The 57,372-nt window shown below is 70.7% G+C and carries 52 protein-coding genes (1 of these 52 only partly in view); 46 read left to right on the top strand and 6 right to left on the bottom strand.

The genetic code is table 11. The features are described 5' to 3' along the window. The 16 genes from ACTOQ2_RS31360 to ACTOQ2_RS31285 form a co-directional block, all read left to right on the top strand. Window positions 1–66, top strand: the 3' end of a protein-coding gene (locus tag ACTOQ2_RS31360; protein WP_440104440.1) for a glycosyltransferase family 4 protein. Its footprint begins 1,203 nt before the window's first position; only the last 66 of its 1,269 coding nucleotides appear in the window; its start codon lies beyond the left edge, outside the window; the stop codon is at window positions 64–66. After that, window positions 63–602 (top strand): hypothetical protein, encoded by a 540-nt coding sequence (locus ACTOQ2_RS31355; RefSeq protein WP_440086421.1) that lies wholly within the window; start codon window positions 63–65, stop codon window positions 600–602. The genes ACTOQ2_RS31360 and ACTOQ2_RS31355 overlap by 4 nt, the downstream gene beginning before the upstream one ends. 115 nt (window positions 603–717) lie before the next feature. After that, window positions 718–1,731 (top strand): DUF3048 domain-containing protein, encoded by a 1,014-nt coding sequence (locus ACTOQ2_RS31350; protein WP_440104439.1) that lies wholly within the window; start codon window positions 718–720, stop codon window positions 1,729–1,731. A 151-nt stretch (window positions 1,732–1,882) separates the two neighbouring features. Next, window positions 1,883–2,797 carry a pyridoxal 5'-phosphate synthase lyase subunit PdxS gene (gene pdxS, locus ACTOQ2_RS31345; protein ID WP_344749964.1) on the top strand — a complete coding sequence of 305 codons (915 nt, stop codon included), beginning with the start codon at window positions 1,883–1,885 and terminating at the stop codon, window positions 2,795–2,797. Between the two features lie 164 nt (window positions 2,798–2,961). Beyond that, window positions 2,962–4,653, top strand: coding sequence for an alkaline phosphatase D family protein (locus ACTOQ2_RS31340; RefSeq protein WP_440104438.1), 1,692 nt, complete (start codon window positions 2,962–2,964; stop codon window positions 4,651–4,653). 235 nt (window positions 4,654–4,888) lie between these two features. Then, window positions 4,889–5,479, top strand: coding sequence for a pyridoxal 5'-phosphate synthase glutaminase subunit PdxT (gene pdxT / locus ACTOQ2_RS31335; protein ID WP_440069853.1), 591 nt, complete (start codon window positions 4,889–4,891; stop codon window positions 5,477–5,479). A 3-nt stretch (window positions 5,480–5,482) separates the two neighbouring features. After that, complete coding sequence (locus ACTOQ2_RS31330; protein ID WP_362675604.1) at window positions 5,483–6,235, top strand: YebC/PmpR family DNA-binding transcriptional regulator; 753 nt, start codon at window positions 5,483–5,485, stop codon at window positions 6,233–6,235. Between the two features lie 73 nt (window positions 6,236–6,308). Then, entirely contained in the window at window positions 6,309–7,601 is a 1,293-nt protein-coding gene (locus tag ACTOQ2_RS31325; RefSeq protein ID WP_440104437.1) for a cation:proton antiporter, read from the top strand. A gap of 128 nt (window positions 7,602–7,729) precedes the next feature. Further along, window positions 7,730–8,314: a crossover junction endodeoxyribonuclease RuvC gene (ruvC, locus tag ACTOQ2_RS31320; protein WP_440104495.1), complete on the top strand. Its 585-nt coding sequence runs from the start codon at window positions 7,730–7,732 to the stop codon at window positions 8,312–8,314. Then, entirely contained in the window at window positions 8,311–8,931 is a 621-nt protein-coding gene (gene ruvA / locus ACTOQ2_RS31315) for a Holliday junction branch migration protein RuvA (protein WP_440069849.1), read from the top strand. Before ruvC ends, ruvA begins: the two co-directional genes overlap by 4 nt. A gap of 112 nt (window positions 8,932–9,043) precedes the next feature. Beyond that, window positions 9,044–10,102, top strand: coding sequence for a Holliday junction branch migration DNA helicase RuvB (gene ruvB, locus ACTOQ2_RS31310; RefSeq protein ID WP_440104436.1), 1,059 nt, complete (start codon window positions 9,044–9,046; stop codon window positions 10,100–10,102). A gap of 225 nt (window positions 10,103–10,327) precedes the next feature. After that, on the top strand, window positions 10,328–10,693 hold the full coding sequence (gene yajC / locus ACTOQ2_RS31305) for a preprotein translocase subunit YajC (RefSeq protein WP_362846673.1): 366 nt from the start codon (window positions 10,328–10,330) through the stop codon (window positions 10,691–10,693). An 84-nt stretch (window positions 10,694–10,777) separates the two neighbouring features. Further along, window positions 10,778–12,544, top strand: a complete 1,767-nt coding sequence (secD, locus tag ACTOQ2_RS31300; RefSeq protein ID WP_440104435.1) for a protein translocase subunit SecD — start codon at window positions 10,778–10,780, stop codon at window positions 12,542–12,544. Next, the gene (gene secF, locus ACTOQ2_RS31295) at window positions 12,544–13,620 is read left to right on the top strand and encodes a protein translocase subunit SecF (protein ID WP_440104434.1); all 1,077 of its coding nucleotides are present in this window, start codon (window positions 12,544–12,546) and stop codon (window positions 13,618–13,620) included. The genes secD and secF overlap by 1 nt, the downstream gene beginning before the upstream one ends. 255 nt (window positions 13,621–13,875) lie before the next feature. Then, on the top strand, window positions 13,876–14,394 hold the full coding sequence (locus ACTOQ2_RS31290; RefSeq protein ID WP_440104433.1) for an adenine phosphoribosyltransferase: 519 nt from the start codon (window positions 13,876–13,878) through the stop codon (window positions 14,392–14,394). 237 nt (window positions 14,395–14,631) lie between these two features. Next, window positions 14,632–16,827 carry a RelA/SpoT family protein gene (locus ACTOQ2_RS31285; RefSeq protein ID WP_362675580.1) on the top strand — a complete coding sequence of 732 codons (2,196 nt, stop codon included), beginning with the start codon at window positions 14,632–14,634 and terminating at the stop codon, window positions 16,825–16,827. Window positions 16,828–17,033: 206 nt separating this feature from the next. Here ACTOQ2_RS31285 and ACTOQ2_RS31280 read toward each other — a convergent pair whose 3' ends face one another. Both ACTOQ2_RS31280 and ACTOQ2_RS31275 read right to left on the bottom strand, forming a co-directional pair. Next, the gene (locus tag ACTOQ2_RS31280; protein ID WP_440104432.1) at window positions 17,034–18,263 is read right to left on the bottom strand and encodes a DUF349 domain-containing protein; all 1,230 of its coding nucleotides are present in this window, start codon (window positions 18,261–18,263) and stop codon (window positions 17,034–17,036) included. A gap of 65 nt (window positions 18,264–18,328) precedes the next feature. Then, complete coding sequence (locus ACTOQ2_RS31275; RefSeq protein ID WP_440069839.1) at window positions 18,329–19,189, bottom strand: peptidylprolyl isomerase; 861 nt, start codon at window positions 19,187–19,189, stop codon at window positions 18,329–18,331. A gap of 147 nt (window positions 19,190–19,336) precedes the next feature. On the opposite strand from ACTOQ2_RS31275, the gene ACTOQ2_RS31270 reads away from it, so the two are divergent. From ACTOQ2_RS31270 to aspS, 3 genes are read left to right on the top strand one after another with little or no spacing between them, the layout of a single operon-like run. After that, complete coding sequence (locus ACTOQ2_RS31270) at window positions 19,337–20,074, top strand: MBL fold metallo-hydrolase (RefSeq protein ID WP_440104431.1); 738 nt, start codon at window positions 19,337–19,339, stop codon at window positions 20,072–20,074. Between the two features lie 3 nt (window positions 20,075–20,077). Continuing rightward, window positions 20,078–21,343: a histidine--tRNA ligase gene (gene hisS / locus ACTOQ2_RS31265; RefSeq protein ID WP_440104429.1), complete on the top strand. Its 1,266-nt coding sequence runs from the start codon at window positions 20,078–20,080 to the stop codon at window positions 21,341–21,343. Further along, window positions 21,340–23,076, top strand: a complete 1,737-nt coding sequence (aspS, locus tag ACTOQ2_RS31260; protein ID WP_440104428.1) for an aspartate--tRNA ligase — start codon at window positions 21,340–21,342, stop codon at window positions 23,074–23,076. Before hisS ends, aspS begins: the two co-directional genes overlap by 4 nt. 496 nt (window positions 23,077–23,572) lie before the next feature. On the opposite strand, the gene ACTOQ2_RS31255 is transcribed toward aspS, so the two are convergent. Further along, on the bottom strand, window positions 23,573–24,460 hold the full coding sequence (locus tag ACTOQ2_RS31255) for a peptidylprolyl isomerase (RefSeq protein ID WP_440104427.1): 888 nt from the start codon (window positions 24,458–24,460) through the stop codon (window positions 23,573–23,575). 200 nt (window positions 24,461–24,660) lie between these two features. On the opposite strand from ACTOQ2_RS31255, the gene ACTOQ2_RS31250 reads away from it, so the two are divergent. From ACTOQ2_RS31250 to ACTOQ2_RS31170, 17 genes are all read left to right on the top strand, one after another. Further along, window positions 24,661–25,122, top strand: coding sequence for a hypothetical protein (locus ACTOQ2_RS31250; protein ID WP_440104426.1), 462 nt, complete (start codon window positions 24,661–24,663; stop codon window positions 25,120–25,122). A gap of 90 nt (window positions 25,123–25,212) precedes the next feature. Continuing rightward, window positions 25,213–26,523 carry a replication-associated recombination protein A gene (locus ACTOQ2_RS31245; RefSeq protein ID WP_440104425.1) on the top strand — a complete coding sequence of 437 codons (1,311 nt, stop codon included), beginning with the start codon at window positions 25,213–25,215 and terminating at the stop codon, window positions 26,521–26,523. A 122-nt stretch (window positions 26,524–26,645) separates the two neighbouring features. Beyond that, the gene (locus ACTOQ2_RS31240) at window positions 26,646–27,038 is read left to right on the top strand and encodes a DUF948 domain-containing protein (RefSeq protein WP_440104424.1); all 393 of its coding nucleotides are present in this window, start codon (window positions 26,646–26,648) and stop codon (window positions 27,036–27,038) included. Next, complete coding sequence (locus tag ACTOQ2_RS31235; RefSeq protein WP_362846695.1) at window positions 27,035–27,289, top strand: hypothetical protein; 255 nt, start codon at window positions 27,035–27,037, stop codon at window positions 27,287–27,289. Before ACTOQ2_RS31240 ends, ACTOQ2_RS31235 begins: the two co-directional genes overlap by 4 nt. A gap of 1 nt (window position 27,290) precedes the next feature. Further along, a complete protein-coding gene (gene alaS, locus ACTOQ2_RS31230; protein WP_440104423.1) occupies window positions 27,291–29,960 on the top strand; it encodes an alanine--tRNA ligase in 2,670 nt (889 codons plus the stop codon). A gap of 73 nt (window positions 29,961–30,033) precedes the next feature. Beyond that, a complete protein-coding gene (ruvX, locus tag ACTOQ2_RS31225; RefSeq protein WP_440104422.1) occupies window positions 30,034–30,534 on the top strand; it encodes a Holliday junction resolvase RuvX in 501 nt (166 codons plus the stop codon). Further along, window positions 30,531–31,568, top strand: a complete 1,038-nt coding sequence (mltG, locus tag ACTOQ2_RS31220) for an endolytic transglycosylase MltG (protein ID WP_440104421.1) — start codon at window positions 30,531–30,533, stop codon at window positions 31,566–31,568. Before ruvX ends, mltG (ACTOQ2_RS31220) begins: the two co-directional genes overlap by 4 nt. 163 nt (window positions 31,569–31,731) lie before the next feature. After that, window positions 31,732–32,904: an endolytic transglycosylase MltG gene (gene mltG, locus ACTOQ2_RS31215; protein WP_440104420.1), complete on the top strand. Its 1,173-nt coding sequence runs from the start codon at window positions 31,732–31,734 to the stop codon at window positions 32,902–32,904. Beyond that, on the top strand, window positions 32,901–33,725 hold the full coding sequence (locus ACTOQ2_RS31210) for a shikimate dehydrogenase (protein ID WP_440104493.1): 825 nt from the start codon (window positions 32,901–32,903) through the stop codon (window positions 33,723–33,725). The genes mltG (ACTOQ2_RS31215) and ACTOQ2_RS31210 overlap by 4 nt, the downstream gene beginning before the upstream one ends. 346 nt (window positions 33,726–34,071) lie before the next feature. Next, the gene (infC, locus tag ACTOQ2_RS31205; RefSeq protein WP_440069818.1) at window positions 34,072–34,689 is read left to right on the top strand and encodes a translation initiation factor IF-3; all 618 of its coding nucleotides are present in this window, start codon (window positions 34,072–34,074) and stop codon (window positions 34,687–34,689) included. A 130-nt stretch (window positions 34,690–34,819) separates the two neighbouring features. Continuing rightward, window positions 34,820–35,014 carry a 50S ribosomal protein L35 gene (gene rpmI / locus ACTOQ2_RS31200; RefSeq protein WP_030920046.1) on the top strand — a complete coding sequence of 65 codons (195 nt, stop codon included), beginning with the start codon at window positions 34,820–34,822 and terminating at the stop codon, window positions 35,012–35,014. A 24-nt stretch (window positions 35,015–35,038) separates the two neighbouring features. Continuing rightward, a complete protein-coding gene (gene rplT, locus ACTOQ2_RS31195; protein ID WP_012892552.1) occupies window positions 35,039–35,422 on the top strand; it encodes a 50S ribosomal protein L20 in 384 nt (127 codons plus the stop codon). Between the two features lie 72 nt (window positions 35,423–35,494). Next, on the top strand, window positions 35,495–36,310 hold the full coding sequence (locus tag ACTOQ2_RS31190) for a TrmH family RNA methyltransferase (protein WP_440069816.1): 816 nt from the start codon (window positions 35,495–35,497) through the stop codon (window positions 36,308–36,310). Between the two features lie 79 nt (window positions 36,311–36,389). Continuing rightward, window positions 36,390–37,472 carry an ATP-binding protein gene (locus ACTOQ2_RS31185; protein ID WP_440069814.1) on the top strand — a complete coding sequence of 361 codons (1,083 nt, stop codon included), beginning with the start codon at window positions 36,390–36,392 and terminating at the stop codon, window positions 37,470–37,472. A 121-nt stretch (window positions 37,473–37,593) separates the two neighbouring features. Continuing rightward, window positions 37,594–38,643, top strand: a complete 1,050-nt coding sequence (gene pheS, locus ACTOQ2_RS31180; RefSeq protein WP_440070050.1) for a phenylalanine--tRNA ligase subunit alpha — start codon at window positions 37,594–37,596, stop codon at window positions 38,641–38,643. Beyond that, window positions 38,643–41,225 carry a phenylalanine--tRNA ligase subunit beta gene (locus tag ACTOQ2_RS31175; protein WP_440104419.1) on the top strand — a complete coding sequence of 861 codons (2,583 nt, stop codon included), beginning with the start codon at window positions 38,643–38,645 and terminating at the stop codon, window positions 41,223–41,225. The genes pheS and ACTOQ2_RS31175 overlap by 1 nt, the downstream gene beginning before the upstream one ends. Window positions 41,226–41,397: 172 nt before the next feature. Continuing rightward, the gene (locus ACTOQ2_RS31170; protein WP_440104418.1) at window positions 41,398–41,643 is read left to right on the top strand and encodes a hypothetical protein; all 246 of its coding nucleotides are present in this window, start codon (window positions 41,398–41,400) and stop codon (window positions 41,641–41,643) included. Between the two features lie 120 nt (window positions 41,644–41,763). Here the strand turns inward: ACTOQ2_RS31170 and ACTOQ2_RS31165 are convergent, their stop codons facing one another. From ACTOQ2_RS31165 to ACTOQ2_RS31155, 3 genes are all read right to left on the bottom strand, one after another. Next, complete coding sequence (locus ACTOQ2_RS31165; RefSeq protein WP_440104492.1) at window positions 41,764–42,342, bottom strand: Uma2 family endonuclease; 579 nt, start codon at window positions 42,340–42,342, stop codon at window positions 41,764–41,766. Window positions 42,343–42,425: 83 nt separating this feature from the next. Then, a complete protein-coding gene (locus ACTOQ2_RS31160) occupies window positions 42,426–43,733 on the bottom strand; it encodes an MFS transporter (protein ID WP_440104417.1) in 1,308 nt (435 codons plus the stop codon). A 236-nt stretch (window positions 43,734–43,969) separates the two neighbouring features. Then, window positions 43,970–45,631 (bottom strand): class I adenylate-forming enzyme family protein, encoded by a 1,662-nt coding sequence (locus ACTOQ2_RS31155; RefSeq protein ID WP_440104416.1) that lies wholly within the window; start codon window positions 45,629–45,631, stop codon window positions 43,970–43,972. A gap of 268 nt (window positions 45,632–45,899) precedes the next feature. Here ACTOQ2_RS31155 and argC point away from each other — a divergent pair, with 268 nt between their 5' ends. The 10 genes from argC to tyrS all read left to right on the top strand — a co-directional run bounded on the left by argC (window position 45,900) and on the right by tyrS (window position 56,714). Continuing rightward, on the top strand, window positions 45,900–46,922 hold the full coding sequence (gene argC, locus ACTOQ2_RS31150; RefSeq protein WP_440104415.1) for an N-acetyl-gamma-glutamyl-phosphate reductase: 1,023 nt from the start codon (window positions 45,900–45,902) through the stop codon (window positions 46,920–46,922). Next, on the top strand, window positions 46,919–48,073 hold the full coding sequence (gene argJ / locus ACTOQ2_RS31145; protein ID WP_440104414.1) for a bifunctional glutamate N-acetyltransferase/amino-acid acetyltransferase ArgJ: 1,155 nt from the start codon (window positions 46,919–46,921) through the stop codon (window positions 48,071–48,073). The genes argC and argJ overlap by 4 nt, the downstream gene beginning before the upstream one ends. Then, window positions 48,070–49,032: an acetylglutamate kinase gene (gene argB, locus ACTOQ2_RS31140; protein ID WP_440069799.1), complete on the top strand. Its 963-nt coding sequence runs from the start codon at window positions 48,070–48,072 to the stop codon at window positions 49,030–49,032. Before argJ ends, argB begins: the two co-directional genes overlap by 4 nt. Before the next feature lie 56 nt (window positions 49,033–49,088). Further along, window positions 49,089–50,240 carry an acetylornithine transaminase gene (locus ACTOQ2_RS31135; RefSeq protein ID WP_440070049.1) on the top strand — a complete coding sequence of 384 codons (1,152 nt, stop codon included), beginning with the start codon at window positions 49,089–49,091 and terminating at the stop codon, window positions 50,238–50,240. Then, complete coding sequence (gene argF / locus ACTOQ2_RS31130; RefSeq protein WP_440104413.1) at window positions 50,230–51,255, top strand: ornithine carbamoyltransferase; 1,026 nt, start codon at window positions 50,230–50,232, stop codon at window positions 51,253–51,255. Before ACTOQ2_RS31135 ends, argF begins: the two co-directional genes overlap by 11 nt. Continuing rightward, window positions 51,252–51,758, top strand: coding sequence for an arginine repressor (locus tag ACTOQ2_RS31125; protein WP_350967519.1), 507 nt, complete (start codon window positions 51,252–51,254; stop codon window positions 51,756–51,758). Before argF ends, ACTOQ2_RS31125 begins: the two co-directional genes overlap by 4 nt. 70 nt (window positions 51,759–51,828) lie before the next feature. Then, window positions 51,829–53,037, top strand: coding sequence for an argininosuccinate synthase (locus ACTOQ2_RS31120; protein WP_440104412.1), 1,209 nt, complete (start codon window positions 51,829–51,831; stop codon window positions 53,035–53,037). Window positions 53,038–53,090: 53 nt separating this feature from the next. Further along, window positions 53,091–54,488, top strand: coding sequence for an argininosuccinate lyase (gene argH, locus ACTOQ2_RS31115; protein WP_440104491.1), 1,398 nt, complete (start codon window positions 53,091–53,093; stop codon window positions 54,486–54,488). A gap of 150 nt (window positions 54,489–54,638) precedes the next feature. Beyond that, a complete protein-coding gene (locus ACTOQ2_RS31110; RefSeq protein ID WP_440104411.1) occupies window positions 54,639–55,289 on the top strand; it encodes a DNA-3-methyladenine glycosylase in 651 nt (216 codons plus the stop codon). Window positions 55,290–55,445: 156 nt separating this feature from the next. Continuing rightward, complete coding sequence (tyrS, locus tag ACTOQ2_RS31105; RefSeq protein WP_440069791.1) at window positions 55,446–56,714, top strand: tyrosine--tRNA ligase; 1,269 nt, start codon at window positions 55,446–55,448, stop codon at window positions 56,712–56,714. The last annotated feature ends 658 nt before the right edge of the window (window positions 56,715–57,372 follow it).

The following is a 57,372-nucleotide window of genomic DNA, read 5'->3' as shown; positions in this document are numbered from 1 at the left end:
GCGGGGGCCGTCGTCGGGTCCGTGAGAGACGGTGAGGGCGCGGCCGTGAGGGGCGACAGGCCGTGACGACCACGCTGATCCTGGTGGTGGGCGCGATCGTGGTGCTCCTCGCCGTCTACATCTCCTGGCGGGCGGGGCGGCTCGACCGGATGCACATCCGGCTGGAGCTGGCCCGCGAGTCCCTGGACGCCGCCCTGGTGCGGCGGACCGCCGTCAGCCTGGAGCTGGCGGCCTCCCGGCTGCTGGACCCGGCGACGAGCCTGGTGCTGGCCGCGGCCGCCCACGAGGCCCGTACCGCGGGTCCCGAGGAGCGCGAGCACGCCGAGAGCGACCTGTCGCGCGCCCTGCGCGCAGTCGTCGACCAGGAGCGCTTCCGCGACCGGCTGGCCGACACCCCCGCGGGGGCCGACCTGCTGGAGGAGCTGGACGCGGCCGTGGCCAAGGTCCTCTACTCCCGCAGGTTCTACAACAACGCGGTGGGGGTCACCCGGACGGCGCAGCGCCGCTGGCTGGCCCGCACGCTGCGGCTGGCCGGGCACACCGAGTATCCGGGCTTCTTCGAGATCGACGACGCGCCTCCGAAGGCCCTGGCAGCTGAATAACGATGATTAAGGCGTGTATGAACCGGAGTATCTGACAAGTCGGACACCGGTAAGCTCTTGGCGATTCATGACTGGGTGGCCACGTGACCGAGTGGCCGACTTGAGGAGATGAGCCGTGCGGGTGTCCCGGATGATCGCCGTCACGCTGGCGGGAGTCGCGGTCCTGGCGCCCGCCGCCGCCTGCTCCTCCGACGATCCGGCCCCGGGCAGCCCCGCGGGCGCGGCCGGCGAGCCCAGCACGGCCCCGACGCCCACGCCCGAGCCGACGCACCCCTTCACCGGCCTGCCCGGCGCGGCCCGCAGGGCGGTGCTCGCGGTGAAGATCGAGAACACCTCGGCGGGCAAGCCGCAGCTCGGCCTGAAGAGCGCCGACGTCGTCTACGTCGAGCAGGTCGAGGCGGGCCTGACCCGCCTGATGGCGATCTTCTCCTCGAAGATCCCGGCCAAGGTCGGCCCGGTCCGCAGTGCCCGCATCTCCGACCTGCACATCGTCCCGCAGTTCGGCAGGCCCGCCTTCGCCTACTCGGGCGCGCAGACCAAGATGCTCCCCTTCATCGCCGAGGCGCCGCTCTTCGACGTCTCCGACAGCAGGCAGCCGGGCGCGTACTTCCGCCAGCCGGGACGCTTCGCCCCCTACAACCTGTTCGCCAACACCAAGCGGCTGCTGGCCGGGGCGCCCAAGGCGAGCAGGGCCAAGGACATCGGGTTCACCTTCGGCGACGCGCCCGAGGGCGGCGTGCCGCGCAAGACGTACAGCGTCAAGTACCCGGCGGCGAGCTTCACCTTCCGCTGGTCGGAGGCCGCGGGCAAGTGGCTGATCTGGCAGGACGGCAAGAAGGACATGGCGGCCGAGGGCGGCCAGCTCGGCGCGCCCACGATCGTCGTGCAGTACACCAAGACGGAGCGCTCGCAGTTCCACGACAAGAACCAGAGCTACACCCCGCTGGTGCACAGCACCGGCAAGGGCAGGGCGATCGTGCTCCGCGACGGCCAGGCGTTCAAGGCCCGCTGGTCGCGGCCCAAGGAGAAGGACGGCACCGTCTTCACCACGGAGGCGGGCGAGGCGATGAACTTCGCCCCGGGACAGGTCTGGGTGGTGCTCGCCTCCGCCAAACCCGTCATTCCCTGACGCGCGAGCCCTACATCCTGTCCAAGAAGATCGCCCGACAGCGACAAGACGTCATGTAAGGGGGCGGGCCGCCAGCGCCTACGATGGAAGCGTAGTGGCCGTCCCCGCGGACGGCCCGTGATCCGCAGCCAGCCGTCGTGAGGTAGAGACCGTGTCCAGCAGCACGCCCGAAGTCAGCGAGACCACCGTCACCGGAACCGCCCGGGTCAAGCGCGGCATGGCAGAGATGCTCAAGGGCGGCGTCATCATGGACGTCGTCAACGCCGAGCAGGCCAAGATCGCCGAAGACGCCGGCGCAGTCGCCGTCATGGCGCTCGAGCGGGTGCCCGCCGACATCCGCGCCCAGGGCGGCGTCTCCCGGATGAGCGACCCCGACATGATCGACGGCATCATCGCCGCCGTCTCGATCCCGGTCATGGCCAAGGCCCGCATCGGCCACTTCGTCGAGGCCCAGGTGCTCCAGTCGCTCGGTGTCGACTACATCGACGAGTCCGAGGTGCTCACCCCGGCCGACTACGCCAACCACATCGACAAGTGGCAGTTCACGGTGCCCTTCGTCTGCGGCGCGACCAACCTGGGCGAGGCGCTGCGCCGCCTCACCGAGGGCGCGGCGATGATCCGCTCCAAGGGCGAGGCCGGCACCGGCGACGTCTCCAACGCCACCACCCACATGCGCAAGATCAGGGGCGAGATCAAGCGCCTGGGCTCGCTCCCCGAGGACGAGCTCTACGTCGCGGCCAAGGAGCTCCAGGCGCCGTACGAGCTGGTCGCCGAGGTCGCCAGGACCGGCAAGCTGCCGGTCGTGCTGTTCACCGCCGGCGGCATCGCCACCCCGGCCGACGCGGCGATGATGATGCAGCTCGGCGCCGAGGGCGTGTTCGTCGGCTCGGGCATCTTCAAGTCCGGCAACCCCGCCGAGCGCGCCTCCGCGATCGTCAAGGCCACCACCTTCTACGATGACCCCGACGTCATCGCGAAGGTCTCCCGCGGTCTGGGCGAGGCCATGGTCGGCATCAACGTCGACGACATCCCGGCCCCGCACCGGCTCGCCGAGCGCGGCTGGTAGAGCGGACGGGGACGCCAGGGGACCCCTGGGAACTCCGGAGAACCGGGAAAAGGCGATCTCCGTCATGGAGATCGTCTTTTCCCTGACAGAGGGAGTTAACTCCTCAGTCATGGTGCTCCGCGAGGCTGACGGGCGTTCGAGCCCGATCACCCGGGAGGTTTCCCTTGTCGAAGTTCACCCGCCGGTCCTTTCTCGTCACCGGTATCGCGGCCGGCGCGGCGGCGGGCATCCCCGCCGCCGCGCACGCCGATCCCGGACCCGCCCAGGAGAGCGCTGACTCTCTGGTGTCCCTGGCCTCCCGCGGCCTGCGCTCGGACCCGTTCACGCTCGGCGTCGCCTGCGGGGACCCCGACTCCGGCGGCTTCGTGATCTGGACCCGCCTGGCACCCCAGCCGCTCGCCGAGGACGGCCTGGGCGGCATGCCCGCCCGGCCCTTCGCCGTCGAGTGGCACGTCTACGGCGACGAGAGGGCCCGCCGCCCGCTGCGCCGGGGCGTGGCCACGGCCGCTCCCGAGTGGGGCCACAGCGTCCACGTCGAGCTGAACGGGCTGCCCTCCGACAGGGACTACTGGTACCGCTTCAAGGTCGGCCCGTACGTCTCGCCGATCGGCAGGGCCAGGACGGCCCCGCACGCCCTCTCCCACGGCTCGGCCCTGGCGATGGCCTTCGTCTCCTGCGCCCAGTACGAGCACGGCTACTTCACCGCCTACCGGCGCCTGGCGGAGGAGCGGCCCGACCTGATCCTGCACCTGGGCGACTACCAGTACGAGTACCGGCGCGACACCTACACCATCCCCGGCGGCAACATCCGCCACCACGAGGGGCCGGAGACCGAGAGCCTGGCGAACTACCGCCAGCGGCACGCCCAGTACAAGACCGACCCCGACCTGCAGGCCGCGCACGCCGCCGCCCCCTGGCTGGTCGTCTGGGACGACCACGAGCTGGACAACAACTGGGCCGACGAGGTGCCCGAGAAGCCCGAGGTGCCCCAGCCGAACTTCCTCGCCCGGCGCGAGGCGGCCTTCAGGGCGTACTACGAGAACATGCCGCTGCGGCGCGCCTCCATCCCCCGGGGCGTCGACATGCAGCTCTACCGGCGCGTCCGGTGGGGGAGGATGGCCACCTTCCACATGCTCGACACCCGCCAGTACCGCAGCGACCAGGGCTGCGGCGACGGCTACAAGGACTGCCCGGCGGCGGTCGACCCCGCACGCTCGATCACCGGCGAGGCGCAGGAGCGCTGGCTGCTGGACGGCATGCGGCGCTCGGAGGCGCGCTGGGACGTCATCGGCCAGCAGGTCTTCTTCGCCCAGCGCGACAACAACGCCGGGCCCGCCAAGATCACCAGCCAGGACGCCTGGGACGGCTACGTCGCCTCGCGGCAGCGCATCACCCAGGGCTGGGTGGACGCCGAGGTGCGCAACCCGGTGGTGCTCACCGGCGACGTGCACGCCCACTGGGCGAGCGACCTCAAGCTCGACTACGACGACCCCACCACCCGCACGGTCGGCTCCGAGCTGGTCGCCTCGTCCATCACCACGGGCGGCGACGGCCTCGACTCCGACCCGGCGACCCACCCGTACCTGACGATCAACCCGCACCTGAAGTTCTACAACAACCAGCGCGGCTACGTGATGACCCGGATCGAGCGCGACCGGCTCACCGCCGACTTCAAGGTGCTGCCGCAGGTGACGCAGCCGGGCTCGGCGGCGCACACCAAGGCGACCTTCGTGATCGAGGACCGGGTCCCCGGCGTGCAGCGGACCTACCTGCGCCCGGTCGACCCCTCGGCCGCCAGGACCCCCGGGATCGACTGGATCCAGGAGACCGTGGACCTGGAGACCAAGCGTCCCTGACCTCGTCGCGATCACCGGAGATCACCTGACACCCATGGTCACGGGTGCCCCGCCGCACGTTCAGCGGGGCACCCGTGACGCGTTCCGGCCGGGGAACCGCGGCTTCCCCGGCCGGAGGAGGGGGGCGCGACGGCCCCGGACTCCCGTGCCGGGCCGGAGCGTAAACCGGTTTGGGCCGGTACGAGGGGTGGCCATACGCTGAAGGGGCATCTCACCCGGACGGGAAGGACCACCGGTGACCATCGTCCCCACGATCGGCGTCTTCGCGCTGCAAGGAGACGTGCGCGAGCACGTGCGCTCCCTGGAGGCGGTGGGCGCCAGAGCGGTCACCGTACGGCGTCCCCGTGAGCTGGAGGCGGTCGACGGCCTCGTCATCCCCGGCGGCGAGTCCACCACGATGTGGAAGCTCGCCGAGACCTTCGACCTGCTCGAACCGCTCCGGATGCGGATCAAGGCGGGCATGCCCGCCTACGGCTCCTGCGCCGGAATGATCATGCTGGCCGACCGGATCGAGGGCGGGATCGAAGGTCAGCAGACGATCGGCGGCATCGACATGGTCGTCCGCCGCAACGCCTTCGGCCGCCAGGTCGACTCCTTCGAGGCCGACGTCGACTTCGCCGGCCGCGGCGGCATGCGGGCCGTCTTCATCCGCGCGCCCTGGGTGGAATCCGTGGGTTCGGGGGTCGAAGTGCTGGCGCTGGCCGAACCTGGGGATAGGATCGTCGCGGTCCGCCAAGGACCGCTGCTCGCCACGTCCTTCCACCCGGAACTTACCGGGGATGTCGGTGTGCATTCATATTTCGCTGAGATGGTGAGGGAGCTCTAGGCGATGTCCGGCCACTCCAAATGGGCGACGACGAAGCACAAGAAGGCCGCGCTCGACTCCAAGCGCGGCAAGCTGTTCGCCAAGCTCATCAAGAACATCGAGGTCGCGGCCCGGACCGGCGGACCCGATCCGGACGGCAACCCGACGCTGTACGACGCCATCACCAAGGCGCGCAAGAGCTCGGTCCCGATCGACAACATCGAGCGTGCCCGTAAGCGCGGCGGCGGCCTGGAGGCCGGCGGCGCCGACTGGCAGACCATCATGTACGAGGGTTACGCCCCCGGCGGCGTCGCGGTGCTGATCGAGTGCCTCACCGACAACCGCAACCGCGCCGCCTCCGAGGTCCGCGTCGCGCTGACCCGCAACGGCGGCTCGCTGGCCGACCCCGGCTCGGTGTCCTACATGTTCAACCGCAAGGGCGTCGTGCTCGTCCCCAAGGGTGAGCTGGCCGAGGACGACGTGCTGGTCGCGGTCCTCGACGCGGGCGCCGAGGAGGTCAACGACCTGGGCGACCAGTTCGAGGTCGTCTCCGAGGCCACCGACCTCGTCCCGGTCCGCAAGGCCCTGCAGGAGGCCGGGATCGACTACGACTCGGCCGAGTCCGGTTTCATGCCGACGATGAACGTCCCGCTGGACGAGGACGGCGCCCGCAAGGTCTTCAGGCTGATCGACGCCCTCGAGGACAGCGACGACGTGCAGAACGTCTGGGCCAACTTCGACGTCTCCGACGAGGTCATGGAGAAGCTCGACGCGTAACCCGGGCCATTCGGTGTGACCTCGTGTTGTCTGCGAGGTTTGTCCGCGTGGTCAAGGGCATATCACGCGGACAATGGGCAATCCTGACCTGATCTTTGCCGTGGCGGGCGTCGCCGCGCTGCTCGCGGCCACGCTGCCGCGGCTCCTCAACCGCCGTCCCTTCTCGCTCCCGCTGGCCTGCCTGCTGGGCGGCCTCCTCCTCTATGTCCTGCCCCTGGAGCTGCCCGATCCCGATCCGGTGGCTCACCGGGCGCTGGTCGAGCACGCCACCGAGATCTGCGTGCTGATCTCGCTCATGGGCGCCGGGCTGGCCATCAACCGGCCCTTCGGGCGGCGCGACTGGTCCTCGACCTGGCGCCTGCTGGGGTGGACGCTCCCGCTGACCGTCCTCGCCGTGGCCGCCGCGGCGTACGGCCTGCTCGGCTGGCCCCTGGCCGCGGCGCTGCTGCTGGGCGCGGTGCTCGCGCCGACCGACCCGGTGCTCGCCTCCGACGTGCAGGTCGGCGAGCCCGTCGACTCGGAGAAGGCCGACGACGAGGTCCGCTTCACCCTCACCTCCGAGGCGGGCCTCAACGACGGCCTGGCCTTCCCCCTGGTGTACGCCGCGATCGCGCTGGCCGTCAGCGGGGGTGTCGGCTGGGTCGCCGAGTGGACGCTGGTGGACCTGCTCTACCGGTGCGCCGCGGGCGTGGTGTGCGGCCTGCTGATCGGCAAGGGTCTGGGGCGGCTCTTCTTCCGCGCCCAGAAGTCCGACCTGCGGCTGGCCGAGCACCGCGACGGCTTCGTGGCGCTGGCCGCGACGTTCCTGGCCTACGGCCTCACCGAGCTGGTGCACGGCTACGGTTTCATCGCGGTGTTCGTGACCGCCTGCACCATCAGGGCGGCCGAGCGCAGCCACGGCTACAACGGGGTGCTGCACGGCTTCATCGAGCAGCTCGAGCGGCTGTTCACCGCCTGGCTGATCATGCTGCTCGGCGGTTTCGTCGCGATGGGCGGCCTGTCCGCGCTCACCTGGCGGGGCGCCGCGGTCGGACTACTGCTGCTGCTGGTCATCCGGCCGCTGACCGGCTGGCTCGCCGAGCTGGGCGGCAGGGCGGGACCGCGCGAGCGCGTCGCGACGGCGTTCTTCGGCATCCGCGGCATCGGCTCGCTGTTCTACCTCGCCTACGCCCTCGGCCAGGCCGACTTCGGCGTGCCCGCCGAGGAGCTCTGGGCCGTGGTCGCCTTCACCGTGCTGGCCTCCCTGGCCATCCACGGGATCTCGGCCTCGCCGGTGATGAACCGCCTGGACCGGCTGCGCGACAAGAAGAGCGACGAGGACGACGAGGACGACGAGGACGCGGAACCCGCCGCCCAGCACCTGTGAGCCCGGGACCCGCTCGCGGCCCCTCCGGCGGGCCGGGGAAGAGCCGTGCGCGGGCCGCTCCCACGCGGTAGAGTCTGCCACCGAACAGGTGTTCGGCGAGCGGAGGCGTGTCGGTGCGGTTGCCCGAGTTGCGGGTGATGGGGGTCGATCCCGGGCTTACCCGATGCGGGCTCGGCGCCGTCGAGGGGCGGCCCGGCGCGCCGCTGAGCCTGGTCAAGGTCGGGGTCGTCCGCACCCCCGCCGACGACGAGATCGGCGCCCGGCTGGTGGCGATCGAGACGGGCATCGAGCGGTGGCTCGACGAGGTCCGGCCCGACGCGGTGGCCGTGGAGCGGGTCTTCGCCCAGCACAACCTCAGGACCGTGATGGGCACCGCGCAGGCCTCCGCCGTGGCGATCCTGTGCGCGTCCCGCAGGGGCCTGCCGGTCGCGCTGCACACGCCGTCCGAGGTCAAGGCCGCCATCACCGGCAGTGGCACGGCCGACAAGCAGCAGGTCGGCACGATGGTGACCCGCCTGCTGCGGCTGGACGCCATGCCCAAGCCCGCCGACGCCGCCGACGCGCTCGCCCTCGCGATCTGCCATGTGTGGCGGGGCGGGGCCCAGAGCAGGCTGGCCGAGGCCGCCGCGAAGGCGGCGAGCGCCACCACCACCCCCGCCGCCTACTTCCGAGGCCGTGGCAGGGCCGGACACCCGAGAGGAACCGCGAAGTGATCGCCTCGGTGCGAGGACAGGTGACCGCGATCGCCGCTGACGGGGCGGTCGTCGAGGTCGGCGGGGTGGGGGTCCTCGTGCACTGCACGCCGGGCACGCTGGCGACGCTCAGGACGGGCGAGGAGGCCAGGCTCGCCACCTCGCTGGTGGTCCGCGAGGAGTCGCTCACCCTGTTCGGCTTCGTCACCGACGACGAGCGCGCCATCTTCGAGATGCTGCAGACGGCGAGCGGGGTCGGCCCCAAGGTCGCCCTGGCGATGCTGGCCGTGCACACTCCCAACGCGCTCCGGGTGGCGGTGGCCTCCGCCGACGTCAAGGCGCTGACCAGGGTCCCCGGGGTGGGCCCGAAGGGCGCCCAGCGGATCATCGTCGACCTCAAGAACAAGCTCGGCACGCCGGAGGAGGCCGTCAGCGCCGCGCTCGACGGCCGCGCCGCCGCGCCCGCCTGGCGCGCCCAGGTCCACTCCGGGCTGGTCGGTCTGGGCTACTCGGGGCGAGACGCCGACGAGGCGGTCGCCACCGTCGAGCCGCAGGCCGACGCCGAGCTGGCCGAGGGCCGCACCCCGCAGGTGGCGGCCCTGCTCAAGGCCGCGCTCCGCGCGCTGAGCGTGCGATGAGGGGCGAGCGCGCCGTACGAGACGTGTGCCGGGAGACGGTGGGCGGGGCCGTCGCGCGGTGCCATGAGGGGCTCCGGCGGTTCCGCCGCGCGGCGAGCAGGGGAGGGGCGGCGTGAGTTCCGACCGTGATCTGGTGTCGCCGGACGCCGAGGGCGACGAGAGATACATCGAGGCGGCGCTGCGGCCCAAGCGGCTGGAGGAGTTCATCGGCCAGGCGCGGGTGCGCGAGCAGCTGTCGCTGGTGCTGCAGAGCGCGCTGCGGCGCAACCGGCCACCGGACCACGTGCTGATGAGCGGCGGACCCGGGCTGGGCAAGACGACCCTCTCCATGATCATCGCGACCGAGCTCTCCGTGCCCCTCAGGATCACCTCGGGGCCCGCGCTGGAGCGGGCCGGCGACCTCGCGGCGATCCTGTCGACCCTCTCCGAGGGCGAGGTCCTGTTCATCGACGAGATCCACCGGATGGCCAGGCCCGCCGAGGAGATGCTCTACCTCGCGATGGAGGACTTCCGCGTCGACATCGTGGTGGGCAAGGGCCCTGGGGCGACCGCGATCCCGCTGGAGATCGCTCCGTTCACCCTGGTCGGCGCCACCACCCGGGCCGGCATGCTCCCCGCGCCGCTGCGCGACCGCTTCGGTTTCGTCGCGCACATGGACTTTTACGGGGTCGCCGAGCTGGAGGAGGTGCTGCACCGCTCCTCGCGCCTGCTGGGCGTCACGCTCCCCGGCGACGCCGCCCGCGAGATCGCCGGCCGCTCCCGGGGCACCCCCCGCATCGCCAACCGGCTGCTGCGCCGGGTCCGCGACTTCGCCGAGGTGCGCGCCGAGGGCGTCGTCACCAGGGATGTCGCCTCCGCCGCGCTCAACCTCTACGAGGTCGACGCCGAGGGGCTCGACCGGCTCGACCGGGCGGTTCTCGGGGCGCTGCTGCGCAAGTTCGGCGGCGGGCCGGTGGGGCTGTCGACACTGGCGGTCGCGGTGGGGGAGGAGCCGGAGACGGTGGAGGTGGTCGCCGAGCCGTTCCTGGTGCGGCAGGGACTGCTGGCCCGCACCCCCCGTGGCCGGGTGGCGACCGCGGCGGCCTGGACACATCTGGGGCTGACGCCCCCGCCGGACGCCTTCGGAGCCTCGTTTCTCATCGATCTTGAGGATGATCTCGGGGCCGTCTAACGTTGGGAGTCGGTAGGGAAGTCGTACAGAATTGATCACAGATCGATGACAACCGTATCGAAATGGGAACTTCCCTGCGCGCCAAAACGTGACTTCGTTGCCGCGCTCTTAACAGCTCGCCTAAACTCCGAGCCTTGGCTGGCTGTGTAGGCTGACGTGCTGAGCGGCGTGGCCGTATGTGACGTCCGGCTTCCGCCGGTCAATCTCAAGAGAGGGAGCGGCCCTGTGGGCGGCAACTATTCGAGCCTGATCATGATCGCTCTCATGGTCGTGGTGTTCTACTTCCTGCTCATCCGGCCGCAGCGCAAGCGGCAGCAGGAGCAGGTCAAGATGCAGAACAGTCTCACGCCGGGCACCGGCGTCATGACCACGACGGGTCTTTTCGCGACCGTGGTGGCCATCGACGCCGACGACGTGATCCTGGAGATCGCCCCCGGCGTGGAGACCCGCTGGGTCAAGGCGGCCATCGGCCGTGTCCTGGTTCCCGTTGACGACGCGGAGGAGGAGAATGTCAAGGCTGTCGACCACGGTGTCGTGGAGACGGCGGAACAGCAGGGTGCAGACCACGACACGACGAGCAAGAAGCCGTGAGTAGCCTCACCTCCAACCCCCTATAACCGAAAGAACTGACGACCAGTGGCCCGACCGACCAGCGGCCAGAGCAGACCGGGGCGCATGCTCCTGGTGCTTCTGGCGATCATTCTCGCCATGGGCGGGGCGATGCTCCTCAACAAGGCGTACACCCCGGAGTATGGCCTCGACCTCGCCGGCGGCACGACCGTGACGCTGCAGCCCGTCACGCCGAACGGGAGCGCTCCCTCACAGGAGAGCCTCGACCTCGCCGTGAACATCATCCGCGAGCGGGTGAACGGCAGCGGCATCTCCGACGCAGAGGTCGCCAAATCCGGTGACAACATCGTCATCTCCGTTCCCGGAGCTGGCCAGGAGGAAGTCGTCAAGCTGGTCGGCACCACCGCGGAGCTGAGGTTCCGCCAAGTGCTGGCGATCGGGGCCGGGTCGCCTCCGCCCCCGGGCCAGCTCTCCACCCAGGCGCCGACGCCGACTCCCTCGCCCACCGCCTCCGGGCGCAAGGGCGACAAGGAGTCCGAGCCCGCCGAGTCGGGGACTCCGAAGCCCGGCGCGACCGCCGCGCCCGACACGGGAGCCTCCCCGGCCGGCCGCGCCCTGTCGTCGGCGCTGACCAACCCGAGCCCCGGCGCCACTCCCGCGCCCTCCGCCGAGCCGAGCGGCGACAAGGGTGACAAGTCGGCCAAGCCGGGCAAGAGCGCGGCCCCGGACGCCAGCGCCCCGCCGACGGCCCCGCCGACGTCGCCCGACGACCCCATGGCGGGCGTCGACACCACCGGCATCGACCCCGCGGCGCTCAAGCGGTTCGAGACGCTCGACTGCGCCAAGGACGCGGGGGTGGGCGCCCAGGACGCGCCGGACAAGCAGTACGTCGGCTGCAGCCAGGACGGCAGCACCAAGTTCGTGCTGGACAAGGCGGCCGTGACCGGCACCTCGATCGACAGTGCGTCCTCCGGCGTCGACCAGACCACCGGTGAGTGGCTCGTCCAGCTCGCCTTCAAGGGCCAGGGCCCCGACCAGTGGTCGAAGGTCACCACCACCGCCTTCAACTCACAGGCTCCCCGCAACCAGGTCGCCATGGTCCTCGACGGCGTGGTCATCTCCGCACCCGTCATCCAGGAGCCCATCAACGGCGGCCGGGCGCAGATCTCCGGCAGCTTCACCCAGGTGACGGCCGACGAGCTGGCCAACCAGCTCAAGTACGGCGCGCTGCCGCTGAAGTTCGAGAAGAGCTCCATCGAGGAGGTCTCCTCCACGCTGGGTGCCGACCAGCTGCGCGGCGGTCTCATCGCGGGCGCGATCGGCCTCCTGCTGGTCGTGGTCTACTCGATGCTCTACTACCGGGGTCTGGGCATCGTGTCGGTGCTGAGCCTCCTGGTGGCCACGGTCGTGACCTACCAGTCCGTCGTGCTGCTCGGCACGTTCGCGGGCTTCCGCCTCTCGCTGCCGCACATCATCGGACTGATCGTCTCGATCGGTATCACCGCGGACTCGTTCATCGTCTACTTCGAACGGATCCGCGACGAGATGAAGGAGGGCCGGCGCTCGCTGCGCACGGCCATCGAGGTCGCCTGGGTCCGCGCCCGGCGGACGATCCTCATCGCCGACGCCGTCATGTTCATCGCCGCCGTGGTGCTCTACTTCCTGGCGGTCGGCGGTGTGGCCGGGTTCGCCTTCGCCATGGGCCTGACCACGCTCATCGACATCGCCGTGGTGTTCATGTTCACCAAGCCGTTCGTCGCGATGCTGGCCAAGCTGAAGTTCTTCGCCAAGGGGCACAAGCTCTCCGGGCTCGACGCCGAGCGCATGAGTGAGGCTCCCGTCGCTCCCAAGACCGTTCCGCAGGAGGCCTGATGTCCGGCATCGCGCGCCGGCTGTACCGGGGCGAGGTCGACGTCGACTTCGTCGGCCGCAAGAAGCTCTGGTACACCCTTTCCGCAATCCTGCTGGTGATCTCCATCGCCGGTCTGGTCTTCAACGGCCTCAACCTGGGTGTGGAGTTCAAGGGCGGGTCGGTCTTCTCCTTCAAGGCGCCGACCGCCAACATCGAGCAGGTGCGCGCCACGTTCACCGACGCCGGCGCGCACCAGGTCATCGCGCAGACGACCCAGAACGGCTGGCGGGTCACCACGGAGAGCCTCCCGGCCGACCAGGTCACCAAGATGCAGAAGGCCGTCTCCACCGCGTTCAAGCTGCCGGTGGACCAGGTCAACCTGCAGGTGATCGGTGCCTCGTGGGGCGGTCAGGTGGCCAACAAGGCCGTCATCGGACTCATCGTCTTCATGCTGGCGATCATCCTGTACCTGACGATGGCCTTCGAGTGGAAGATGGCGCTGGCCGCCGTCGTGGCGCTGCTGCACGACCTGGTGATCACCGCCGGCGTCTACGCCTGGTCCGGCTTCGAGGTCACCCCGGCGACCCTGCTGGGCTTCCTGACGATCCTCGGATACTCGCTGTACGACGCCGTCGTCGTCTTCGACATGATCAAGGAGGTCACCGCCAAGATCGGCAGGACCTCCAAGATCACCTACACCGAGGCCGCCAACAACGCGCTGAACCACACGCTGATCCGGTCGCTGAACACCACCCTGGTGGCGATCCTGCCGGTCGCGGCGATCCTCTTCATCGGCACCACGCTGTTCGGCGCGGGAACGCTGAAGGACCTGTCGCTGTCGCTGTTCGTCGGCATGATCGTCGGCACCTACTCCTCGCTGTGCGTCGCGACGCCGCTGCTGGTCACGCTGAAGGAGCGCGAGACGCTCTACACCGAGATCGCCAAGAGGCTCGCCGCGCACGGAGGCGGTTCCGGGGTCAAGACGGTGCGCCAGCCGGTCACCGCCGGGGCCTCCAACGGGGCCGGGGCCTCCAACGGTGCCGCCACGGTCGCCAGCCGGACCTCTCCGGCCGGTGACAAGCGGAGGAAGAAGTAAGCACGAGCACGTCCGCGCCTCCGCTCCCCGCACAGGGAGCGGAGGCGTTTTCCTTACCTGTCGCAGCCTTCCCCGCGCCACCGTTTTCCGGTGTCTCCCGCACCTTCCCGCTCTCTCCGGCGCCACCGGTTCCCCGGTTCCCCGGTTTCCCGGTTTCCCTGCGCCTTTCCCGTACCTCCCCGCCTTCTCCACCGCCCCCGGCACCACCGGCCCCCCGGTGTTTCCCACCCCGAGATCTCCACAGGAGCGCCGACCATGACCGAGCTGAGCAGCCTGATCCTCGACCGCATCCGCGACGTGCCCGACTACCCGCAGCCCGGAGTGCTGTTCAAGGACATCACCCCCCTGCTCGCCGACCCGGTGGCGTTCACCGCGGTGACCGAGGAGCTGGCCGGGCTGTACGAGGTGGACAAGATCGTCGGAATCGAGGCGCGGGGGTTCATCCTGGCCGCCCCGGTCGCCATTCGGGCGGGCGCGGGCTTCGTCCCGGTACGGAAGAAAGGCAAACTGCCCTCTGAGACGCTTGAGGCGTCCTACGATCTGGAGTACGGCTCCGCCACCATCGAGGTTCACCGGGACGCCTTCACCCCCGGGGAGCGCGTCCTCATCGTCGATGACGTGCTCGCCACCGGAGGTACGGCGCGCGCGGCGGTGGAGCTGGTCCGCAGGGCGGGCGCCGACGTCGTTGCGATCGCCGTGCTCATGGAGCTGGCCTTCCTCAAGGGCCGCGAGCGCCTGACCGACGTGGAGTTGCACCCCCTCGTCGTCGTCTGATCGACCCCGCGGACAAATGCACACAACCCCGTCTGGATACACTGAGGGATCTGGACTCGAACGTAAGGAGTCTGAGTGCCCCGTGATGTGGTCGTCCCCGACGCGACCGCCGGCGGTGGCGGTCCCGAGACGGCCGTCCCAGCAGGCGATGCCGGTTCCGCCATGTCCGGAGCCGCCGAGGAGAAGCCGGCGGTAAGGCGAAGGCTCGCACGTTTTGGGGGACAGTGGGGTGGCGGCATGAATCCGGTCCTGGAGCCGCTGTTCCGGACGGTCCGCGCGACCCACCCGAAGGCGGACCTGCGGCTCATCGAGCGCTCCTACGACGTGGCCGCCTACCACCACCGCGACCAGAAGCGTAAGAGCGGTGACCCGTACATCACCCATCCGCTGGCGGTGGCCACGATCCTGGCCGAGCTCGGCACCGACGACGAGACGCTGTGCGCGGCGCTGCTGCACGACACCGTCGAGGACACCGCCTACGGTCTCGACGAGCTGCGCTCGGACTTCGGCGACAACATCGCGCTGCTGGTCGACGGCGTCACCAAGCTCGACAAGGTCAAGTTCGGCGCCGCGGCCGAGGCCGAGACCGTACGCAAGATGGTCGTCGCGATGTCCCGCGACATCCGGGTGCTGGTGATCAAGCTCGCCGACCGGCTGCACAACATGCGCACCATGCGCTACCTGCCCGAGCACAAGCGGCACCAGAAGTCGCGGGAGACGCTGGAGATCTTCGCGCCGCTCGCCCACCGGCTGGGCATGAACACCATCAAGTGGGAGCTGGAGGACCTCGCGTTCGCCATGCTCTATCCCAAGCGGTACGACGAGATCGCCCGGATGGTGTCGGAGCGGGCCCCGCGCAGGGACCTGTTCCTGCAGGAGGTCATCGAGAAGGTCTCCGGAGACCTGCGCGACGCCAAGATCCGCGCGGCCGTCAAGGGCCGCCCCAAGCACTACTACTCCGTCTACCAGAAGATGATCGCCAGGGACGTCGCCTTCGACGACATCTACGACCTGGTCGGCATCCGGGTGCTGGTCGACTCGGTCCGCGACTGCTACGCGGCGCTCGGCACGATCCACGCGCGATGGAACCCGGTCCCCGGCCGGTTCAAGGACTACATCGCGATGCCCAAGTTCAACATGTACCAGTCGCTGCACACCACGGTCATCGGCCCCGAGGGCAAGCCGGTGGAGCTGCAGATCCGCACCCACGGCATGCACCACAGGGCCGAGTACGGCGTGGCGGCGCACTGGAAGTACAAGGAGGACATGACCGTCTCCGGTCCTCCCGGGACGAAGCTGAAGCCCGCCAGCGACATGGCCTGGCTGCGCCAGCTCCTCGACTGGCAGAAGGAGACCGCCGACCCGGGCGAGTTCCTGGAGTCGCTCAGGTTCGACCTGTCGGTCTCCGAGGTCTACGTCTTCACCCCCAGGGGCCAGGTCATCGCCCTGCCGGAGAACGCGACGCCCGTCGACTTCGCCTACGCCGTGCACACCGAGGTGGGCCACCGCTGCATCGGGGCCAGGGTCAACGGCCGCCTGGTGCCCCTGGAGTCGCGCCTGGGCAACGGCGACACGGTGGAGATCTTCACCTCCAAGTCGCCCGACGCGGGCCCCTCGCGCGACTGGCTGAAGTTCGTCAAGTCCGGCCGGGCCCGCAACAAGATCCGGCAGTGGTTCTCCAAGGAGCGCCGCGAGACCGCGATCGAGGCGGGCAAGGAGGCGATCGGCCGCGCCATGCGCAAGCAGGGCCTGCCGCTGCAGCGCCTGATGTCCGGAGAGTCCCTCCTGGCCCTCGCCAGGGACCTGCGCTACCCGGACGTCTCCGCGCTCTACGCGGCCGTCGGTGAGGGCCACGTGGCCGCGCAGACGGTCGTGCAGAAGCTCGTGACGTCCATCGGGGGAGTCGAGGGCGCCGAGGACGACATCGCCGAGACCTCCGTGCCGACCAAGCTGCGCGGGCGCCCCCGCGGCAGCGGCGGCGCGGGAGTGGTCGTCGCGGGCGACTCCGACGTCTGGGTACGCCTGTCGCGATGTTGCACCCCCGTGCCCGGCGACGAGATCGTGGGCTTCGTCACTCGCGGGCACGGCGTGTCGGTGCACCGCACCAACTGTCCCAACATGGACCAGCTCCAGTCCGAGCCCGACCGCCTGGTCGAGGTCGCCTGGTCCGCCGCCGACGACTCGGTGTTCCTGGTCGCGCTGCAGGTCGAGGCGCTCGACCGGCCCCGGCTGCTCTCCGACGTGACCCGCACCCTCTCCGACCAGCACGTCAACATCCTGTCGGCGTCGGTGACGACGTCCAGGGACAGGGTAGCGATCAGCAAGTTCACTTTCGAGATGGGCGATCCCAAGCACCTGGGCCACGTCCTGAAGGCCGTCCGCAACATCCAGGGCGTCTACGACGTCTACCGGGTCAGCGGCGCCGGTTCCTGAGGGCTACCGCCCGCTCCGTCCCGTACCGCCCGCTCCGTCCCTCCGGCGACCCCGCCCGTCTCGCGACCCGGCCCGGCCGTGTCCGGCAGTGCCTTTCCGTGTCCGTCCGCCCCGCCACAGGCGGCGGGGCCGCGAGGGGCACTCCCGTGGTGGAAGTGCCCCCGCGGCCCCGGGGTCGCGTCGTCAGCCGGTGACGGCGCCGGGCGTCAGGAGAACTCGGCGAGCGTGCGCTCCGCCTCCTCCAGCCAGGAACGGCGGGCGGCCAGGGCCTCCTCGGAGTCCTTGACGTCCTTGTCCTTGCCCGCGTCCCTGGCCTTGGCCAGGCGGCTCTCCAGCTGCGCGATCGACTTGCGTAGCTGGTCGACCGTGTTCTGGGCGCGGGCGCGGGCCTCGGGGTTGGAGCGCTTCCACTCCGTCTCCTCGGCCTTGCGGACCGCCTCGTCGATCTTGCGCAGGCCACCCTCCAGGCGGTCGCGCTGCTCGCGCGGGACCGGGCCCGCGGCCTCCCAGCGCTCCAGGAGGTTGCGCAGGGCGCCCCTGGCGGCGCGGGCGTCGGTGACCGGAAGGATCTTCTCCGCCTCGACCAGGAGCTGCTCCTTGATCTCGGCGTTGGCCGCCAGCGAGGCGTCGCGCTCGGCGAAGACGGCCGACCGCGCCTGGAAGAACTGGTCCTGGGCGCCCTTGAAGCGGCCCCAGAGCTCGTCCTCGACCTCGCGGGAGGCCCTGCCCGCCGTCTTCCACTCCTGCATCAGCTCGCGGTAGGCGGACGCGGTGGCGCCCCAGTCGGTGGACGAGGCCAGCGTCTCGGCCTCGGCCACGATGCGCTCCTTGGTGGAACGCACACCCTCACGCTGCTCGTCCAGCCCCGCGAAGTAGGCCTTGCGCCGCTTGGCGAAGGCCGTACGGGCCGCCGAGAGGCGCTTCCACAGCGCGGCCTCGGTCACCCGGTCGATGCGCTCGGCGGCCTTCCACTCCTCGATCAGCTGACGCAGCCGCTCGCCACCGGTCTTCCAGTGGGTGGTGTCGTCGGCGATGCGCTCGGCCTCGGCGACGATCCGCTCCTTGACGCCCTTGGCCTCGGCCCTGGCCACGTCGCGAGCGGCCTTGACCTCCTCCCGGCGCTGGGCGACCAGCTCCGTGAGGGCGTTGAGGCGGTTCAGCAGCGCGTCGAGATCGCCGACCGCGTGCGCGTCGGTGATCGCCTCACGAAGCTTGACGATCGTCGCCTCGGCCTGGGCGGGTGGCAGGTCGGTGCCGCGGACCCGCTGTTCCAGCAGGGCGACCTGCCCGGCCAGCTCGTCGAACTTGCGATGGAAGTAGGCAAGCGCCTCCTCCGGTTCGCCGGCCTTCCAGGACCCGACGGCCCGCTCTCCCTCAGCCGTACGTACGTAGACGGTGCCGTCGTCGTCTACCCGGCCCCACGGGTCGGTGCTCACCGTGTCCTCCCGCACTTTCATCAGCCTTTCGGGACTAACCGCCCCTTGTATGTATTACGTCAGCTCTAACTGGACATTGTCACGTCTTTGATTTCGACGGTTTCCTTCGGCGCCCCGGTGCCGCCGTCCCCCGGGGGAAGGAAGCCCGCCTTGTTCACCTTGTCGAGGATCTCCAGGCCCTTGGTGACCGTACCGAACGGTGTGTATTGCGCCGGCAGCTGGGTGTCGCCGTAGACCATGAAGAACTGGCTGCCGTTGGTGTCGGGACCGCTGTTGGCCATGGCCACGACGCCGCGGGTGTACTTGGCGCCCTCCAGGTTCTCGTTCACGAAGCGGTAGCCGGGGCCGCCCTGGCCGTCGGTGGGGTTCTTGCCGTCGGCCTTGGCCAGCGGGTCGCCGCACTGCAGCATCGGGAACTGGTCGGAGCCCAGCCGGTGGCACTTGGAGCCGTTGAAGTACTTCTTCTGCGCCAGGAAGGCGAAGGAGTTGACCGTGCACGGGGTCTTGTCGGCCGACACCTTGATGACGATGTCGCCCAGGTTGGTCTTCAGGGTCATCTTCTTGGGCGTCAGGTCGACCTTCTCCGGGGGCAGGCCCACGTTCTTGGCCGGGCCGCCGCCCGCCTCCGCGACGTAGCCGCAGGTGCCGCTCGCCGGGTCGAAGGCCTTGGGCTGCGGGCCCGCGGCCTCCGAGGCGGCCGGGGAGGCGTTGTCCGACGGGGCCGGGTCGGTGGTCGCGGTCGCCGTCGTGTCGGAGCCCCCGAACATGGTCGTCGCGGCGATCACACCCGCCACCACGACCACACCGGCCACGGTGCTGCCGATGATCGCGTTGCGCTTGGCCCTGGCCTCACGTTCGACGCGTCGCTGCGTCTGCCGCTCGTAGTGCTCGCGCGCCAACTGCTTCTGGCGCTCCTTGCCGCTCACCGCTTCGCCCTCCCGAGTGCCGAGTAGTACTTAATGAGGTGGGCGAATCGTATCGGCCAATGGGTAATGGTTCGCAGCCCGCCGACCCGCACCGGTACCCTTCGGTTACATTCCCATCCGCATTCTTGACGAGATCAGCTGAGGCAGATGCTCATCGCCGGCTTTCCCGCAGGGTCCTTCCAGACCAACTGCTACGTCGTCGCTCCCGCCGCGGGCGAGGAGTGCGTGGTCGTCGACCCCGGTCAGAACGCCGTCGGCGACCTCGACGACCTGCTGCGCGAGCACCGGCTCAAGCCGGTCGCGGTGCTGGTCACCCACGGGCACATCGACCACATGTGGTCGGTCGCCCCGGTCTGCGGCGCGCGTGACGTTCCCGCGTGGATCCACCCGGAGGACCGCGACCTGCTGTCCGACCCGGGCAAGGGGCTGTCGCTGTCGACGAAGCAGCAGATGTTCGGCGGGCTCACCTTCACCGAGCCCGACGACGTGCGCGAGCTCGCCGACGGCGAGGTGCTGCGGCTGGCCGGCCTGGAGCTCACCGTCGACCACGCCCCCGGCCATACCAGGGGGTCGGTGACCTTCAGGCTGCCCAGCACCGAGGAGATCCCGGACGTGCTGTTCTCGGGCGACCTGCTGTTCGCCGGCTCCATCGGCCGCACAGATCTTCCGGGCGGCGACTACCCGACCATCCTGCGCAGCCTGGCGGCCAAGTGCCTGCCGCTGCCGGAGGGCACGGTGGTCCTGCCCGGCCACGGACCACAGACCACGATCGGTCACGAGCGTGCCACCAACCCGTACCTCGCGGAGGCGAAGGCGGCCGCGGGCGCGGAGCCCGCGGGTTCCGCGGACGCCGGGCACGACCGCGGCCCCGGCAGGGGACTTTAGACAATGACTTTGCAGGCGCCCAAGGGCACCTTCGACTGGCTTCCGCCGCGCTCCGAGCGGGCGCTCGCCGTGCGCGAGGCGCTCACCGGGCCCGCCCGCCGGGCGGGCTACGGCTACATCGAGACCCCGGTCTTCGAGGACACCGCGCTGTTCGTCCGCGGTGTCGGCGAGTCGACCGACATCGTCTCCAAGGAGATGTACACCTTCGAGGACAAGGGCGGGCGCTCCATCACGCTGCGCCCCGAGGGCACCGCGTCGGTGGTGCGGGCGGTCCTCCAGCACGGCCTGCACAACGGGCAGCTCCCGGTGAAACTCTGGTACTCGGGCAGCCAGTTCCGCTACGAGCGGGCCCAGAAGGGCCGCTACCGCCACTTCTGGCAGGTCGGCGCCGAGGCGCTGGGCTCGGAGGACCCGGCACTCGACGCCGAGCTGATCCTGCTGGCCGTCGACGGCTACGCCGCCCTGGGGCTCACCGGGGTCCGGCTGCTGATCAACACGCTGGGCGACAAGGAGTGCCGCCCCGTCTACCGGGCCGCGCTTCAGGACTTCCTGCGCGGCCTCGACCTCGACGAGCCCACCCGGCAGCGAATCGAGATCAACCCGTTGCGCGTGCTCGACGACAAGCGCCCCGAGGTGCAGGCACAGCTGGCCGGGGCGCCGCTGGTCGTCGACCACCTGTGCGAGGCGTGCAAGGCCTACCACGAGGAGGTCCGCTCGCTGCTGACCGCCTCCGGCGTCGCCTACACCGACGACCCCCGGCTGGTCCGCGGCCTCGACTACTACACGCGCACCACGTTCGAGTTCGTCCACGACGGGCTCGGCTCGCAGTCCGCGGTGGGGGGCGGGGGCCGCTACGACGGGCTGAGCGAGATGCTCGGCGGGCCCGCCCTGCCCAGCGTCGGCTGGGCGCTGGGCGTCGACCGCACGGTCATGGCCATGGAGGCCGAGGGCCTGTTCGGGGACGAGAGCGCCGAGGCGCGCGTGCAGGTGTACGGTGTGCCGCTGGGCGAGGAGGCGCGCCGCCGGATGTTCCAGCTCGTCACCGAGCTGCGCCGGGCGGGCCTGGCCGCCGACATGTCGTTCGGCGGCAAGGGCGTCAAGGGCGCCATGAAGGGTGCCGACCGCTCGGGTGCCGGTTACGCGGTGATCCTCGGCGAGCGAGACATCGCCGCCGGGGTCGCCCAGGTCAAGGACCTGGCCGGCGGGGACCAGAGCGCCGTACCGCTCGCCGAGATCGTCACGATGTTGAAGGAGAGACTGGACAAATGATCCGCACGCACGAAGCGGGATCACTGCGCGAGGAGCACACCGGGCAGCGGGTGACGCTCGCCGGGTGGGTGGCGCGGCGCCGCGACCACGGCGGCGTGGTCTTCATCGACCTGCGTGACGCCTCGGGCTCGGCCCAGGTGGTCTTCCGCGAGGAGGACGACGCCCACGGCCTGCGCGCCGAATACTGCGTCAAGGTCGTCGGAGAGGTGCGGGTCCGCCCCGAGGGCAACGAGAACCCCGAGCTGCCGACCGGCGCGATCGAGGTCGTCGCCTCCGAGGTCGAGGTGCTCAGCGAGTCCGCGCCGCTGCCGTTCCCCATCGAGGGCACCGCGGGCATCTCGGAGGAGGCGCGGCTGAAGTACCGCTACCTCGACATCCGCCGCCAGCAGGTCGCGCACGCCATGCGCATCCGCTCCCGGGCCACCTACCTCGCCCACGAGGTGATGAACGAGCAGGGGTTCACCTACGTCGAGACCCCGACGCTGACCCGCTCCACCCCGGAGGGCGCCCGCGACTTCCTCGTCCCGGTCCGGCTCCAGCCGGGCAGCTGGTACGCCCTGCCCCAGTCGCCCCAGCTGTTCAAGCAGCTTCTCCAGGTCGCCGGTCTCGAGCGTTACTACCAGCTCGCCAAGTGCTACCGCGACGAGGACCTGCGCGCCGACCGGCAGCCGGAGTTCACCCAGATCGACGTCGAGATGTCCTTCGTGGACCAGGACGACGTCATCGCGCTGGGCGAGAGGCTCATCGGCCGCATCTGGAAGGAGACGGTCGGCTACGAGCTGCCGGCGCCCCTGCCCCGGATGACCTACCGGGACGCCATGGCGCGCTACGGCTCCGACAAGCCCGACCTGCGCTTCGGCCAGGAGCTCGTCGAGATGACGGACTTCTTCGCCGACACCACCTTCCGGGTGTTCCAGGCGCCGTACGTGGGCGCCGTGGTCATGCCGGGCGGGGCCTCGCAGACCCGCAAGGAGCTGGACGGCTGGCAGGAGTGGGCCAAGTCGCGCGGCGCCAGGGGCCTGGCCTACGTGCTGGTGGGCGAGGACGGCACGCTCGGCGGGCCGGTCGCCAAGAACCTGTCGGAGACCGAGTCGGCCGGCCTGGCCGCCAAGGTCGGCGCGGCCCCCGGTGACGCGATCTTCTTCGCGGCCGGCGCCGCCTCCGCCTCCCGCGACCTGCTCGGCGCGGCCCGCCTGGAGATCGGCCGTCGCTGCGGCCTGATCGACGAGTCGGCCTGGAACTTCCTGTGGATCGTCGACGCCCCCATGTTCGAGGAGGACGGCGAGGGCGGCTGGACCGCGGTCCACCACCCCTTCACCGGCCCCAAGCCCGAGTGGGCCGACACCTTCCAGGACCACCCCGGCGAGGCCCTGGCCTACGCCTACGACATGGTCTGCAACGGCATGGAGATCGGCGGCGGCTCGATCCGTATCCACCGGGCCGAGATGCAGCAGCGCGTCTTCGACGTGCTGGGCATCTCCAAGGAGGACGCGGAGAGCAAGTTCGGCTTCCTGCTGGAGGCGTTCAAGTACGGCCCCCCGCCGCACGGCGGCATCGCCTACGGCTGGGACCGGATCTGCATGCTCCTGGCGGGCACCGACTCCATCCGCGACGTCATCGCCTTCCCGAAGACGGCCTCCGGGTTCGACCCGCTGACCGGCGCGCCCACCCCGATCACGGTGGAGCAGCGCAAGGAGGCGGGCGTCGACGGCAGACCCAAGGTCGACGCCTGATCCGGGTCCTCCCCGGATGTGAGGCAGTGTGAGCCAGGTGTGACGAGGGCCCCCGGACGGTGCTCCGGGGGCCCTCGCCGTGTCCGGAGCCTAAAAGTCGCGGGAGATGAGCCGCGATGGCCCCCCTGCACCCCCCTGCACCCCCTGCACACCCCTCTGTGCCCCTCACGTGCCTCCTGGGCGGCCTTCAGGGGAGTCCGGTCCCCAAAGGGCGGGGAGGCGTCGTGGCCCGCGCACGGCCACGCTGGGGTCTGCGCCGGCCGCGCGCCGTCCGGGGCGGGCGAGGCGGGATCTGTTCGGGACGTGCGGAGCCTCTGGGATGTGCGCGGCCGGGGGTCCGGCGTGAGTGGCGCGAGGGCGTGGAGGACATGTAGAGGACATGCAGAGGACATAGGGCGCGGGCGTGTCCGGGGCGTGCGGGGCGCGGACGCGAGAACGCCCCGCCGGTCGGACGACCGGCGGGGCGTTCTGCGGCGGCGGGCCGCCGCGGTTCCGGCTAGGAGAGCCGTACGTTCTTGATGATCACCGGGATCTTGGGGGCGGTGGAACCACCGTCACCGGTGATGTCCTCGGGATTGGTGATCCACCCGCCCTTGACGATCTCGTCAAGGATCTCCATGCCCTTGGAGACGACACCAAAAGGCGTGTAGGCCTTCTCCACCTGCTGGGTCTCGTCCCCGAGCGAGATCCAGAACTGGCTGCCGTTCTGGTTGACGGCGTCGACGGCCTGGGCCACCGCGACCGTGCCCTTGCTGTACGGGATCCCGCCGAGGTTCTCGCTGTCGTAGACGTAGCCCGAGCTGCCCTGGCCGTCGGTCCGGTTCTTCCCGTCGGCCTTGGCCTGGGGGTCGCCGCACTGCAGCAGGCTCAGGCCGGAGTTCTCGGGGGTGGCCAGGCGGTGGCACTTGGTGTTGTCGAAGAAGTTCTTCCTGGCCAGGAAGGCGAAGGAGTTGACCGTGCAGGGGGCCTGCGCGGTCGCCAGGTCGATCACGACGTCACCGTGGTTGGTGGTGATCGTCATGGTCTTCAGCTTCAGGTTGGGCTTGGTCGGTGGCATGCCCACGTTCTTGGCCGGGCTGCCGCTGGTGTCCTTGCGATAGGAGCACTTCGTGCCGAGCGGATCGGCCGTGAAGGTCGGCTCCGGCGTCGCGGCCGCGGTCTCCGAGGGAACCGGTGAACTGGTGGCGGCGGCGTTGGTCTTCGCGTCGTCACCGTCGTTTCCAAGGAGGGTGACGCCGGCGAACAGTCCCCCCGCGACGACGACCACCGCGGCGACGGCTCCGATGACGACGTTGCGCTTCGACGCGCTCGCCTGCTCGGCACGCTTCGCCTGCCGCTCTTTGTGTTCCCGAGCCAGCTGGCTCTGGCGGTCCTCGGCGCTCACCGCTATGTCCTCCAAGATTGATGTTCCATGGGTACGGGCTGGCGAAAAGAGTACCGGCCCCAACATGTGCTGTACGTAAGTGGCGGAATTCCTCAGATGGGGACAGAGGGGAGGAGGGGATCTCTTCACGCTCCCCATAACCCGTCCATGGTGGGATCCGTACTTGCTGATGATGAACCACGCACCACCGGAGCGCCCCCATGTTCGACGAGATCCTCGGCCTGCCCATTCATCCCCTGATCGTTCACGCGGCCGTGGTCCTGACGCCGCTCCTGGCGGTGCTCGCCGCCGCGTACGCGCTGGCGCCGCGCACGCGGCCCGTGCTCACCTGGGCGGTGGTCGGGCTCGCCCCTGTCGTGCCGGTGAGCGTCTTCGCGGCGCGGCAGAGCGGGGAGGCGCTGGAGGAGGGCCGCTTCGCCTCCGTCGAGGGCCGGCTCGGCGAGCGCATCGCCGAGCACGCGGGCTTCGCCACCCCCTTGCTGCTCGTCACCCTCGCCCTCGGAGTGGTCTCGCTGGCCCTCGTCCACGTCACCCGCGGTGACAGGTTCGGCCGCCCGGCCGGGCTGGCGGTCTCGGCGCTGACCGTGGTCCTGGCCGTCGTGGCGCTCTACTACGTGGTGCGGAGCGGGCACAGCGGGGCCGTCGCGGTCTGGGGGAGCTGAGCCCGTACGGCTCCTGAAACGCCACGGGCGTCCGATGCGCCGCCGTCCGGGAGGGCCGGGACCCCGCCGGGCGGCGGTACTGTCTCAGGCGTGGACAGCCTGTTCGATTCGGCGGCGGAGGAGGCCCATCGCGGCCAGGAGCCCCTGGCGGTGCGGATGCGCCCCCGGAGCCTGGACGAGGTGATCGGCCAGCGGCACCTGCTGGGCCCCGGCACGCCGCTGCGCCGCCTCGTCGAGGCCGAGGCGCCGATGTCGCTGTTCCTCTGGGGCCCTCCGGGCACCGGTAAGACCACCCTCGCCTACGTGGTGGCGGGTGTCACCAAGCGCCGGTTCGTGGAGGTCTCCGCGGTGTCGGCGGGCGTCAAGGAGGTCCGCGCGGCCATCGAGCAGGCCCGGCGCGAGCTGGGCATGTCCGGCCGCCAGACCGTCCTGTTCGTCGACGAGGTGCACCGCTTCAACAAGGCGCAGCAGGACGCCCTGCTGCCCGCCGTGGAGAACCGCTGGGTCACCTTCATCGGCGCCACCACCGAGAACCCCTTCTTCTCCGTCATCTCGCCCCTGCTGTCGCGCTCGCTGCTGCTGACCCTGGAGTCGCTGTCGGAGGACGACATCCGGGTGGTGCTGGAGCGCGCCGTCACCGACCCGCGCGGCCTGGACGGGAGGGTGAGCCTGGCGCCGGAGGCCGCCGAGCACCTGGTGCGGCTGGCCGGTGGCGACGCACGCAGGTCGCTCACCTACCTGGAGGCCGCCGCGCTGATCGCCGACGGCGAGGTCACCGTCGAGGTGGTGGAGCGGGCGGTGGACAAGGCGGCCGTGCGCTACGACCGCCAGGGCGACCAGCACTACGACGTGATCAGCGGTTTCATCAAGAGCATGCGGGGCTCCGACGCCGACGCGGCGCTGCACTACCTCGCCCGGATGATCGAGGCGGGGGAGGACCCCCGGTTCATCGCCCGCAGGATCGTCATCTTCGCCTCCGAGGACGTCGGCATGGCCGACCCCACCTGCCTGCAGGTCGCGGTGGCCGCCGCCCAGGCGGTGGAGTTCATCGGCCTTCCCGAGGGGCGGCTCAACCTGGCCCAGGCCGTCATTCACTGCGCGCTGGCCCCGAAGTCCAACGCGGTGATCAACGCCATCGGCGCGGCCGCCGAGGACGTGCGGCGCGGCAACATCGGCCACGTTCCCAACCATCTGCGCGACTCCCACTACGCCGGGGCCAAGCAGCTCGGCCACGGCAGGGGCTACAAGTACCCCCACGAGTTCGAGCACGGCCTGGTACGCCAGGAGTACGCCCCCGAGGAGCTCAGGGACCGGCGCTACTACCAGCCCACCAGACACGGCGCCGAGGCGGGCCTCGCCGACCGCTGGTCCAGGATCCGCGCGTTCCTGCGGGGGGAGTAGTCCCCGCGCCCCGGGGGCGCGCGGTAAACGGGGATGAGTGGTATCGGGCACGATAGGGTTTTGCAATCCGCCCGACCATGGCCGGGGTCACCTATGAACCTATGAGGGGAGCGGGTCCGCAGATGCTTACCGCAGGAGAGGTCGCGGGGCTGATCGCCGCGATGGCCTGGGCGATCCTGGTCTCCTTCATGGCCGTCGTCATGGTCAGGCTGGCCCGGCTGCTCACCGAGACCACCAAGATGGTTTCCCAGCTGGGCGACCGCGTCGTGCCGCTGCTGGAGGACGTCTCGGCCGCCGTCGGCGAGACCAACCGGCAGCTGGTCGCGATCGAGGCCATCACCAGGGACGTCAAGCAGGTCAGCGGGCACGTGGCCAAGGTCAGCGACGTCACCCAGAACCTGGTCACCAGTCCGATGATCAAGGTCGCGGCCCTCACCCACGGCGTCCGCAGGGCCCTGGGCTCCCGCAGGCGGGCCAGGCCCGCCGCGGTGGAGCTGGAGAGGCGTCCGCGATGATCCGCAGGCTTTTCTACATGGGGCTGGGCGCGTTCGGCGCGGTGTGGGTGATGCGTAAGCTTCAAGCACTGCATCCGAACCACCTGGCCCGGCGGGCCGCGCACAACGCCGCCGGAGCCCTGGAGCAGGCACGCGACCTCGCCGCCGACGCCCTGCGGGGCGCCGCCGAGCGGGAAATCGAGTTGCGGTCCAGGTTCGGGCTCGACACCGTGGAAAACCCCTATCACTCCAACGTAAAGGATGGCCGCTGACATGGAGTCGGCAGAGATCGCCCGCCGCTTCCTGCGCTTCTTCGAGGAGCGTGGGCACACCGTTGTGCCCTCGGCCAGCCTCATCGCCGAGGACCCGACGCTGCTTCTGGTCAACGCGGGCATGGTGCCCTTCAAGCCCTACTTTCTGGGCCAGCAGAAGCCGCCCTACAAGCGGGCCGCCAGCGCGCAGAAGGTCGTCAGGACCCTCGACATCGACGAGGTCGGCAAGACGACCAGGCACGCCAGCTTCTTCCAGATGCTCGGCAACTTCTCCTTCGGCGACTACTTCAAGGAGCAGGCGATCCCGTTCGCCTGGGAGCTGCTGACCAGGCCCGAGTCCGAGGGCGGTTTCGGCTTCCCCGAGGACCGCCTCTGGGCCACCGTCTACCTCGACGACGACGAGGCCGCCGACATCTGGCGCAAGGCCGGGGTGCCGCAGGAGCGCATCCAGCGCCGCGACCTGGCCGACAACTACTGGCACATGGGCGTGCCGGGTCCCGGCGGCCCGTGCAGCGAGATCTACTACGACCGCGGCCCCGAGTACGGGCGCGAGGGCGGCCCGGTCGTCGACGAGAACCGCTACCTCGAGGTGTGGAACAACGTCTTCATGCAGTACCAGCTCAGCGCGGTACGCAGCAAGATCGACTTCGACATCGCCGGTGAGCTGCCCGCCAAGAGCGTCGACACGGGCATGGGCCTGGAGCGCATGGCGGCGATCCTGCAGGGCGTCGACAACATCTACGAGATCGACACCACATACAAGATCCTCGACCGGGCCGCGGACCTCACCAAGACGCGCTACGGCCGCGACGAGCGCGCCGACGTGTCGCTGCGGGTCGTCGCCGACCACGTCAGGACCGGCGTGATGCTCGTCGCCGACGGGGTGCTGCCCTCCAACGAGGGCCGGGGCTACGTGCTCCGCCGCATCCTGCGCCGCGCCATCCGCAACCTGCGCCTGCTCGGCGCGGGCGAGGAGCGCTACATGCACGAGCTCACCGCCGTGACCGTCGACGTCATGGGCGAGCAGTACGCCGAGCTCAGGGCCGACGCCCCGCAGATCCACGGTGTCATCGACGCGGAGGAGGCCTCCTTCCTCGGCACCCTCCGCACCGGCACCGCGATCTTCGACGTGGCGGCCGAGGAGACCAAGCGCAAGGGGCGGGCCACGCTCGCCGCCGACCAGGCCTTCCAGCTCCACGACACCTACGGCTTCCCGATCGACCTCACCCTGGAGATGGCCTCCGAGCAGGGGCTGCAGGTCGACGAGGAGGGCTTCCGCCGGCTGATGAAGGAGCAGCGCGACCGTGCTAAGGCCGACGCCGCCTCCAAGAAGACCGGCAACGCCGACATCTCGATCTTCGGCACGCTCCTGGAGAAGACCGGCAAGGTCGAGTTCCTCGGCTACGACCACGTGACGGCCGAGGCCGAGGTCGTCGGCCTCCTCGTCGACGGCGCCTCCGTGCCCGCCGCGGGCGCGGGCACGTCGGTCGAGGTCGTGCTGGGCCGTACCCCCTTCTACGCCGAGGGTGGCGGCCAGCTCTCCGACCAGGGCGTCATCCGCACCGGCGGGGCAGAGGTGGAGATCGTGGACGTGCAGTCCCCGGTCTCCGGCGTCGTCGTGCACCGGGGCAAGGTCCGCTCCGGGGAGATCAGGGTGGGCGACCAGGCCCAGGCCGAGATCGACGTCGAGCGGCGCCGGGCCATCTCCCGCAGCCACACCGCCACCCACCTGGTGCACCGGGGCTTCCGCAACGCGCTGGGCGAGACCGCGGCGCAGGCCGGTTCCGAGAACTCGCCGGGCCGCTTCCGCTTCGACTTCACCGCCGCGGGCGCCGTGCCGCCCAGCGTGCTGCGCGACGTCGAGGACGAGGTCAACGCGGTCCTCATCAACGACCTGCGGGTCAACGCCTTCCACACCTCCCAGGCGGAGGCCCGCGCGATGGGCGCGCTCGCCCTGTTCGGCGAGAAGTACGGCGACACCGTCCGCATCGTCGAGGTCGGCGAATACTCCCGCGAGCTCTGCGGCGGCACCCACGTCGCCAGCTCCGGGCAGCTCGGCCTGGTCAAGGTGCTGGGCGAGGCCTCGATCGGCGCGGGCGTGCGCCGCGTGGAGGCCCTGGTCGGCCTCGACGCGTTCCGCTTCCTGGCCAGGGAGAGCGTGCTCGTCGCCCAGCTGTCGGAGCAGCTCAAGGCCCGCAGGGAGGAGCTGCCCGAGCGCATCGAGGGCATCGTCACCCGGTTGCGCACCGCGGAGAAGGAGCTGGGCGCGCTGCGCTCGGCCCAGGTGCTCGCCGGTGCGGGACAGATGGCGGAAAGTGCCGTCGACCTGCACGGAGTGTCCGTCGTGACGCACCGCGCGCCTGATGGCACCTCCCCCGACGACCTGCGTAAGCTCGCGCTCGACGTGCGCGGCCGGTTCCCGGGCGATCGCGCCGCGGTGGTCGTCGTCGCCGGTGTCCCCGGTGACCGGCCGGTCGTGGTGGCCGCGGTCAACGAGGCGGGACGCGGCCGCGGCCTGAAGGCGGGCCGCCTGGTCGGTGTCGCCGCGAAGGCTCTCGGAGGTGGCGGTGGCGGCAAGGACGACGTCGCTCAGGGAGGCGGGGTGCGTCCCGAGGCGATCGGCGAGGCGCTCGCCGCCGTCGAGCAGGCGATCGCGCAGACGCTCACCTGACGAGCGCGGACGCTCACCTGACGAGGAACGACGCCCTCGCGCCGCGTCCGGCGCGCGGGCGGAGACGGGAATGATGAGAAACGGCATTCGGCTGGGCGTCGATGTCGGCTCGGTCCGCATCGGCGTGGCCCGCAGCGACCCCTCGGGGTTCCTGGCCACGCCGGTGGAGACCGTCCGGCGCGGTAAGGGCGACCTCGACCGGCTCGCGGAGATCGCGGCCGAGTACGAGGTCGTCGAGGTGGTGGTCGGCCTGCCGACCTCGCTCTCCGGGCGCGAGGGGCAGGCGGCGGAGGCCGCCCGCGACTTCGCGAACCGGATCTCGCTGCGGCTGGCGCCCGTCCCGGTGCGGCTGTTCGACGAGCGGCTGACCACCGTCACCGCCCAGCAGGGCCTGCGGGCCAGCGGGGTGAAGGCGAAGAACCAGCGTGGCGTGGTGGACCAGGCGGCCGCCATCGTGCTGCTCCAGGCCGCGCTGGACGCCGAACGCGCCACCGGCAGGCCTCCCGGGGTCCCCGTCGAGCCTCCCCCTGGCGGGGGAAACGCCGAGCGGCCGGGCGGCGGGACCGTTCGGTGAGCCGTCTGCGGCCGGTATGGCTGTGGGTGGCCGGGACGTCCGTGCTCGCAGCCGCCGCCGGGACGGCCGGGATCCTCGTGATCCGCCCCTATCTCATGCCCGCCGACTTCGAGGGGCCGGGTTCGGGCACGGTCGTCGTCGAGATCCCCCGGGGGGCGAGCGCGACCCGGATCGGGCTGGTGCTGGCCGACGCCGGAGTGGTGGCCAGCGCCGGGGCGTTCGTCACGGTGGCGAAGGAGCAGGCCAGGGCGGGCACCCTGCCCCCCGGCCGTTTCCGGCTCCGCAGGGGCATGGACGCCCGGTCGGCGCTCGGCATGCTGGTGGCGCCCGAGTCGCGGGTGGTCCGCACGGTCACCATTCCCGAAGGGCTCCGCCTGCCCGAGCTGCTCGACCGGCTCGCCGAGGCGACCGGCATGCGCCGGGCCGACCTGGTCAGGGCCGCGGCCGACGAGCGGGCGCTGGGCCTGCCCCGGTACGCCGGGAGCGCCGAGGGCTTCCTGTTCCCCGCCACCTACGAGATCGAGCCGGACACGACCGCTCCGGCCCTGCTCGCCGCGATGGTGGAACGTTACAAGCAGATGGCGACCCAGCTAAACCTGAGGAAACGGGCCGCGAAGAAAGGCCTGTCGCCCCGGGAGGCCGTCACGGTGGCGAGCATCGTCCAGGCGGAGGGCGGGCGGGACCCGGACTACCCGAAGATCGCTAGAGTGATCTACAACCGGATCAGGGCCCGGACGCCGCTCCAGCTGGACACCACGGTGCTGTACGCGCAGGGGCGCAGGACCCTGGAGGTTTCGGAGAGGGACACAGAGGTGAGGTCTCCGTACAACACCTACCTCAAGCCCGGTCTGCCGCCCGGGCCCATCGCGAACCCCGGGGAGAAGGCGTTGATCGCGGCACTCCAGCCAGATCAAGGTGATTGGTTCTGGTTTGTCACTACTGATCCGGAGCATAGAATCACGCAATTCACTGACAAAGAGAGTGAGTTTGTGAGATACCGGGAAGAGCTGAACAGATACCTCGGGAAGCGTTGATGCCCGGCGGAATACCCCCGGTTCCGCCGCAGGCGGCGACCCGCACCCGCGGTTCGGACGACGGATCCCGGAGCACCGGGACGTCCGGCCGGGTGCCCTCCTTCGGTTCGGCACACCCGCTTGACGCCAGGTCGTCTCTAGCGGGAGATTGGCCAGCGACGCTATGAACGATCTCGATATGGACTTCCTGGTCGGTTCCGACGACGAAGGTCGGTCGCGCCGAGGATCCAACACGTCTCCAGGCCGTGACTCCGGCCGGCGCGGCCGGCGCAGGAAGCGCCGCCGTAACCGGGGCGGCTTCGTCGCCCCCATGCTCGCGATCATCATCCTGCTCGGCGGCATCGGCGCCGCCGGCTTCTACGGCTACACCTGGGTCCGCGACGTGATGACCCCCGACGACTACACCGGCCAGGGGTCGGGCGAGATCGTCGTGGAGATCAAGGACGGCCAGAGCGCCTCCGACATCGCGCAGACCCTGCAGGAGCAGGACGTGGTGAAGAGCGTCAAGGCCTTCGTCAACGCCGTCGGCGCGGCGGGCAAGAGCTCCTCCCTGCAGCCGGGCGAGTACACCATGCGCAAGCGGATGGCGGCCGCGGAGGCCGTCAAGCTCCTCGACCCGGACAAGCGGCTGCGGGAGAGGGTCACCCTCAAGGAGGGGCTGCGCGTGAGCGACACCCTTGAGCAGCTCGCCAAGCAGACGGGCAAGCCGCTGCGGGAGTTCCAGCAGGCGGCCAGGAACACCAGAGAGCTCGGCCTGCCCTCCTACGCCAGGGGCAAGCTGGAGGGGTACGCCTTCCCCGCCACCTACGAGATCACGCCCAAGATGACGGCCTCGGAGATCCTGACCAAGATGGTCGACCGCTTCAACGAGACCGCGAACAAGGACGACCTCAAGGGCAAGGCGAAGGCTCTCGGGCACACCCCGCACGAGATCATGACGATCGCCAGCATCGTCCAGGCGGAGTCCGGCACCGAGGAGGACATGGGCAAGGTGGCCCGCGTCATCTACAACCGGCTCGACGGCAACCCGCCCCGCAAGCTGGAGATGGACAGCACGGTGATGTACGCGCTGAACAAGTACAACATCGAGGCCTCCAACAAGGACCTTGAGAGTGAATCGCGTTACAACACTTACAAGTACTTGGGCCTGCCCCCCGGCCCGATCGCCAACCCGGGCGACGACGCCATCCAGGCGGCGCTTAACCCCACCAAGGGTGACTGGGTCTGGTTCGTGACCACCTGCCCGGCCAAACGCCTCACCAAGTTCGCCTCGCTGGAGTCCGACTTCTTCGCGCTCAAGGCCGAGTACGAGCGGAACAAGGTGAACGGGTGCTGAGGGCGGCGGTCCTGGGATCGCCGATCGTCCACTCGCTCTCCCCGCACCTGCACCGCGCCGCCCACGAGGGCATGGGACTGCACGACTGGCGCTACGAGGCGATCGAGTGCGACGAGGCCGGGCTTCCCGGCCTCCTCGCCGGGCTGGACGGCGACTGGGCGGGGCTCTCGCTCACGATGCCGCTCAAGCGGGCGGTGATGCCGCTGCTCGACACCGTCTCCGAGCTCGCGGTCCAGGTGGGCGGGGCCAACACGGTGATCCTGCGCGACGGTGTCCGGCACGGGGACAACACCGACGTGTACGGCATCGTCCAGGCGCTCGCCGAGGCGGGCGTGGCCCCGCCGCGGGCGGCGACCGTCCTCGGCGGCGGCGCGACGGCGGCCTCCGCGCTGGCGGCCCTGCGCGAACTCGGCCTCGGCGAGGCGATCCTCGTGGTCCGCGACCCCGCCAGGGCGTGGGAGACCGCGGAGGTCGCCGAGCGGCTGGGCATGGACCTGTCGGTGCGGACCCTCGACAAGCTCGACACCGCGCTGGAGGTCGACCTGGTCGTCTCGACCCTGCCCTCCGGCGCGGCCGACGGCTTCGCCGGGACGCTGGCGGGCGTGCCCGCCCTCCTCGACGTGGTCTACGCGCCCTGGCCCACCCGCCCGGCCGCGGCCGTGGCCGGGCGGGGCGGGATCGTCGTCGGCGGCTTCCCGATGCTCCTGCACCAGGCGGTCCGGCAGGTCGAGATGATGACCGGTCGCGCGGACGTGCCGGTGGAGGCGATGCGCGAGGCGGGGAAGGCCGAGATCGTCAGGCGTGCCGTCCCGGCGGGATGATTCTGCGTGAGTGGGCTGTTGTGGTAGAGTAACGACTCGATCGGTCCGGCGTGCCTGCTGGACGCGCAAGCGGAGGTCGTCCTCCCACCTCGTCGGCCGCAAGGCTGACAGGTCAGGATCACAACCGGGGTAAATCCCGGAGAGCTTACGGCGTGAAGCCTTCGAGTTCATGTGGCCCCGCATGCGTGACGTGCGGGGCATCTTGCGTTCGAACGCCCTCAACAGGGTGTGCGTTCTACGACCTCCCGGCACGATCGAGCATGTTGCGGCCTCCTCCCGGATGGCCGCGGATCGCAACCTAGGAGGCCCCATCAGCGCCGAGCCCCGCATCAATGACCGCATTCGCGTGCCCGAGGTCCGCCTCGTCGGCCCGAACGGCGAGCAGGTGGGCATCGTCTCCATCGGCGATGCCTTGAAGCTGGCTCAAGAGTCCGACCTCGACCTGGTCGAGGTCGCGGCAACGGCCCGCCCGCCAGTGTGCAAGCTCATGGACTACGGCAAGTTCAAGTACGAGTCCGCGATGAAGGCACGTGAGGCGCGCCGTAACCAGGCGTACACCATCATCAAGGAGATCAAGCTTCGGCCGAAGATCGACCCGCACGACTACGAGACCAAGAAGGGTCACGTGGTGCGGTTCCTCAAGGCCGGCGACAAGGTCAAGGTCACCATCATGTTCCGCGGTCGGGAGCAGTCCCGTCCCGAGCTGGGCTTCCGGCTCCTGCAGCGGCTGGCGGAGGACGTGACGGAGCTCGGCTTCGTCGAGTCCCAGCCGAAGCAGGACGGTCGAAACATGATCATGGTGATCGGCCCGCACAAGAAGAAGGCCGAGGCCAAGGCCGAGAAGGCGGCGGCCAAGGCGCGGCATGACGAGAACCCTTCGGGTGAGGGGTCACCGGCCGCCGGCGAGACGCGCGTCAACGACGAGGTGTCCGTCAGTGGAGCGGTGGCGGCTCCGCAGGAGTAACTCGCATAGCCTGGATCGTCAGGTAGTCGCGAGATCAGTCCGAGACCGGGTCCGGTCTCGTAGTCAGGCACGCCCTTGACTTGGGTTACCGGCCCGGGACATCGGCACGATCGAGGGAGAGACGGCTGAGATGCCGAAGATGAAGACGCACAGCGGTGCGAAGAAGCGGTTCAGGCTCACGGGTTCCGGCAAGCTTGTGCGCCGTCGCGCCAACCGTGCGCACTACAACGAGCACAAGCCGTCCACCTTGACGCGTCGTCTCAAGCCCGAGGTCGTGCTCTCCGACGCCGACTCCAAGAAGATCAAGAAGCTGCTCGCTAAGTAACCGCCCCCGGGGAGATAGATACACATGGCACGCGTGAAGCGGGCGATCAACGCCAAGAAGAAGCGCAAGGTCGTTCTCGAGCGGGCGAAGGGCTACCGGGGTCAGCGATCCAGGCTGTACCGCAAGGCCAAGGAGCAGATGCTCCACTCGATGACGTACGCCTACCGCGACCGCAAGGACCGCAAGGGCACCTTCCGCCGTCTCTGGATCCAGCGCATCAACGCCGCTGCCCGCCAGAACGGCATCACCTACAACAGGCTCATCCAGGGCCTGCGGCTCGCCTCCATCGAGGTCGACCGCAAGATCCTCGCCGACCTCGCGGTCAACGACGCCGCCACGTTCGCGACGCTGGTCGAGGCCGCCAAGAAGGCGCTCCCGGCCGACGTGAACGCGCCGGTCGCCGGCTGAGCGAGGCACTGACGACCATGCGGCCCGCAGCGATCACGCTGCGGGCCGCATTCGCATTCTTGGGGGACGGGCATGGCCGGGTCTGAGCTGACCAACATCAAGTCGCCGCGGGTCAAGGCCGCGCGGAGGCTGACAAAGCGGGCCTTCAGGGACCGCGACCGTTCCTTCCTGGCAGAGGGGCCGCAGGCGGTCCGCGAGGCGCTGGCGCTGGACGGTGTCGTGGTGGAGCTGTTCGCCACGGCCGAGGCCGAGCTGCGTCACGCCGACGTCGTCACCGCCGCCACCGCCGCGGGAGTGCCCGTCCACCGGGCCAGCGGCGAGGTCATGGCCGAGCTGGCCCAGACCGTCACCCCCCAGGGGCTGCTGGCCGTGTGCCGCTTCGTGCACGTGCCCCTGGACGCCTCCGTCGTGTCCGGCTCCACGCTGGTGGCGGTGCTGGCCCACGTCCGCGACCCCGGCAACGCGGGCACCGTGCTGCGTACGGCCGACGCCGCCGGCGCCGACTCCGTCGTCTTCACCGACGCCTCGGTCGACCCCTACAACGGCAAGTGCGTGCGGGCCAGCGCGGGCAGCCTGTTCCACCTCCCGGTCAGCACGGGCGTCCCGGTGGCGCGGGCCGTGGAGCACCTGAAGGGGACCGGGCTCCGGGTGCTCGCCGCCGACGGCGCGGGCAGGCAGACCCTGGACGACGTGGACCTGTCGGGGCCGACGGCCTGGATCTTCGGCAACGAGGCGTGGGGGCTTCCCGAGGAGATCCTGAAGCTGGCCGACGAGGTCGTCAGGGTTCCCATCTACGGACGGGCCGAGAGCCTGAACCTCGCGACCGCCGCCGCGGTCTGTCTGTACGCATCTGCCCGGTCTCAGCGCACCGGTGCCGGCTCCAGGTGAGGCTCCCCGCCCGGCGAGGCTGCCGTACGGTGCGGGAAACCCGCTATTGTCGGCCATGTAGCGTCGAGGAGGCGGGGTCGTGCACGGCGAACACACCGGCGAGCGGAGCACCGATGCCGCTTCTGTGATCGACGTCGACGAGCTTCCCGACGGCCTCGTGGTCACCGACGGTGACGGCCACGTGCTGACCGTCAACCGGGCCGCGGCCCTGCTGACCGGCGTCACCCGCGAGCGGGCCACCGGGCGGCACCTGCGCGACGTGTTCTCCTTCCGCGACCACGACGGCCGCGACTGGTGGAAGTGGCTCGACACCTACGGCGGGCTTTCCAGCCGCGCCCGCCATCCCGAGCTGCCGCTGCGCACCCCCGGCGGCCAGGAGCTGCTGGTGGCCGCCCGGCTGGTGCGCGAGCCGCGGCGGGGTGGAGAGGTCGTCCGGGTGGTCATCACGTTGCGCGACGCCGGGGCCCGCGCCCGCCTGGAGCGCAGCCGCGCCGACCTGGTCTCCACCGTCGCCCATGAGCTCCGCTCTCCGCTGACCAGCGTCAAGGGATTCACCGCGACCCTGCTGGCCAAGTGGACCCGTTTCACCGACGACCAGAAGCTCGTCATGCTGGAGACCGTCAACGCCGATGCCGACCGGGTGACCCGGCTGATCACCGAGCTGCTCGACGTCTCGCGCATCGAGTCGGGGCGGCTGGAGATCCACCGCCAGGTGGTCGACGTCCCGGCCAGGATCTCCAGGATCATCGCGGGACGGGTGGCGGCGGGCGAGCCGGAGGACCGCTTCGTGCTCCAGGTTCGCGGCGAGCTGCCCGAGACCTGGCTCGACCAGGACAAGATCGACCAGGTGCTCGCCAACCTGATGGAAAACGCGGTGCGTCACGGGCGCGGTACGGTGACAATAGTCGTCGAGCCGAGCGAATGGGGAGTGACCGTGTCCGTCCGCGACCAGGGGGAGGGCATCCCGCCCGAGCTGGTCACGCGCGTCTTCCGGCAGTTCTGGCGGGGCAACGCCCGCCGCCGTGGCGGCACCGGGCTCGGCCTGTTCATCGTCAAGGGGCTGATCGAGGCGCACGGCGGCACCATCTCCGTGCAGCGCGGGCCCGAGGGCGGCGCCGAGTTTCGATTTATGGTGCCCACCGGCACCCCTGACTTCGTCTGATCGCGAATGTCGGCCCGGTGGGCTCATCCGACTAGACTCATGGCCGCTCAAGCCCTGGATTCGGAGCTCTCTCTTGTCAAACTACGACCCGGTCGAGGTGACCCCGCTGCACGCCGACGAGATGGCGCGCATGCAGGCCGAAGCGCTCGACGCCGTCAAGGCGGCGCGCGACCTCGAAGAACTCAAGCAGGTGCGCCTCGCGCACGCCGGTGACCGCTCACCGATCGCCCTGGCCAACCGCGAGATCGGGGCTCTGCCCCCGGCGGCCCGCTCCGAGGCGGGCAAGCGCATCGGCGGCGCCCGCAAGGCGGTCGCCGACGCCCTCGCCGAGCGGCAGGCGCAGCTGGAGGCCGAGCGCGACGAGCGAGTCCTCGTCGAGGAGACCGTCGACGTCACGCTGCCCTCCGCCCGCGCCCCCCGCGGCGCCAGGCATCCGCTGACCACCCTTCAGGAGCGCATCGCCGACGCCTTCGTCGCGATGGGCTACGAGGTGGCGGAGGGTCCCGAGCTGGAGGGGGAGTGGTTCAACTTCGACGCGCTGAACATCTCCGCCGACCACCCGGCGCGCTCGGAGCACGACACCTTCTTCGTGGAGTCCGTCGACTCCGGCAAGGTGCTGCGCACCCAGACCTCTCCGGTCCAGATTCGGGCGCTGCTCAGCAGGGAGCTCCCGGTCTACGTGATCTCGCCGGGCAAGGTGTTCCGCACCGACGAGCTCGACGCCACCCACACCCCCGTCTTCCACCAGGTCGAGGGGCTGGCGATCGACGAGGGCCTGACCATGGCCCACCTCAAGGGCACCCTCGACCGGTTCGCCGAGGTCATGTTCGGCGAGGGCATCACCACCCGGTTCCGGCCCAACTACTTCCCGTTCACCGAGCCCTCCGCCGAGATGGACCTGAAGTGCTTCGTCTGCCGCGGCGCCTCCGCGGTGCCCGGCAACCCGCCCTGCCGCACCTGCAAGTCGGAGGGCTGGATCGAGTGGGGCGGCTGCGGCATGGTCAACCCGCGGGTGCTCATCGCCTGCGGCGTCGACCCCGCCCGCTACAGCGGCTTCGCCTTCGGCATGGGCGTCGAGCGCACCCTGATGTTCCGTCACAACGCCGAGGACATGCGCGACATGGTCGAGGGAGACGTCCGCTTCACCCTTCCCTTCGGAATGGAGGTCTGATGAAGGTCCCGCTTTCATGGCTGCGGGAGTACGTCGATCTCCCCGCCGTCACGGCGCACGAGATCGCCGAGAAGCTCACCGCCGCCGGGCTCAAGCTCGAGTCCGTCACCTCCTACGGCCACGACATCAAGAACGTCGTCGTGGGCGAGGTGATCTCCATCGAGACGCTGGAGGGGTTCAAGAAGCCCATCCGCCACTGCCAGGTCGAGGTGGGGGAGGCCGCGCCGCGCGAGATCGTCTGCGGCGCGACCAACTTCGAGGCCGGCGACCGTGTCCCGGTCGCGCTGCCCGGCGCCGTGCTGCCCGGCGGGTTCGAGATCGCCTCGCGCAAGACCTACGGGCGGCTGTCCGACGGCATGATCTGCTCGGAGGCGGAGCTCGGCGTGGCCGAGTCGTCGCCCGGCATCCTCGTGCTGCCCGTCGGCACCCCGATCGGCGCGGACGTGGTCGAGCTGCTCGGCCTGCGTGACGACGTGATCGAGCTGGAGATCACCCCGGACATCGGCTACGCCCTCTCCATCCGGGGGGTGGCCCGCGAGGCCGCCACCGCCTTCGACTCGGCGTTCGTCGATCCCGCCGACGTCTCCCCGCCCGCCGCGGCGGGCCCGTCCTACCCGGCCTCGATCGCCGATCCGTCGGCCTGCGACCGCTTCGTGCTCCGCGAGATCCGCGGGTTCGACCCGTCGGCGCCGAGCCCGCTGTGGATGCGCGCGCGGCTCTCCCGCGCCGGCATGCGCCCGGTCTCGCTCGCGGTCGACGTCACCAACTACGTCATGCTGGAGCTCGGCCAGCCGCTGCACGCCTTCGACGCGGCCAAGCTGACCGGCGAGATCGTGGTGCGCAGGGCCGAGCCGGGCGAGACGCTGGAGACGCTGGACCACGTGGTCCGCAAGCTCCACCCGGACGACATCCTGATCACCGACGGGTCGGGCGCGATCTCGATGGCCGGCACCATGGGCGGCCTGCACACCGAGATCTCCGACGCCTCCGCCGACATCGTGATCGAGGCGGCCCATTTCTCCGCCAGCGGCACCGCGCGCATGTCGCGCCGGCACAACCTGGTCAGCGAGGCCTCCAAGCGCTTCGAGCGGGGCGTCGACAGGGAGCTGCCGCTGTACGCCTCCTGGCGCGCGGCCCGGTTGCTGGCCGAGCTCGGCGGCGGCACGATCCAGCCGGGCGTCACCCACGCCGAGGTGGAGGTCGAGCCGGTCAGCGTCGCCATCCCGAGCGGCTACCCCGGCAGGGTCGCGGGCACCGCCTACGACCGCGAGACGGTGATCCGCCGCCTGGAGCAGGTCGGCTGCGTGGTCGAGAGCACCACCGCCGCGACCGGCCCGGTGACGGGCGGTACGACCGGCGGCCCTGTGGCCGGCACTGCGGCCACCGGCGACCCGGCCTCCGCCGGGATCGCCGCGAGGCTCACGGTCACCGGTGACGACATGCTGGCGGTCACCCCGCCCTCGTGGCGGCCCGACCTGACCGACCCGAACGACCTCGCCGAGGAGGTCATCAGGCTGGAGGGCTACGAGAACCTGCCCTCGATCCTGCCGGCCGCCCCCGCGGGCGCCGGTCTCACCGAGAGCCAGCGCCTGCGCCGCCGGGTCGGCCGCGCCCTGGCCGCCGCGGGCTACGTCGAGATCCTCGCCTACCCGTTCAACGGGGAGCGCGACTTCGACAACCTGCAGCTGCCCGCCGACGACGCGCGCCGCCTGGCCGTACGGCTGGCCAACCCGCTCAGCGAGGACGAGCCGCTGATGCGGACGACCCTGCTGCCCGGCCTGCTCAAGACGCTGGTCCGCAACGTGGGCCGGGGCTTCGGCGACGTGGCGCTGTTCGAGGCGGGCCTGGTCTACCGGCCCTCGGCCGACGCGCCCGCCGTCGCCCCCGTGCTGGGCGTCGACCGCAGGCCGAGCCCGGAGGAGCTCGCCTCGATCGAGTCCGCGCTGCCCGCCCAGCCGCTCCGGATCGGGGCGGTGCTGGCCGGGGAGTTCGAGCCGTCCGGCTGGTGGGGCAAGGGCCGGCCGGCCGGCTGGGCGGACGCCGTCGAGGCGGCCCGGGTGGTGGCCGCCGAGGCCGGGGTCACCCTCGACGTCCGCGCGGACCGGCACGAGCCCTGGCACCCGGGCCGCTGCGCCGCGCTGTACGCCGGTGACGTGCTCGTCGGTCACGCCGGTGAGCTGCACCCGCGCGTCGTCGAGGCCTACGGCCTGCCCCCGCGCACCTGCGCGATGGAGCTGGAGCTGACCCGGCTGGAGCCGCTGACCGCGGGTCCGCCGCAGGCCCCGGCGATCTCCGCGTACCCCGTCGCGGGTCAGGACGTCGCGCTCATCGTCGACGCGGCGACCCCGGTGGCCACCGTGGAGGCGGCGCTGCGCGAGGGCGCTGGCCCGCTGCTGGAGTCGATCCGGCTGTTCGACGTCTACACCGGCGCCCAGGTCCGCGAGGGCGGGAAGTCCCTCGCCTACTCGCTGCGCTTCCGGGCGCCCGACCGGACGCTCACCGTGGAGGAGACCACCGCGGCCCGCGACGCGGCCGTGGCCCTGGCCGGGGAGCGCACCGGGGCGCGGCTGCGCGGCGTCTGACCGGTTCACGAGGGGCCCGGGGCGTGTCCCGGGCCCCTTTCGCCGTACCGGGCCGAAATTATTCGCGTTCCGGGTGGATTTTCCTTCAGGAGGCGACGATGACGTACCCGCCGGTCGCTCTGGGCGGATCGCTCGCCCGGAGCGGGGAAGAGCCCTTCCCCGGGAGGGGGCGATGAGGCATCTGCTGGTGTTCGCCGAGCGTGACGCCGCCGAGGAGGTCGCCGAGACCGTGGCCGGGGAGTTTCCGGCGATCGGCATGCCCGCGGTGGTCAGGGAGACCCTCGCGGGGGAGGACGACGCCGAGGACGCCCAGTGGCTGGTGGTGGTCGAGGACCCCTCCGGGGCGCTGCCGCCGGAGGGCGTGGCCCGCCTGGAGGCGCTGGCCGAGGAGTATGACGGCTGGCGCGAGAACGGGTGAGGCGTGGCCTCGTCCGGCGGACTCCCGCGGAAGGCGAAGTCCGCGACAGGCGGAGGATGCCGGGACGGTGTGGACGTAGCCTGCCCCGGGCGGTCGTGAGTGCTGCCCCGGGGCCGGAGCCTAGAGCCGGTCGATCCTCGTCAGGTCGATGTCGACGTCGAAGGGGGCCGAGACCTTGAGCCGGTCGCGATGGATGCCGGTGAGCGCGTAGGAGTGGGTGACCGGGTCGAGCTCGTAGACGTAGATCGTGGGCCTTCCCGACTGGTTCTCGACCAGCCAGAAGTGCTCGATGCCCGCCTCGGCGTACAGCAGGGGCTTGCGGTCGCGGTCGCGGCTCGTGGATTCGGGGGAGACGACCTCCACCACCAGCACGACGTCTTCCGCCCGGTAGAAGGTCTGCTCCGGGCTGTGCTCGGCGGAGGCATGGATGATGCTTATGTCGGGCTCGGGCCGCTGGCGCTCGCCCAGTATGACGCTCATCTCCCGGCGCGCTCGAAGATCGGTGGGTGTGGCACGGCGGAGAGCGTCAACCAGTAGATCCACCGCTCGCGTGTGAAAAGAAGCCTGAGGACTCACGAAGACCAGGCTTCCATCGATTAACTCTGTGTGTGCGGGCAATTGCGGAATGCGATCGAGATCCTCCGCGACGAACCCCTCCGGTGGGGGGAACACCCAGTCGGGCAGCGAGGACTCCGTCATCTCGGGGCTCCGTACGTCGACCGTCATGCTCTCACAGTAGCAATGGGATTCCGTTCCGTGAGGATACTTGCCGCTGTCCGGGGTCAGGCGCGAGCGGCCTCCTCGCGGCGGGCGCGCTCCCTGATCGCGTGCTCGTCGGTGCGGGCGTCGTAGGTGCGGAACCTCGGCAGCAGCGCGGCCATCGCGGCCACCGCGCCGACGCACAGCAGACCGCCGGCGCCCAGGGAGAAGCGGGTGCCGCCGAAGCCGGCCATCAGGCCCGCCCTGGCGTTGCCGAGCATCGGGCCGCTGGTGTAGGAGAGCAGCTCGATGCCCGCCAGGCGGCCGCGGAACTCGTCGGGGATGGTCTGGTTCCAGATGGTCGAGCGGAAGACACCGCTGATCATGTCGGCGGCCCCGGCCACGGCGAGGAAGACGAAGATGCCCCAGACGTTGGGCATCAGCGCCGCCAGCGCCACCGCGACGCCCCACACGGCCGCCGCGACGATCACGCCGAGGCCGTGCCGGTGCACGTGTGCGGTCCAGCCGGAGGTGGCCGAGGCGATCAGCGAGCCGATGGCCGAGGCGGAGAAGAAGAGTCCCAGGGCCTCGGGGGCGCCCAGCTCGTCGGCGAGGAACGGATACAGCGCGGTGGAGAACGCGAAGATCATCGCGGCGATGTCGACCAGGTAGGTGCCCATCAGGTCGGGACGGCCCACGGCGTAGCGGACCCCCTCGACCAGGGATCCGATCGAGGCCGAGGGGGTGTCCTCCGAGCGCGGCTGGGCCCGGACCATCCAGAGCAGGACCAGGGACGCCAGGAAGGTCACGACGTTGATGCCGTACGCGACGGCGACGCCGAACGAGGCCGCGATCAGGCCGCTGAGGCCCGGGGCGACGATGGCGCCCAGATTCCACCGGAAGGCGCTGAGGGCGGCGGCGGCGGTCAGCTGGTCGTGCCTGACCACGCGGGGCATCATCGACTCCAGGCTGGGCCGCTGCAGGCTGCCCAGCCCGGCCGAGAGTGCGCCGACCACGTACAGCACCCAGACCTGCGGCTCCGGCAGCAGCGCGTTGACGGTCAGGATCGTGACCGTGAGGCAGAGGCCCACCTCGGTGAGAAGAATGATCTTGCGTCGGTCGAGGGCGTCGGCGATCGCCCCGCCCCAGAGCCCGCACACCACCATCGGAACGAACTCGGCCACGCTGACCAGGCCGACCGCCAGGTAGGAGCCGGTGAGCTCCTTCATCTGCAGCGGCACCGCGACCAGCGTCAGGAAGGTGCCGAACATCGTGATGACGCCGGAGCCGAAGAGCAGCCGGAAGTCGCGCGAGTCGCGGAGAGGACTGAGGTCCATCGCCAGGCGGCGGAGCAGGGTCTTCTTGATCGGGCGATCGGCGTTTTCCGGCACGAACAGCTAGTTTCGGTGGTGATCTACGCGATGGCAAGTCATTTTCCGGCAGGTCGCGGCCGGGCCGGGCGCGGGAAAGCCGGCCCGGCGCCGGGCGCCCGTGGGGGGTGACAGGGCGCCGGCGGGGGACGGTGGCGGGGCGGTGGGGCGATGGCGACAGCGACGGGACGGTGACGACGATGAAAGGGCGGCCGGGCGGGGTGACGGCGACGGGGCGGGGCGTCGTCCGGCGGGCGTCAGGGGCCCAGGACCTCCTGGCGCAGCCGGGTCTTGAGGATCTTGCCGCCGGGGTTGCGGGGGAGTTCCGTCTCGCGTGTCCAGAACCTGACCGGCACCTTGAAGGAGGCGATCCGCTCGCGCAGGAAGGCCCGCAGTTCCTCGTCGGTGACCGGGGACGACAGCCGGAGCACCGCGCCGACCTCCTCGCCCAGCTCGTCGTGGGGGATCCCGATCACCGCGGCGTCCTCGACCGCCGGGTGTTCGAACAGGGCGGCCTCGACCTCGGCGCAGTAGACGTTCTCGCCGCCGCGGATGACCATGTCCTTGGCCCGGTCCACGATGAACACGAACCCCTCCTCGTCCACCCTGGCCAGGTCGCCGGTGTGCAGCCAGCCGTCGACGAAGGTCTCCGCGGTGGCCTCGGGCCGGTTCCAGTAGCCCAGGATGACGTTCGGGCCGCGCAGGCAGAGCTCGCCGACCGTGCCGGTCGGCAGCTCGCCACCGAGGGGGTCGGCGATCTTCACCTCGACCACGGCCATCGGCAGGCCGATGCTGTCGGGCTTGGCCAGGTAGTCGGCTCCGGCGTTGCTGATGGCGAGCGCGGTGGTCTCGGTCATGCCGTACCCGTTGGAGGGGGCGCGGTTGGGCAGCTGTTCGGTGATGCGCTCCAGCAGCTTCGGCGGGGCGGGGGCACCGCCGTACCCGAGGCCGCTGAGGCTGGAGATGTCGTACTTGTCGAGATCGGGGTGGGACAGGAGCTGCCACACGTTGGTGGGCACGCCGGTGAGCCCGGTGATCCTCTCGCGCTCGATCAGCTCCAGCGCGCGGCCCGGGTCCCACTTGTACATGAGCACCAGGCCGCCCCCGGTGAACATGGTGGTGGTCATCACCGCGAAGCAGCCGGTGACGTGGAAGAGCGGCACGGTGAGCAGGGTGACCCGCCGCTGCCCGGCCGCCTCGCCCGGGTCCCTGCCCGCCTTGATCACGCTGCGGTACAGGCCGTAGGCGACGGTCATCGGAGACTGTCCGAGGTTGCGGTGGCTGCCGAGCGCGCCCTTGGGGCGGCCCGTGGTGCCGGAGGTGTAGAAGATCGTCGCGGGGTCCTCGGGGGAGAGGTCGATCGGCGGCAGCGTCACGCCCGCCTCCACCTCGCCCATCACGTCCTCGAAGGAGCGGGCGCCCGCGGGCGCCGTGCCGCGGGTCACGATCAGCGCCGGGGCCAGGCCGGCGAGCCCGGCCGCCCGCTCGCCGTCGGCGATCAGCACCTTGGCCCCCGAGTCCGACAGGCCGTACTCCAGCTCCTGCGGCGTCCACCACGCGTTGAGCGGCACGGCTATCGCCCCGGCGGCCAGCGCGGCCGAGAAGGCGATCACCCACTCGGGGTAGTTGCGCATGGCGATGGCCACCCGGTCGCCCTTGACCACGCCGTACTCGTCCACCAGGCGCCGCGCGAGCGTGGCGGCCCGCCGGAAGTGCTCCTCGTAGGTGATGTGCTCGTCCTCGTACGTCAGGAAGACCTTGTCGCCGTGGAACCTGCTCGTCTCCAGAAGGGCCCGGAAGTCGCGGGGCGCGTGCTTCCAGGTTTTGACGGTCCCGCCGTGGCTGAGGACCTCTTCCGTCTCGAAAAGCTGCCCGGGGCCGGTGAGCTGGGCCTGGACCTGGTCGTGGGTGACAGTCATGCGTTCGTACTCCCGGAGGTGGAGGGGCCGGAAACGTCACGATACCGACCGGTAGGTACGTGCAACAGTGCCGAAACACGGCCGATGATTTCGTGCCCGCGTTCACAAGCCGGTAAAGCATGGACTTCGCGGTTTTTCCGGTCCTGGCGTCCCTCCGGACGGCCGGGATCACGTGTTACCGGCTTGCATGGCAATCCTCCAAGATGCATAATCTTTCTAGTAAGTCCATAAGTAGCAATGCATAAGCATGCAGACCTCGGGGGGACGGATGAGAGCGGCGATCGCGGGTGCCAGCGGCTACGCCGGAGGTGAGCTCCTGCGCCTGCTGCTGTCCCACCCCGGCATCGAGATCGGCGCGCTGACCGCGGCCTCGAGCGCGGGCACCGCCCTCGGCGCCCACCAGCCACACCTGGCCCCGCTGGCCGGCCGGATCCTGCTGGAGACCACGCCCGAGACCCTCGGTGGCCACGACCTCGTCTTCCTCGCCCTGCCGCACGGCCAGTCGGCCGCCGTCGCCGAGCAGCTCGGCGACGGCACCCTCGTGGTCGACTGCGGCGCCGACTTCCGGCTCACCGACCCCGCCGCGTGGCAGCACTTCTACGGCGGCGTCCACGCGGGCACCTGGCCGTACGGGCTGCCCGAGCTGCCGGGACGGCGCGAGGAGCTGCGCGCCACCCGGAGGATCGCCGTGCCGGGGTGCTACCCGACGGCCGTCACCCTGGCCATGTTCCCCGCCTTCGCCGCCGGTCTCGTCGAGCCCGACGTGGTGGTGGTCGCCGCCAGCGGCACCAGCGGGGCGGGCAGGACGCCCAAGCCGAACCTTCTGGGCAGCGAGGTGATGGGCTCCGCCGGCGCGTACGGCGTCGGCGGCGTCCACCGGCACACCCCGGAGATGGAGCAGAACCTCTCCCCACTGGCGGGCGAGCCGGTCACCGTCTCCTTCACCCCCGTGCTGGCACCGATGAGCCGGGGCATCCTCGCCACCTGCACCGCCCCCGCCAGGTCCGGCCTCACCCCGGCGGTCCTGCGCGAGGCCTACGAGGTCGCCACCAAGGACGAGCCGTTCCTGCGGCTGCTCCCCGAGGGCCAGTGGCCCGCGACCTCGATGACCCTCGGCGCCAACACCGCCGCCCTCCAGGTCGTCCTGGACGAGCGCGCGGGCCGCGTCGTCGCCGTCGTCGCCATCGACAACCTCACCAAGGGCACGGCCGGCGGCGCGATCCAGAGTGCCAACCTCGCCCTCGGCCTGCCGGAAGAGCTCGGCCTTCCTCTCAACGGAGTCGCCCCATGAGCGTGACCGCCCCTCTCGGCTTCCGTGCGTCGGGTGTCGACGCCGGGATCAAGTCCGGTGTCGACCGCGACCTGGCACTGGTCGTCAACGACGGACCCTCGCGCGCCGCCGCCGGGGTCTTCACCGCCAACCGGGTGAAGGCCGCGCCCGTCCTGTGGTCCGCGCAGGTGCTGGCCGGGGGCCGGGTCCACGCCGTCGTCCTCAACTCCGGCGGCGCCAACGCCTGCACCGGGCCGCTCGGCTTCCAGGACACCCACGCCACCGCGGAGAAGGTCGCCGCAGCCCTGGGAGACTCGGCCGGGGAGGTCGCGGTCTGCTCCACCGGCCTGATCGGCGAGCGGCTGCCGATGGAGCCGCTGCTGGCCGGGGTCGACCTCGCGGTCTCCCAGCTCGCCAGGGACGGCGGCCTGGCCGCCGCCGACGCCATCCGCACCACCGACACCGTCTCGAAGATCTCCTTCAGGAAGGGCGCGGGCGGCTACATGGTCGGCGGCATGGCCAAGGGCGCGGGCATGCTCGCCCCCGGCCTCGCCACCATGCTGTCGGTGATCACCACCGACGCCGACCTGCCCTCCGAGCAGCTCGACGCGGTGCTCCGCAAGGTGACGCGGGTCACCTTCGACCGGCTCGACGCCGACGGCTGCATGTCCACCAACGACACCGTGCTGCTCCTGGCCAGCGGCGCCTCGGGAGTCGTCCCCGACCTCGCCGAGTTCGAGCAGGTCCTCCTCGCTGTCTGCGCCGACCTCGCCCGCCAGCTGCTGATGGACGCCGAGGGCGCCTCCAAGGCGATCGCCATCGAGGTCGTCGGCGCCGTCTCCGAGGACGACGCGGTCACCGTCGGCCGAGCCGTTGCTCGTTCCAACCTCTTCAAGTGCGCCATGTTCGGCGAGGACCCCAACTGGGGCCGGGTGCTGTCGGCCGTCGGCACCACCGACGCCGTCTTCGAGCCCGGCCGGCTCAACGTGGCCATGAACGGCATCTGGATCTGCAGGGGCGGCGCGGCGGGCGACGACCGCTCCAAGGTCGACCTCACCCCGCGCGAGGTGACGATCACCATCGACCTGTCGGCGGGACCGCACTCGGCGACGATCCACACCACCGACCTCACCACGGCGTACGTCCACGAGAACTCGGCGTACTCCACATGAGACGCGCCGAGGCCCTGAAGAAGGCCGCCACGTTGATCGAGGCACTGCCCTGGCTCGCGAGCTTCCACGGCGCGACCGTCGTCATCAAGTACGGCGGCAACGCGATGACCGAGGAGCACCTGCGCGAGAAGTTCGCCGCCGATGTCGTCTTCCTCCGCTACGCCGGGCTCAGGCCGGTGATCGTGCACGGGGGAGGGCCGCAGATCAACGCCCAGCTCGACCTGCTCGGCATCGAGTCCACCTTCACCGCCGGGCTCAGGGTCACCACCCCCGAGGCCATGCAGGTCGTCAGGATGGTCCTCGTCGGCCAGGTCAACCGCGACGTGGTCGGCCTGATCAACCGGCACGGGCCGTTCGCGATCGGCATGTCCGGCGAGGACGCCCACCTGTTCACCGCCGTACGCAAGCACGCCGTCGTCGACGGCGTCGGCGTCGACATCGGCCAGGTCGGCGACATCGTCAACGTCGAGGCCGGAGCCGTGCGGGCGCTGCTGGACGACGGCCGGATCCCGGTGATCTCCTCCATCGCGCGCAGTGACGACGGCACCGTCTACAACGTCAACGCCGACACCGCCGCCGCCGCGCTCGCCGTGGCCCTCCAGGCGGCCAAGCTGATCATCCTGACCGACGTCGAGGGCCTGTACCGCGACTGGCGCCCCGACGCCGACGAGAACGAGATCATCGAACAGCTGTCCGCCACCGAGCTGGAGAAACTCCTGCCGGGACTGTCCAGCGGCATGATCCCCAAGATGGAGGCGTGCCTGACCGCCGTCCAGGGCGGCGTGCCACGAGCCCACGTGCTCGACGGCAGGGTGCCCCACTCGGTGCTGCTGGAGATCTTCACCGACGAGGGCATAGGAACCATGGTGCTGCCGGACGCCTCCGAGGCGGCGGCCGTGCCGGAGCCGGTCAGGCGGCGGCCCGCGGCCTCCGCCCAGCTGAAGGGGAACGACCAGTGAGCCCGCAGGAAAGACCCGCAGGAGAGGCGCTCGCCAGGCGCTTCGAGGCCGCCTTCATGCCCAACTACGGCGTGCCCCCGGTGGCGCTGGCCCGAGGCGAGGGCGCGAGGGTCTGGGACGTCGACGGCCACGAGTATCTCGACCTGATCGGCGGCATCGCGGTCAGCTCGCTCGGCCACGCCCACCCCGCCCTGGTCGAGGCCGTCTCCCGGCAGGTCGCCACGCTCGCCCACACCAGCAACCTCTTCCTGCACGAGCCCGAGGTGCTGCTCGCCGAGCGCCTGCTCGGCCTCCTCGGCGCCCCGGCCAAGGTGTTCCTCACCAACTCCGGGACCGAGGCCAACGAGGCCGCGCTGAAGCTCTCCCTCAAGTACGGCAAGGCCAACGGCCGCACCTACTTCGTGGCCGCGGAGAACGCCTTCCACGGCCGTACCCTCGGCGCGCTCTCCCTCACCGGCAAGCCCGCTATCCGCGACCAGTTCGGGCCGTTTTCGATTGATGTTCGCTTCGTCCCGTACGGCGACGCCGACGCGCTCAAGAACGCGGTCACCGCCGAGTGCGCCGCGGTCTTCCTCGAACCCACCCAGGGCGAGGCGGGGGTCGTGCCCCCGCCCGAGGGCTACTTCACGGCCGCCAGGGAGATCTGCGACGCCACCGGCGCGCTGCTGGTCGCCGACGAGATCCAGTCGGCGATCGGCCGCACCGGGCACTGGTTCGCCCACCAGCACGAGGGCGTCCTGCCCGACGTGCTCACCCTGGCCAAGGGCCTCGGCGGCGGCATGCCGATCGGCGCCTGCGTCGGCTTCGGCGAGGCGGCCACCGTCTTCGCCCAGGGCGACCACGGGTCCACCTTCGGCGGGAACCCCGTCTCGGCCGCCGCCGCGCTCGCCGTGCTCGACACCATCGACAGGGACGGCCTGCTGGAGCACGTCCACACCGTCGGCACCGAACTCGCCGAGGGCGTCGCCGCGATCGGCCACCCGCTGCTCGCCGGCGTCCGCGGCCGTGGCCTGTGGCGGGCCGTCGTGCTGACCGCCGACCGCTCCGCCCAGGTCCAGGCGGCCGCCCAGCGCGCGGGTTTCCTGGTCAACGCCCTCCAGCCCGACGCGGTACGGCTCGCGCCCCCGCTGGTGATCACCTCCGCCCAGGTCGCGGCCTTCGTGGCCGCGCTTCCCGCCATTCTCGACGAGGCCGCAGATGCCCAGTAACCTCGCCGGACAGGCGCACGTCAGGCACTTCCTGAAGGACGACGACCTCTCGCCCGCGGAGCAGGCCCAGGTGCTCGACCTGGCCGAGGCCGTGAAGAAGGACCGCTACGGCTACCGTCCCTTCGAGGGGCCGCAGAGCGTCGCCGTCCTCTTCGACAAGCACTCCACCCGCACCCGCGTCTCCTTCGCGGTCGGCATCGGCGAGCTCGGCGGCCTTCCGCTGATCCTCGACGCCGGATCCTCCCAGATGGGCCGGGGCGAGTCGATCGAGGACACCGCCCGGGTCCTGGAACGCCAGGTGGGCGCCATCGTGTGGCGTACCTCGGGCCAGGAGAGGATCGAGGCCATGGCCTCGGCGTCATCGGTGCCGGTGGTCAACGCCCTCACCGACGAGTTCCACCCCTGCCAGATCCTCGCCGACCTGCAGACCGTCAGGGAGCACTTCGGCAGGACCGCCGGGATCACGCTGGCCTACTTCGGCGACGGGGCCAACAACATGGCCCACTCCTACCTGCTCGGCGGGGCCGTCGCCGGCATGCACGTGCGGGTCGCGGCCCCCGCCGGATACCTGCCCGACCCGGAGATCCTCCGGCGGGCCGGCGAGGTCGCCGCGCAGACCGGAGGTTCGGTCACGGTCCTCGCCGACCCGGCCGAGGCCGCCGCGGGCGCGGACGTGCTCGCCACCGACACCTGGGTCTCCATGGGGCAGGAGGGCAAGGATCAGCGGATCGCCGACCTCATGCCGTACCAGGTCAACGCCGCGCTGGTGAGCCGGGCGGCCCCCGGCGCCGTCGTCCTGCACTGCCTGCCCGCCTACCGCGACCTGGAGATCTCCGCCGAGGTCCTGGACGGCCCGCGGAGCCTGGTGTGGGACCAGGCGGAGAACCGGCTGCACGCCCAGAAGGCCCTGCTGTACTGGCTGGTCGCGGTGGCGGGCCAGGACGGCTCCTCGGACGGCGGCTCCGCGGGTGGTTCCGCGAGCGGCGACGCGTCCGGAGGCGGGGAGTCCACATGACGATCCCGATGACCAAGGTCGCCCGCCAGGCACGGATCACCGACCTCCTGCAGCGGCAGCCGGTCCGGTCCCAGCCCGAGCTGGCCAAACTCCTGCTGGAGAGCGGCGTCGAGGTCACCCAGGCCACCCTCTCCCGCGACCTGGACGAGCTCGGCGCGCTCAAGCTGCGTGCCGAGGACGGCTCCCTGGTCTACGCCCTGCCGGGGGAGGGCGGCGGCCGGATAAGGCTCGCCAGGCTCGGTACCGGCGAGTCCCCGGCCGCCAGGCTCGGCAGGCTCGCGGAGGAGCTCCTCGTCTCCGCCGAGGCCTCCGCCAACCTGGTCATCGTCCGCACGCCGCCGGGCGCCGCGCAGTTCCTCGCCTCAGCCATCGACCACGCCGACTGGGAGTCCATCCTCGGCACGGTCGCGGGAGACGACACGATTCTCGTCATCAGCCGCGACCCGCTGGGCGGGGCGGCGGTCGCAGAGGGACTGCTCCGGCACGCCGATCGACGTATTTAGCCTGCTCAGGCGGGCTACAACCGGCAGCATCCGACACCTGTGACCAATAAAGATCTTGGAGATATCCATCATGACCGATCGGGTCGTACTCGCGTTCTCCGGAGGACTGGACACCTCCGTCGCCATTCCCTTCCTCGCCGAGAAAACCGGCGCCGAGGTCATCGCGGTCGCCGTCGACGTCGGCCAGGGCGGCGAGGACATGGAGGCCATCCGCAAGCGCGCCATCGACTGCGGCGCCGTGGAGTCCGTCGTCGTGGACGCCCGCGAGGAGTTCGCCACCGACTTCTGCGTGCCCGCACTGCAGGCCAACGCCCTCTACATGGACCGCTACCCGCTGGTCTCCGCCCTGTCGCGGCCGCTGATCGTCAAGCACCTGGCCGCCGCGGCCAAGGAGTTCGGCGGCACCCACGTCTCGCACGGCTGCACCGGCAAGGGCAACGACCAGGTCCGGTTCGAGGCCGGTCTGGCCGCCCTGTACCCCGAGCTCAAGGTCATCGCCCCGGCCCGCGACTACGCGTGGACCCGGGACAAGGCGATCGCCTACGCCGAGGAGAAAAGCCTGCCGATCGAGACGACCAAGAAGAACCCGTACTCCATCGACCAGAACATCTGGGGCAGAGCCGTCGAGACCGGCTTCCTCGAGGACATCTGGAACGGCCCGATCGAGGACGTCTACGCCTACACCGCCGACCCGGCGCAGCCGCGCGACGCCGACGAGGTCATCGTCAGCTTCGTCAAGGGCGTGCCCGTCGCGCTGGACGGACGGCACCTCACCCCGTTCCAGATCATCGAGGAGCTCAACCGCCGCGCGGGCGCCCAGGGTGTCGGCCGCCTCGACATGGTCGAGGACCGGCTCGTCGGCATCAAGTCCCGTGAGGTCTACGAGGCGCCCGGCGCCATCGCGCTGATCACCGCCCACATGGAGCTGGAGAACGTCACCGTCGAGCGCGACCTCGCCCGTTTCAAGCGGTCGGTGGACCAGCGCTGGGGCGAGCTCGTCTACGACGGCCTCTGGTTCTCCCCGCTCAAGAAGGCCCTCGACACCTTCATCGCCGAGGCCCAGGAGCACGTCACCGGCGAGATCCGGATGACCCTGCACGGCGGCCGGGCCACCGTCACGGGGCGCCGCTCCGAGGCGTCGCTGTACGACTTCAACCTCGCCACCTACGACACCGGCGACACCTTCGACCAGTCCCTGGCCAAGGGCTTCGTCGAGCTGTGGAGCCTGCCCTCCAAGATTGCCTCCGCCCGGGACGCCCGGCTGGGCCGATTGGGCTAAGGTCGCGGATTGAATGGGGAGGGAGAACAACGGTGACTGATGGTGGAAAGCCCATGCGGCTGTGGGGCGGCCGGTTCGAGGGAGGTCCGGCCGACGCGCTGACCAGGCTCTCGGTGAGCGTCCACTTCGACTGGCGGCTGGTGCCGTACGACCTGCTGGCCTCGCGCGCGCACGCCAGGGTGCTGCACCGCGCGAACCTGCTGAGCGACGACGAGCTGGCGCGCATGATCGGCGCCCTGGACGACCTGGAGCGCGCCTGCAAGGCGGGCGAGTTCCGGCCGACCGTCGCCGACGAGGACGTCCACACCGCGCTGGAGCGCGGCCTTCTGGAACGCCTCGGCACGCTCGGCGGCAAGCTCCGAGCCGGTCGCAGCCGCAACGACCAGGTCGCCACCGATCTGCGGCTCTACCTGCGCGACCATGTCAGGCACATCGTGTCCCGGCTGGTGGAGCTGGAGACCGCGCTGATGAGCCAGGCCGAGGAGCACGCCGAGACGGCGGCCCCCGGCATGACCCACCTGCAGCACGCCCAGCCGGTCTCCTTCGGCCACCAGCTCCTGGCGCACGTGCACGCCTTCGCCCGCGACATCGACCGCCTGCGCGACTGGGACAGGCGCGCGGCCGTCTCCCCGCTGGGCGCCGGGGCGCTGGCCGGATCCTCCCTGCCGCTCGACCCGCAGGCCGTGGCGAGGGAGCTCGGCTTCGACTCCGCCGCGCCCAACTCGATGGACGCCGTCGCCGACCGCGACTTCGCCGCCGAGTTCCTGTTCGACGCGGCGATGATCGGCGTGCACCTGTCGAGGCTGGGCGAGGAGATCGTCCTGTGGGCCTCGCAGGAGTTTCGCTGGATCGAGATGGACGACGCCTACTCCACCGGCTCGTCGATCATGCCGCAGAAGAAGAACCCCGACGTGGCCGAGCTCGCCCGGGGCAAGAGCGGCCGTCTCATCGGCAACCTCATGGCGCTGCTGACGACGCTCAAGGGCCTGCCACTGACCTACAACCGCGACCTGCAGGAGGACAAGGAGCCGGTGTTCGACTCCGTCGACAGCCTGCTGCTCGTCCTTCCCGCCATGGCCGGGCTGGTCGCGACCATGCGCGTCAACACCGCGAAACTGGAGGCCTCGGCCCCCGACGGGTTCGCCCTCGCCACGGACCTGGCCGAGCTGCTGGTCCGCCGGGGCGTCGCCTTCCGCGAGGCCCACGAGGCGGTCGGGCACCTGGTCGTCTGGTGCCAGGTCAACGACAAGGACTTCGGTGAGCTCACCGACGAGGAGCTGGCCAAGGTCTCGCCGCATTTCACGCCCGACTCCCGCGAGGTCCTCTCGGTGCCCGGCGCGCTGGCCGCCCGCAAGGCGCACGGCGGCACGGCACCCGACCGGGTCCGTGACCAGCTCATCGCGCTGCGTGAGATCGTCGACACCCAGGCCGCCTGGGCGAGCGGAAGCTGATGTCCGGCGACGGCCGCCTTGAGGTCGCCGAGGTGCCGGGTGACGCTCGCCCGGCCTTCCGGTTCCTCCGGTTCGTCCGGGGATCGGGCGATTTTCGCCTGGTCGTCGGGGGTCTAGGGGATGGCCGCCCGGTCACCGGGGGCCTGGGCGATGGCCGCTGACGAGAACGGCGGGCGACCGCCCGCCGCGTCCACGCCCCTGGCACGCGACTTCTTCGACCGGCCGGCCCACGAGGTCGCCCCCGACCTGCTGGGACGGGTGCTCGCGCACGGGCCGGTCGCGTTGCGGATCACCGAGGTCGAGGCGTACGGGGTGCCGGGCGAGGATCCCGCGTCGCACACCTACCGGGGCCGGACGCCGCGCAACGCGGTGATGTTCGGCCCGCCGGGCCACCTGTACGTCTACTTCACGTACGGCATGCATTTCTGCGCCAACCTCACCTGCCTTCCCGAGGGCGTCGGCTCCGGGGTGCTGCTGCGGGCCGGAGAGGTGGTCTCCGGTGCCGAGACCGCCCTGGCCCGCCGGAGCGCGGGAAGCGCCCGTCCCGTCAGGGAAGCCGATCTCGCCAAAGGGCCGGCCCGACTGGCGGTGGCGCTCGGCCTCACCCGCGAGCACAACGGGCTCGACGCCTGCGGCCCCGGATCACTCTCCGTGGTCGAGGGCGAGCCGGCCAAGGTGTCGTCCGTCCTGTCGGGGCCGCGCACCGGGGTCTCGTCGGGGAAGGAGACGCCCTGGCGCTTCTGGATCGACGGTGAGCCCACGGTCTCTCCGCACCGCCCGCACGTCCCGCGCCGCCGGTAGGTCGCGTGCCACCGGCAGGTCGCGTGCGCTCTCTCCTCGCCTCTTCCTCGCCCGTCCTTGTGCGCGAGAAGGGTTTCGAGTGGCGCGACGGTGCCGTGATCGGGCAGGGTGTACGAGAGCGCTAAATGTCCCTTCGAGCATTGGAAAGCAAGGATCGTGACCGACATTCTGGATGACCTCGCCTGGCGCGGCCTGATCGCGCAGTCCACCGACATCGACGCTCTGCGCGCGGCGATGGCCGAGGGTCCGATCACGGTCTATTGCGGCTTCGACCCGACCGCCCCCTCCCTGCACGTCGGCAACCTGGTCCCGTTGCTGACCCTCACCCGCCTCCAGCGGGCGGGTCACCGGGCCATCGGCCTGGTGGGCGGCGCGACGGGTCTGATCGGCGATCCCAGCGGCCGGAGTACCGAGCGCTCGCTCAATTCCTCCGACGTCGTGGCCGAATGGGTGGCGCGGATCCGCGTCCAGGTGGAGAAGTTCCTCGACTTCTCGGACGAGAAGACCGGGATCCTCGTCAGCAACCTCGACTGGACGGAGGGCATGTCCGCGATCGACTTCCTGCGCGACGTCGGCAAGCACTTCCCGGTCAACCGCATGCTCGCCCGCGAGTCGGTCTCGGCCAGGCTGGGCGGCGAGGGGCTCAGCTACACCGAGTTCAGCTACCAGATCCTGCAGGCCAACGACTACCTGGAGCTGAACAGGCGCCACGGCTGCACGCTCCAGATCGGCGGCAGCGACCAGTGGGGCAACATCACCGCGGGAACCGATCTCATCCGCCGGGTGACGGGCGGCCACGTGCACGCCCTCACCGTGCCGCTGATCACCAAGGCCGACGGGACCAAGTTCGGCAAGACGGCCGGCGGCGCGGTCTGGCTCAACCCGGAGATGACCTCCCCGTACGCGTTCTACCAGTTCTGGCTGAACGCGGACGACCGTGACGTGGTGAAGTTCCTCAAGATCTACAGCTTCCGGTCTCGTGAGGAGATCGAGGGGCTGGAGAAGGCGGCCGCCGAGCGGCCCGCCGGGCGCGAGGCGCAGCGGGCCCTCGCCGAGGAGTTCACCACGCTGCTGCACGGCGCCGACGAGTGCGCCGCGGTGATCGCCGCCTCGGCGGCCCTGTTCGGCCAGGGGTCCCTGGAGGAGCTGCCCGCGCGCACGCTGGGGGAGGCCCTCGCCGAGGTGCCGCGTGCAGAGGTGCCCGCTCTGGGGGCGTCCTTCGTCGACCTGCTCGCCGAGAGCGGCCTGGTGAAGTCGAAGTCAGAGGCGCGCCGCGCGGTGAAGGAGGGTGGCGCCTACCTCAACAACGTCAAGGTCACCGACGAGGCGTACGTGCCGGCTGCCGATGATCTGCTTCACGGACGCTTCCTGGTGCTGCGCCGTGGCAAGCGTTCCGTCGGCGGCGTCGAGATCGTCGCTCCCTGATCCTTCCTCCGCCTGTTGCTCTGTTCCTGGTGCTTCCTGGTTCCTGGCGGTTCCCGGGGTCGTTCCGGTCTTCCGCGAGGTGCTGTTCTTCCGGTTTTTCCGGCTCTTCCGGCAGGTCAGCTGGACGCTCCCGGGCGGCTGGACGCCCTGGCTCAGGCCGGGGCGTCAACCGTCCCACCACGTAACATTCCGGTAGCGAACGTTCCTGGTTTCCTTAAGGAACTGCTCTGACCTGCGGTTTTGCCAAGCGTGGCTGATTTGACGATGCTCCGAGGGGCGCATAATCTTTCCAATGCCCCGGAGCGAGCCGGACGCCGATCGGCGGACGGGCCCAGGGCCACTCCACCTGAAACGAACCTGAGCGTTCGGACTCCGCGTAGATCACCGGAAAATCGGTTGATTCGCTGTGGCCTGGATGACACGGTAGGTTCAGGGGGCCGCCTCGGAAGCGAGGCGGTGGGAATCCTAGCAAGTTTGCAGGTTTTGTGACAAACGGCTGATAGCTAGCAATTTGACACAATCTTGACAGGCCTGTACGGTTTAAATACGAAATGGAACGCCCCGGAGTTCTGCCGGACCACTTGGTCGGGTCAGGGTGATGGTGTACGCGTCCGTTTCTTGAGAACTCAACAGTGTGTTAAAAGCCAGTGCATGAAGC

The sequence above is a fragment of the Streptosporangium sp. H16 genome (genome assembly GCF_051918855.1).
Lineage (GTDB): Bacteria > Actinomycetota > Actinomycetes > Streptosporangiales > Streptosporangiaceae > Streptosporangium.
Note: the sequence above shows the minus strand (reverse complement) of the source record. Positions and strands in the feature narration are given on the sequence as shown.

Bases quoted from the DNA above. Each gene is read 5' to 3' on its own strand.
- ACTOQ2_RS31325 (WP_440104437.1), top strand. From the start codon at position 6,309: ATGGGCAATCCTGACCTGATCTTTGCCGTGGCGGGCGTCGCCGCGCTG.
- ruvX (WP_440104422.1), top strand. From the start codon at position 30,034: ATGAGAAACGGCATTCGGCTGGGCGTCGATGTCGGCTCGGTCCGCATC.
- alaS (WP_440104423.1), top strand. From the start codon at position 27,291: ATGGAGTCGGCAGAGATCGCCCGCCGCTTCCTGCGCTTCTTCGAGGAG.
- ACTOQ2_RS31285 (WP_362675580.1), top strand. From the start codon at position 14,632: ATGAATCCGGTCCTGGAGCCGCTGTTCCGGACGGTCCGCGCGACCCAC.
- secF (WP_440104434.1), top strand. From the start codon at position 12,544: ATGTCCGGCATCGCGCGCCGGCTGTACCGGGGCGAGGTCGACGTCGAC.
- ACTOQ2_RS31190 (WP_440069816.1), top strand. From the start codon at position 35,495: ATGGCCGGGTCTGAGCTGACCAACATCAAGTCGCCGCGGGTCAAGGCC.
- ACTOQ2_RS31155 (WP_440104416.1), bottom strand. From the start codon at position 45,631: ATGACTGTCACCCACGACCAGGTCCAGGCCCAGCTCACCGGCCCCGGG.
- ACTOQ2_RS31290 (WP_440104433.1), top strand. From the start codon at position 13,876: ATGACCGAGCTGAGCAGCCTGATCCTCGACCGCATCCGCGACGTGCCC.
- argB (WP_440069799.1), top strand. From the start codon at position 48,070: ATGAGACGCGCCGAGGCCCTGAAGAAGGCCGCCACGTTGATCGAGGCA.
- secD (WP_440104435.1), top strand. From the start codon at position 10,778: ATGCTCCTGGTGCTTCTGGCGATCATTCTCGCCATGGGCGGGGCGATG.
- aspS (WP_440104428.1), top strand. From the start codon at position 21,340: ATGATCCGCACGCACGAAGCGGGATCACTGCGCGAGGAGCACACCGGG.
- ACTOQ2_RS31175 (WP_440104419.1), top strand. From the start codon at position 38,643: ATGAAGGTCCCGCTTTCATGGCTGCGGGAGTACGTCGATCTCCCCGCC.
- rplT (WP_012892552.1), top strand. From the start codon at position 35,039: ATGGCACGCGTGAAGCGGGCGATCAACGCCAAGAAGAAGCGCAAGGTC.
- ACTOQ2_RS31250 (WP_440104426.1), top strand. From the start codon at position 24,661: ATGTTCGACGAGATCCTCGGCCTGCCCATTCATCCCCTGATCGTTCAC.
- argJ (WP_440104414.1), top strand. From the start codon at position 46,919: ATGAGCGTGACCGCCCCTCTCGGCTTCCGTGCGTCGGGTGTCGACGCC.
- argH (WP_440104491.1), top strand. From the start codon at position 53,091: ATGCGGCTGTGGGGCGGCCGGTTCGAGGGAGGTCCGGCCGACGCGCTG.
- mltG (WP_440104420.1), top strand. From the start codon at position 31,732: ATGAACGATCTCGATATGGACTTCCTGGTCGGTTCCGACGACGAAGGT.
- ACTOQ2_RS31170 (WP_440104418.1), top strand. From the start codon at position 41,398: ATGAGGCATCTGCTGGTGTTCGCCGAGCGTGACGCCGCCGAGGAGGTC.
- ACTOQ2_RS31240 (WP_440104424.1), top strand. From the start codon at position 26,646: ATGCTTACCGCAGGAGAGGTCGCGGGGCTGATCGCCGCGATGGCCTGG.
- ACTOQ2_RS31165 (WP_440104492.1), bottom strand. From the start codon at position 42,342: ATGACGGAGTCCTCGCTGCCCGACTGGGTGTTCCCCCCACCGGAGGGG.
- ACTOQ2_RS31330 (WP_362675604.1), top strand. From the start codon at position 5,483: ATGTCCGGCCACTCCAAATGGGCGACGACGAAGCACAAGAAGGCCGCG.
- pheS (WP_440070050.1), top strand. From the start codon at position 37,594: ATGGCGCGCATGCAGGCCGAAGCGCTCGACGCCGTCAAGGCGGCGCGC.
- argC (WP_440104415.1), top strand. From the start codon at position 45,900: ATGAGAGCGGCGATCGCGGGTGCCAGCGGCTACGCCGGAGGTGAGCTC.
- ACTOQ2_RS31135 (WP_440070049.1), top strand. From the start codon at position 49,089: ATGCCCAACTACGGCGTGCCCCCGGTGGCGCTGGCCCGAGGCGAGGGC.
- rpmI (WP_030920046.1), top strand. From the start codon at position 34,820: ATGCCGAAGATGAAGACGCACAGCGGTGCGAAGAAGCGGTTCAGGCTC.
- ACTOQ2_RS31125 (WP_350967519.1), top strand. From the start codon at position 51,252: ATGACGATCCCGATGACCAAGGTCGCCCGCCAGGCACGGATCACCGAC.
- ACTOQ2_RS31110 (WP_440104411.1), top strand. From the start codon at position 54,639: ATGGCCGCTGACGAGAACGGCGGGCGACCGCCCGCCGCGTCCACGCCC.
- hisS (WP_440104429.1), top strand. From the start codon at position 20,078: ATGACTTTGCAGGCGCCCAAGGGCACCTTCGACTGGCTTCCGCCGCGC.
- argF (WP_440104413.1), top strand. From the start codon at position 50,230: ATGCCCAGTAACCTCGCCGGACAGGCGCACGTCAGGCACTTCCTGAAG.
- ACTOQ2_RS31235 (WP_362846695.1), top strand. From the start codon at position 27,035: ATGATCCGCAGGCTTTTCTACATGGGGCTGGGCGCGTTCGGCGCGGTG.
- ACTOQ2_RS31120 (WP_440104412.1), top strand. From the start codon at position 51,829: ATGACCGATCGGGTCGTACTCGCGTTCTCCGGAGGACTGGACACCTCC.
- ACTOQ2_RS31270 (WP_440104431.1), top strand. From the start codon at position 19,337: ATGCTCATCGCCGGCTTTCCCGCAGGGTCCTTCCAGACCAACTGCTAC.